Source organism: Cohnella sp. (genome assembly GCF_041640265.1).
Lineage (GTDB): Bacteria > Bacillota > Bacilli > Paenibacillales > Paenibacillaceae > Cohnella.
The window spans coordinates 1-42,621 of the sequence record NZ_JBEQAP010000048.1 but is presented as its reverse complement, the minus strand read 5'-3'; the positions used below and the strand labels follow the sequence as shown (position 1 = coordinate 42,621).

37 protein-coding genes are annotated in these 42,621 nt (G+C 46.2%); 7 read left to right on the top strand and 30 right to left on the bottom strand.

Going from position 1 to position 42,621, the window contains the following annotated elements; translation table 11 throughout:
- Nucleotides 1-309: 309 nt before the first annotated feature.
- Both ACESLK_RS24295 and lacZ read right to left on the bottom strand, forming a co-directional pair.
- Complete coding sequence (locus ACESLK_RS24295; RefSeq protein WP_373232308.1) at nt 310-2,505, bottom strand: alpha-galactosidase; 2,196 nt, start codon at nt 2,503-2,505, stop codon at nt 310-312.
- A gap of 50 nt (nt 2,506-2,555) precedes the next feature.
- The gene (gene lacZ, locus ACESLK_RS24290; RefSeq protein WP_373232307.1) at nt 2,556-5,672 is read right to left on the bottom strand and encodes a beta-galactosidase, LacZ type; all 3,117 of its coding nucleotides are present in this window, start codon (nt 5,670-5,672) and stop codon (nt 2,556-2,558) included.
- A 104-nt stretch (nt 5,673-5,776) separates the two neighbouring features.
- On the opposite strand from lacZ, the gene ACESLK_RS24285 reads away from it, so the two are divergent.
- Both ACESLK_RS24285 and ACESLK_RS24280 read left to right on the top strand, forming a co-directional pair.
- A complete protein-coding gene (locus tag ACESLK_RS24285) occupies nt 5,777-6,616 on the top strand; it encodes an AraC family transcriptional regulator (protein ID WP_373232306.1) in 840 nt (279 codons plus the stop codon).
- 104 nt (nt 6,617-6,720) lie between these two features.
- Entirely contained in the window at nt 6,721-7,731 is a 1,011-nt protein-coding gene (locus ACESLK_RS24280; protein ID WP_373232305.1) for an LLM class flavin-dependent oxidoreductase, read from the top strand.
- On the opposite strand, the gene ACESLK_RS24275 is transcribed toward ACESLK_RS24280, so the two are convergent.
- The 5 genes from ACESLK_RS24275 to ACESLK_RS24255 form a co-directional block, all read right to left on the bottom strand.
- A complete protein-coding gene (locus ACESLK_RS24275; RefSeq protein WP_373232304.1) occupies nt 7,652-8,089 on the bottom strand; it encodes a DUF6232 family protein in 438 nt (145 codons plus the stop codon). The two genes, ACESLK_RS24280 and ACESLK_RS24275, sit on opposite strands and share 80 nt — an antisense overlap.
- A gap of 500 nt (nt 8,090-8,589) precedes the next feature.
- On the bottom strand, nt 8,590-9,021 hold the full coding sequence (locus ACESLK_RS24270) for an RbsD/FucU family protein (RefSeq protein ID WP_373232303.1): 432 nt from the start codon (nt 9,019-9,021) through the stop codon (nt 8,590-8,592).
- A 17-nt stretch (nt 9,022-9,038) separates the two neighbouring features.
- On the bottom strand, nt 9,039-10,535 hold the full coding sequence (locus ACESLK_RS24265) for a rhamnulokinase (protein WP_373232302.1): 1,497 nt from the start codon (nt 10,533-10,535) through the stop codon (nt 9,039-9,041).
- 23 nt (nt 10,536-10,558) lie between these two features.
- Complete coding sequence (locus tag ACESLK_RS24260) at nt 10,559-11,215, bottom strand: class II aldolase/adducin family protein (RefSeq protein ID WP_373232301.1); 657 nt, start codon at nt 11,213-11,215, stop codon at nt 10,559-10,561.
- A 77-nt stretch (nt 11,216-11,292) separates the two neighbouring features.
- The gene (locus tag ACESLK_RS24255; RefSeq protein ID WP_373232300.1) at nt 11,293-13,083 is read right to left on the bottom strand and encodes an L-fucose isomerase; all 1,791 of its coding nucleotides are present in this window, start codon (nt 13,081-13,083) and stop codon (nt 11,293-11,295) included.
- Between the two features lie 124 nt (nt 13,084-13,207).
- On the opposite strand from ACESLK_RS24255, the gene ACESLK_RS24250 reads away from it, so the two are divergent.
- Nucleotides 13,208-14,257 carry a LacI family DNA-binding transcriptional regulator gene (locus ACESLK_RS24250; protein ID WP_373232299.1) on the top strand — a complete coding sequence of 350 codons (1,050 nt, stop codon included), beginning with the start codon at nt 13,208-13,210 and terminating at the stop codon, nt 14,255-14,257.
- Here ACESLK_RS24250 and ACESLK_RS24245 read toward each other — a convergent pair.
- The 6 genes from ACESLK_RS24245 to ACESLK_RS24220 all read right to left on the bottom strand — a co-directional run bounded on the left by ACESLK_RS24245 (nt 14,208) and on the right by ACESLK_RS24220 (nt 19,806).
- Nucleotides 14,208-14,783: a nitroreductase family protein gene (locus ACESLK_RS24245; protein ID WP_373232298.1), complete on the bottom strand. Its 576-nt coding sequence runs from the start codon at nt 14,781-14,783 to the stop codon at nt 14,208-14,210. The two genes, ACESLK_RS24250 and ACESLK_RS24245, sit on opposite strands and share 50 nt — an antisense overlap.
- A 55-nt stretch (nt 14,784-14,838) precedes the next feature.
- Nucleotides 14,839-15,681 (bottom strand): adenosylmethionine decarboxylase, encoded by an 843-nt coding sequence (speD, locus tag ACESLK_RS24240; protein ID WP_373232297.1) that lies wholly within the window; start codon nt 15,679-15,681, stop codon nt 14,839-14,841.
- A gap of 172 nt (nt 15,682-15,853) precedes the next feature.
- Complete coding sequence (locus tag ACESLK_RS24235; RefSeq protein WP_373232296.1) at nt 15,854-17,197, bottom strand: S-layer homology domain-containing protein; 1,344 nt, start codon at nt 17,195-17,197, stop codon at nt 15,854-15,856.
- A 91-nt stretch (nt 17,198-17,288) separates the two neighbouring features.
- Nucleotides 17,289-17,891: a class I SAM-dependent methyltransferase gene (locus ACESLK_RS24230; RefSeq protein WP_373232295.1), complete on the bottom strand. Its 603-nt coding sequence runs from the start codon at nt 17,889-17,891 to the stop codon at nt 17,289-17,291.
- Nucleotides 17,892-17,927: 36 nt separating this feature from the next.
- Nucleotides 17,928-18,884 carry an RluA family pseudouridine synthase gene (locus tag ACESLK_RS24225; protein ID WP_373232294.1) on the bottom strand — a complete coding sequence of 319 codons (957 nt, stop codon included), beginning with the start codon at nt 18,882-18,884 and terminating at the stop codon, nt 17,928-17,930.
- A gap of 4 nt (nt 18,885-18,888) precedes the next feature.
- Nucleotides 18,889-19,806, bottom strand: coding sequence for an ArsR/SmtB family transcription factor (locus ACESLK_RS24220; RefSeq protein WP_373232292.1), 918 nt, complete (start codon nt 19,804-19,806; stop codon nt 18,889-18,891).
- 176 nt (nt 19,807-19,982) lie between these two features.
- Between ACESLK_RS24220 and arfA the strand changes: the two genes are divergently transcribed.
- Complete coding sequence (gene arfA, locus ACESLK_RS24215; RefSeq protein WP_373232291.1) at nt 19,983-21,491, top strand: arabinosylfuranosidase ArfA; 1,509 nt, start codon at nt 19,983-19,985, stop codon at nt 21,489-21,491.
- An 88-nt stretch (nt 21,492-21,579) separates the two neighbouring features.
- Here arfA and ACESLK_RS24210 read toward each other — a convergent pair whose 3' ends face one another.
- From ACESLK_RS24210 to ACESLK_RS24190, 5 genes are all read right to left on the bottom strand, one after another.
- Entirely contained in the window at nt 21,580-23,235 is a 1,656-nt protein-coding gene (locus ACESLK_RS24210; protein ID WP_373232290.1) for a glycoside hydrolase family 13 protein, read from the bottom strand.
- Between the two features lie 41 nt (nt 23,236-23,276).
- Nucleotides 23,277-24,113, bottom strand: a complete 837-nt coding sequence (locus ACESLK_RS24205) for a carbohydrate ABC transporter permease (RefSeq protein WP_373232289.1) — start codon at nt 24,111-24,113, stop codon at nt 23,277-23,279.
- Nucleotides 24,113-24,988, bottom strand: coding sequence for a carbohydrate ABC transporter permease (locus tag ACESLK_RS24200; protein WP_373232288.1), 876 nt, complete (start codon nt 24,986-24,988; stop codon nt 24,113-24,115). The genes ACESLK_RS24205 and ACESLK_RS24200 overlap by 1 nt, the downstream gene beginning before the upstream one ends.
- A gap of 110 nt (nt 24,989-25,098) precedes the next feature.
- Nucleotides 25,099-26,382, bottom strand: coding sequence for a sugar ABC transporter substrate-binding protein (locus ACESLK_RS24195; RefSeq protein WP_373232287.1), 1,284 nt, complete (start codon nt 26,380-26,382; stop codon nt 25,099-25,101).
- Nucleotides 26,383-26,543: 161 nt separating this feature from the next.
- Nucleotides 26,544-27,515, bottom strand: coding sequence for a LacI family DNA-binding transcriptional regulator (locus ACESLK_RS24190; protein WP_373232286.1), 972 nt, complete (start codon nt 27,513-27,515; stop codon nt 26,544-26,546).
- Nucleotides 27,516-27,736: 221 nt separating this feature from the next.
- Between ACESLK_RS24190 and ACESLK_RS24185 the strand changes: the two genes are divergently transcribed.
- Complete coding sequence (locus tag ACESLK_RS24185) at nt 27,737-28,057, top strand: hypothetical protein (RefSeq protein ID WP_373232285.1); 321 nt, start codon at nt 27,737-27,739, stop codon at nt 28,055-28,057.
- A gap of 80 nt (nt 28,058-28,137) precedes the next feature.
- Here the strand turns inward: ACESLK_RS24185 and ACESLK_RS24180 are convergent, their stop codons facing one another.
- The 5 genes from ACESLK_RS24180 to ACESLK_RS24160 form a co-directional block, all read right to left on the bottom strand.
- Nucleotides 28,138-28,956, bottom strand: a complete 819-nt coding sequence (locus ACESLK_RS24180; protein ID WP_373232284.1) for a pyruvate, water dikinase regulatory protein — start codon at nt 28,954-28,956, stop codon at nt 28,138-28,140.
- 11 nt (nt 28,957-28,967) lie between these two features.
- Nucleotides 28,968-29,588: a helix-turn-helix transcriptional regulator gene (locus tag ACESLK_RS24175; protein WP_373232283.1), complete on the bottom strand. Its 621-nt coding sequence runs from the start codon at nt 29,586-29,588 to the stop codon at nt 28,968-28,970.
- A 91-nt stretch (nt 29,589-29,679) separates the two neighbouring features.
- A complete protein-coding gene (gene fsa, locus ACESLK_RS24170; RefSeq protein WP_373232282.1) occupies nt 29,680-30,327 on the bottom strand; it encodes a fructose-6-phosphate aldolase in 648 nt (215 codons plus the stop codon).
- 481 nt (nt 30,328-30,808) lie between these two features.
- Nucleotides 30,809-32,317, bottom strand: a complete 1,509-nt coding sequence (gene melA, locus ACESLK_RS24165; RefSeq protein ID WP_373232281.1) for an alpha-glucosidase/alpha-galactosidase — start codon at nt 32,315-32,317, stop codon at nt 30,809-30,811.
- 117 nt (nt 32,318-32,434) lie between these two features.
- The gene (locus tag ACESLK_RS24160; RefSeq protein WP_373232280.1) at nt 32,435-33,340 is read right to left on the bottom strand and encodes an AraC family transcriptional regulator; all 906 of its coding nucleotides are present in this window, start codon (nt 33,338-33,340) and stop codon (nt 32,435-32,437) included.
- 190 nt (nt 33,341-33,530) lie between these two features.
- On the opposite strand from ACESLK_RS24160, the gene add reads away from it, so the two are divergent.
- The gene (gene add, locus ACESLK_RS24155; RefSeq protein WP_373232279.1) at nt 33,531-34,580 is read left to right on the top strand and encodes an adenosine deaminase; all 1,050 of its coding nucleotides are present in this window, start codon (nt 33,531-33,533) and stop codon (nt 34,578-34,580) included.
- 51 nt (nt 34,581-34,631) lie between these two features.
- Here add and ACESLK_RS24150 read toward each other — a convergent pair whose 3' ends face one another.
- The 7 genes from ACESLK_RS24150 to ACESLK_RS24120 all read right to left on the bottom strand — a co-directional run bounded on the left by ACESLK_RS24150 (nt 34,632) and on the right by ACESLK_RS24120 (nt 42,017).
- Nucleotides 34,632-35,615: a sugar kinase gene (locus ACESLK_RS24150; RefSeq protein WP_373232278.1), complete on the bottom strand. Its 984-nt coding sequence runs from the start codon at nt 35,613-35,615 to the stop codon at nt 34,632-34,634.
- Nucleotides 35,612-36,256 carry a bifunctional 4-hydroxy-2-oxoglutarate aldolase/2-dehydro-3-deoxy-phosphogluconate aldolase gene (locus ACESLK_RS24145; RefSeq protein ID WP_373232277.1) on the bottom strand — a complete coding sequence of 215 codons (645 nt, stop codon included), beginning with the start codon at nt 36,254-36,256 and terminating at the stop codon, nt 35,612-35,614. The genes ACESLK_RS24150 and ACESLK_RS24145 overlap by 4 nt, the downstream gene beginning before the upstream one ends.
- Before the next feature lie 120 nt (nt 36,257-36,376).
- A complete protein-coding gene (locus tag ACESLK_RS24140; RefSeq protein WP_373232276.1) occupies nt 36,377-37,240 on the bottom strand; it encodes a helix-turn-helix transcriptional regulator in 864 nt (287 codons plus the stop codon).
- Nucleotides 37,233-38,105 (bottom strand): sugar phosphate isomerase/epimerase family protein, encoded by an 873-nt coding sequence (locus tag ACESLK_RS24135; RefSeq protein WP_373232309.1) that lies wholly within the window; start codon nt 38,103-38,105, stop codon nt 37,233-37,235. The genes ACESLK_RS24140 and ACESLK_RS24135 overlap by 8 nt, the downstream gene beginning before the upstream one ends.
- Nucleotides 38,106-38,136: 31 nt before the next feature.
- The gene (locus ACESLK_RS24130; protein WP_373232275.1) at nt 38,137-39,210 is read right to left on the bottom strand and encodes a Gfo/Idh/MocA family protein; all 1,074 of its coding nucleotides are present in this window, start codon (nt 39,208-39,210) and stop codon (nt 38,137-38,139) included.
- Between the two features lie 16 nt (nt 39,211-39,226).
- A complete protein-coding gene (locus ACESLK_RS24125; protein ID WP_373232274.1) occupies nt 39,227-40,348 on the bottom strand; it encodes a Gfo/Idh/MocA family protein in 1,122 nt (373 codons plus the stop codon).
- Nucleotides 40,349-41,084: 736 nt separating this feature from the next.
- The gene (locus ACESLK_RS24120) at nt 41,085-42,017 is read right to left on the bottom strand and encodes an AEC family transporter (protein WP_373232273.1); all 933 of its coding nucleotides are present in this window, start codon (nt 42,015-42,017) and stop codon (nt 41,085-41,087) included.
- A gap of 137 nt (nt 42,018-42,154) precedes the next feature.
- Between ACESLK_RS24120 and ACESLK_RS24115 the strand changes: the two genes are divergently transcribed.
- Nucleotides 42,155-42,460, top strand: coding sequence for a hypothetical protein (locus ACESLK_RS24115; protein WP_373232272.1), 306 nt, complete (start codon nt 42,155-42,157; stop codon nt 42,458-42,460).
- Nucleotides 42,461-42,621: the final 161 nt, after the last annotated feature.

Here is a 42,621-nt window from a genome sequence, read left to right as displayed (position 1 = left end):
GAATACAATCGAATCCGCATTCATTCTTCCATTGGTTACTTAACCCCGCATTTATGCGAAAAGAGGTACTACGAGCAGCAGCAGGCCGCATAAGTTTGTGTCTACTTTCTTGACAGAACTCCATTTCGGTTACTTGGGTGCGATGCAGTTTGACTTTTGCTAACTGCACGGCGATTTCGGTTACTTGGGTGCGATGCAGTTTGACTTTTGCTAACTGCACGCAAAAAAACCCGATCGCGATGCGGATCGGGGTTGGTTAAGCTTACATAAGTATATCTTTACATCGCCTTTTCAATTCGGCGTTACACCTTATCCTATCATTCGGGTAAATCGCCAAACACAGCTCTGGTAATCACCATTTAGACGTGGAATCGGCAATCCCGCATACATCAATTGGTCTCCGCCATAAATCGATCCTGTTTCCGCTAAGCAGTACTTGGCAGTTGGATCAAGCCCTTTAAATCTGAGCCAATCTAAGGGTGCGTTAGGCTCAGCAAGTACTCGGAAGTAAGCCGCGAAAGCCTCGGAACGATCCTCAGCAATCATCATCCAAGCTGTATCATTGCCTTCGAACGGACTCCTCAGGCGATAGAAATCGCCGAATTGCACCAGATGGCGAATATCCTTATACTGCTGCACCTGACGTTTGACTTCCGTCTTCTCCTCGTCCGTCATTTGGGTCAAATCCAGCTCGTAGCCGAAATTACCTGACATGGCTACATCACCGCGCGTTTGGAGGGAGGTCATCCGGTGCACCTGATGATTCGGTATGGCAGACACATGGGCACCCATTGTACTTACAGGATAGACCATGCTAGTACCGTATTGAATTCGCAAGCGACTGACAGCATCCGTGTTATCGCTCGTCCAGGTTTGCGGCATGTAATGCAGCATACCCGGATCGAAGCGACCTCCGCCGCCGGAGCAGCTTTCGAATAAAATGTGCGGGAATGCCGAAGTAATTTCCTCCAGCACTCGATACAAGCCAAGGATATAACGATGCGCGGTTTCACGCTGACGTTCCGGAGGCAGCAATGCCGAGCCGATCTCCGTCATGTTGCGATTCATATCCCATTTCACATAGGTGATGGGTGCAGTACGCAGCACCGCGCTAACCGATTCAATTAAATAATCACAAACATCTTCCCGTGACAAATCGAGAATGAGCTGTTGACGAGCTTCGGTGCGCCGTTGACCCGGAACATGCAAACACCAGTCCGGATGTGCGCGATATAGATCACTGTCTGGTGAAACCATCTCAGGCTCAAACCACAGCCCGAACTCCATGTTAAGGGAATTCACTCGCATGGCCAAATCTGCTAATCCACCCGGCAGCTTGCGTTTATCAACCTTCCAGTCTCCAAGGGAGCTATTATCGCTATCCCGGTAACCAAACCAACCATCATCAAGCACGAATAGCTCAATACCTAATTCCTTCCCGACCTTCGCAATGCTTTCGATCTTTTCCGCATTGAAATCGAAATAGGTAGCTTCCCAATTGTTCACAAGTACAGGCCTTGTCTGATCCCGATGGACGCCCCGGCACAGCCTTGTCCGATACAAGCGATGATAAGTGCGGGACATCTCACCTAACCCAGCGCTTGAGAACACCATAACAAGCTCCGGAGTCTGGAAAGACTCACCTTCTTCAAGGTTCCATTGAAAGTCAAAGGGATTAATTCCGATAGACACCCGGGTCGTGCGGAATTGATCGACCTCCGCTTGGGCAATAAAGCTTCCGCTGTACACGAGACTGAAGCCATATACCTCGCCTTGATCCTCGTCTGCATTAGGAGCAGCTAACGCGATAAATGGATTTTGTTGATGACTGCTGGAGCCGCGACGGCTTTCGATGGACTGCATACCAGGTACAAGCGGTCTTCTTACGAGATCCCGTTCCCTAGCCCATGCGCCTGACAATTGAAGGAAGTGAAACCGGTCATGCTTGAAATCTACGCTAGCGCTTAAGGCTCTCAGCAGCTTTAACGTTGAACCTCCCGTATTCACTAGCTTAGCTGATCTAACAATCGCATCATGTTCTGAGAATACCGTGTAGGACAAGACGACGCGAAGACCGCTCTTCTCGTCCTTAAGCTCCAGCACAAGGGTATGGGCTTCTTTCACATTCTCAACATAAGTGGATGGCATTCCATCCAGCTTAGGTTTCCCTTGAACGATCTTATGATCGACGCAGACTAATTCTGTAATCGTGGACCCATCCTCTAATTGAACCTGATAAGCCGGATGGCGAAAATCACTTGTTCCGTAGGCCGGAAATTCTTGAGGGAGCGTATCGAAAGAAATCGAACGATCTTCCGGATAAGGGTTAGGTGAAAAAGAAGCTCGCTCCTGAAAATCCAGCAGCCCCTTCTGAGGTGCTTCCGCAATCTTACGTCCCCAAAAGGCGTGCACGGGAACACCGCTGGGGAGCAGTTGGATCATATAACTGGTATTCGGCGTTTGAAGATGAAACAATCCCTGTTCGGAATGATAAGTAATGCCCATTTGAATCCTCCTGCATGGTATTCGTAGTTTCATTTTCTACAAATATGAGTTTACTCGACAATACCCTTCATTACAAAGGACCATCCATAAGAGCGGTTAGCAAAAAGCAAATATTCCGGGTGGGTACGAGCACCCCAGCTGTCATCTCCTCCGACACCCATCTGCTTGTAGTTGACGCGAACTACCGTCTTATCGGATATCGGCAGCAAATGCTGATGATCATATTCCTCTAATTCAAACGGAGAAAAGGGAAGCGCATTGAGCTCGAATAACGGTGCACCTTCGACTAGGACTCCGACTCCCTCTGCGTTCTGAATTAACGCATAACGAACGTCTGTTTTATTGCCGCTTTCCTGCGGGCGTAAATACGGAGCGAGCTGATCCGCAACCTTACCAGTGAAAAGACCGATACGAGCTCCCGTGTTACGGTCCCAATAATTCTCGTGCGGGCCTCTGCCATACCAGGAAATTGTATCGAACTCTTTGTCCATTGCAAAAAGAATACCGATCTCCGGAATTTCCGGAAGATTAGGAGCTGGGTTAAGCTGCAGCTGCATAGCGATTTCGCCGTCTCCGTGAATCGTATATTCGATTGTACATGTAGATGCAGGCACCGTCGGTAAAATATAATCTACAGCAGCGCGCACTCCAGAAGATGACTGCTCCCATGTGAACTGTTGCAGTGTACGTCCCTGTCCGGCTTCCCGCCAAATAGCGCAGCGTTCATGATGCTTGTTGCCTCTGTCGTTATCCGTGTAAGCACGCCAGAAATTCGGCGTAATCGCTTGCTTTAGCAGCTCGGTCTCTTTCACCTGATAAGATTCCAAATCTCCCTTAAGGGTATCGAATCTCACAGAGAAATTGTCGCCTTTAACGATTAAATCTTTGCCGATAAGCTGAACCTCTAACTGTTGATCCTCGGTTTGCTGACCCACGGCAGCAATAACCGGTGCCGGAATGATGAATTGTTCATAGGCGATTTCGTGCCCTGATTGAGCCCATGCGGTCGCATCTCTCAGAAGGACGCTTAGCGTAAGCACATACTCATCTCCGAAATCAGCTTGATCTGGATAAATGGACGATAATTCGATCGTCTTTGATTCTCCAGGAGCAACTTGGATATCAAGCTTCCCTTCTTTGACAGGGGTTCCGTTATTCTCAAGCAACCATACAAGCTCAAAAGCGCTTAAGTCCGTAAACAAATGCCCATTTATCACGTTAAAACGGCCTTCGTCCAAATCCTCAGCCGTAAACTTAACGTTCTGGTAGCATTTTTTGACTTCATGGATTTTAGGTGAAATCTCGCGATCTGCGAAGATCAGTCCATTGCCGCAGAAGTTGCCGTCATGTGGAGACTCTCCAAAGTCGCCGCCATATGCCATATGGGAAGCGCCGTCCGCGGACTGGACGCGGATCGCCTGATCGACCCAATCCCAGATGAAGCCCCCTTGAAGGACTGGATACTTCTCGAATAACTCCCAATACTTCGACAGTCCCCCGCATGAATTACCCATCGCATGGCTATATTCACATAGGATAAAAGGTTTCTTTGGCTTATTAAGCGCATATTCCTCGACGCCGCGAGGTGAAGTATACATATGGCTTTCGATATCGGAAGCCGCTTCAGAAGCCCGCCAGTGAAATACGCCTTCATAATGCACCACGCGAGAAGGATCCTTCTCGCGGAGATAATCATGCATGTACAAGAAATTGTCTCCGCCGAAAGCTTCATTACCTAGCGACCAAATGATAATGGAAGGATGATTCTTATCGCGCTGCAGCATTGAATTACAACGATCGATTACGTTATCGCGCCATTCCGGTTTGCTGCCAGGAACCGTCTCTCCCTCTTCCGTCGCGCCGTAAGTCCAGCTTCCGTGTGTCTCTAGATTCGTCTCATCAATGACGTACAATCCGTATTCGTCGCACAAATCATACCACTTGGTGTTATTCGGGTAGTGCGATGTCCGAACCGCATTGATGTTATACGACTTCATTAATTGGATATCACGAATCATATCCTCTATTCCGAGCGCACGTCCGGTATCGCACGAAAATTCATGCCGGTTTACGCCCTTTAATAGGATACGCTGACCGTTGATTTTCATTAGACCGTCATGGATTTCGAACTTACGGAAGCCGACCTTGCAGCTAATAAACTGAACGGCTTGTCCTTGAGCGTCATTAAGCCTGAGCACAAGCGTGTATAGGTTCGGCTGCTCTGCGCTCCACTTGAGTGGATTTGATACCGCAACGGTTCCTTTAACCTCACATGATGCATTCGCTCCAAGCGAAGCCTTCATCTGCAGCGATTGCGCAAGTAATGGACTTCCTTTTCCATCATATAATTGGGCATCTACCGTCAAATCTCCGACATCTTCTCCAAAGTAATTTATAATTGCCGCATCCACTCTTAAGTCCGCATCCCGGAAATCCTCATCCAAATCCGTATTCACGAAAAAATCGTAGATATGCGCTTCTGGGGCTGTGAACAAATACACATCGCGGAATATTCCGCTCATCCGCCAGAAGTCCTGATCCTCCAACCAGCTTGCATCACACCAGCGGTATACTTCAACTGCCAGCTTGTTCTCCCCTTCGATCAAGTATGGGGTCAAATCAAATTCTGCCGGGGTAAAGGTATCCTCGCTATAACCGACTAATTCGCCATTCAACCAGATGTAGAAAGCCGATTCAACGCCTTGAAAGCTTATGAATACAGGCTTTCCTTGCCAGCCGTCCGGCACATGAAATGTTCGAATATAAGAGCCCACAGGATTGTATTTCGTAGGCGCGAATGGCGGCTTTAGTATTTCTGAATCGATCCACGGATAACGGACGTTCGAATATTGCGGATAATCATAGCCTTGCAGCTGCCAATGCGCAGGTACTTTAATTTCATTCCAGCTGCTGGAGTCGAAATCGGATTTATAGAAGTCCTTGATCCGCTTATCTGGATTTTCGGCGAAAGCAAACCTCCACTGCCCGTTAAGAAGGTGATAATGCGCAGACGATTGCCTATCGCCGATTAGTGCTTCCTCTAAAGAATCGTGGGTGATTAAGGTCGAATGTGCATCCATTCGATTCAGCTGAAAAATAGTCGGATTGTTGTTCCATTCGGGATAACCGTTACTTGGAGACGAGTACGTAAATTTTGTTTTGGACAAGAAGCACACTCCCAATCATAATATAACTATATTCATATTATAAAATTGATGGTAACCCTTTTCTATTCAAACATTTTCAGATGTCTATCAAAATATGAAAGTAGATGAATGCCTTGGATTTCCTTTCCATGCCGATACTGACTCAGACAGATTCACAGCTTCCCATTCATCTTACAACCGTAGGTCATTGGGATCATCAGGAACGAATGAGAAGGCCGGAGGGATTCCTCGACTATCAATGGCTTCAATGTGACGCGGGCACCGGCGAACTTATAATCGGAGACCAACGTCATCTCGTGAAGCCGGGACAAGGTTTCTTCTTATTTCCCCATGAACCTCATGCCTATCAACCCCTGACTGAACCTTGGGATGTTCACTGGATTTCTTTTAACGGTAGTATAACCTCTTCTCTTCTTCATCAAGCAGGCATTACCAAATCAAGAGTGTATACCGCGATTGATTCGAGCATTCTAATTGCACACATAAAAAATATATACGACATGGCTATCTCCGGACACCCATTCGTCGGTATGGAATGCTCGAAGCTGTTATATGCTTTTCTGCTTGATCTCATGAGAAGCGTTTGGACGAGCACACCCTCGACCACACAGAACTATGTAAAACTCAAACCCGTCTTTCAGTACACCGAGGCCAATTTCCACAGACCCCTAACGATTGCAGAGATGGCAAATTGTATTAGAGTGAGCTCTCAGCATCTCTGCCAATTGTTCCGAATCACGCTTAAGATGCGGCCTATGGAGTATGTAAATCGGGAGCGCATCAACAAAAGCAAGGAATGGATATTCCGCGAGCCAGACCTGAGAATCCAAGAAATCGCTGCTAGAGTCGGCTTCGATAATCCGAGCTATTTCAGTTCTGTCTTTAAGAAGATAGAAGGAATGACCCCTGAACAATTCAAGAAATTTCATGGAATGCGAGGTTAAGGCATAACTGTGCGGTTTTTTGCACACTTTGACTTTGAGAGCAATACGGGGTACGATATCTACACAATTACCGATAAATTTGTATGGCAGGAGGCTTTCCCGCAATGACTAAATCCATAGAAAATATATCCTTATCCGTTCTTGACCTCGCTCATATTGTTAAAGGAGGAGTTCCAGCGGATTCGTTCCGTAACACGCTTGACCTCGCACGCCATGCCGAGAAGTGGGGATACCACCGCTTCTGGCTTGCCGAGCATCATAATATGCCTGGAATCGCAAGCTCTGCTACTTCTGTTGTGATTGGATATGTCGCTGCAGGCACAGAGAAGATCCGGGTAGGCTCAGGGGGAATTATGCTGCCTAACCATGCCCCCCTAGTGATCGCCGAGCAGTTCGGAACGCTCGAAACGATGTACCCGAATCGGATTGACCTTGGAATTGGAAGAGCACCGGGCTCTGACCAGAATGCAGCGCGTGCGCTTCGGCGCACATTAGGAACGAACGGGGACGACTTTCCTGAGCTTTTAGGAGAGCTGCGCGCTTATTTGAATCCTTCTAACGAATCCGGCTCGCGAATGGTGCATGCCATTCCAGGCGAAGGCCTCAACATTCCGATTTGGCTGCTGGGCTCAAGCGGCTTCAGCGCTCAGCTGGCAGGTTTGCTTGGATTACCCTTCGCCTTTGCAAGCCATTTCGCGCCGGATTATTTACTTCCAGCCTTAGAGATCTACCGCAGCAATTTTCAGCCATCCGAGAATCTGAGCAAGCCTCACGTCATGGTAGGCGTTAACATAATTGCGGCTGACACGGATGAAGAAGCTCAGATGCTAGCCACCTCGCAGCAAATACAGTTTCTTAACCTCATTCGGGGTCGTTTCGTCCAGCTGGAGCCCCCAGTAGAAAACATGGACAGCTTGTGGGCTGAATCAGAAGCCGCTGCTGTTCGCAAGCAGCTAAGCTTTAGTATTATCGGACATCCGGATAAGGTTCGCGAGCAGTTACAGTCTGTTATTGATCAAACGCAAGCTGATGAACTTATTGTTTCATCGACAATTTACGATCATCAAGCACGCTTACATTCGTATGAGCTACTGGCCGGCTTATTGAACGGCTAAATGCATGGGCGAGCCCTTCAAGATAAACATAATCGGTATTTTCAATAACCTCCCTCTCTCCAGAGGAGAAAGCCAAGTAAAGCTTGTGGATCGGCTTACGGAAGATAACGAGAAGAATAGAGCTGATTACTAACAAGCTGCCAAGAGCGACCACAAGCGAATTGAATTTAAATTGAAAATACAATGCGACCCCCATCAAGATAATGCCAAGGATGCAAAGTGTATAGGGAAACTGCCTGAAAGCTCTCTCAAGCTTGATCGAGCATAGATGCCGTAAGGCAAATCGAGTGTTTCCGCTTATAAACATTTCTCTCGTAATGGTGAAATTCTGATCTTGGTATAGTTGTTGGTTATCCATATAATCCCTCCTCCCTGATGTTATTTCGACGTGCAATTGGAAATACCTACTTCATCCCTTGCCAGCTATACACTTTTCCTAAAAAACTACGAAGGCACAATCTGACGCAACTTCGAAGCGTAGCTCCATTGTCACAAAATGAGGCTGTCGATTAACAGTTCATAACTTCGGAAATCTGCGGGAGACCACAAAATGTATGCGAAAAATCGTACAAAATGAGCGTCACACACATCGAATCAGTCGATTCTATACGAAATTTCATACAAAAAAATTTAATTTGAGCCCGGATTCTGGAAATGTATGCGAAAAATCATATACATTCTCTGCATGTGTACGTTCATGTTAAAACTGTCCACAATTAATCGGCAGCCTCAAAATGCAGCAAAGAGAGCGTCTAAACCAGTAGCATGGCACCATTATCGCAAAAATGCAGCAATGTAGAAAAAAAAGCCCTGACTCCTATCGAAGGGAGTTCAGGGCTTTGTGCGATCCACAACCATCTATTCCTTAATAACACCTTTTTTCAATATCAGGTTCGCATAGAGTGCGCTTTCTCCAGTCGCGATCACGGCATAAGCCTTCTTCGCTCGCTCGTAGAAGGCGAAACGCTCCACTTCCTCGAATGGAGCCGAGAAATCGGTACGATCCTGGATGATTTGTCCATAAGTACCCCAAATCGGAGTTTCTACGGTATCTCCCGGCACGACCTGCATAAGTGCCGCCGGCTTATCTACATACGGGTCCAATGGAAACAATTGAAGAATGGCATCGAGCAGCTCAGGAATCCCATGGCCGTCTGCGCGTATTAGCCTCTGTGCATGGCTGGCCGCCGGGAAGTTGCCATCTGCTAATACGATTTCATCGCTATGTCCCATCTCCATTAATACCTTCATGAGTTCTGGAGAGATCTGTCTAGGAATTCCGATTAACATAATTATTCTCCTCTCTTCTACACCCTTCCGAACCCCATAAACGTTTCATAGGCAGCTGCCCAATTTTTGTCGCCTTCCGGCTCGTACGCATCAATTGGAAAAGATCTAGCCACGAGCTTCCGGGCCTCCTGTAAATTCGCACATTGTCCCAGCGCAACAAGCTGTAATAGCATATTGCCAATCGCACTCGCTTCAACCGGTCCTGCCCACACCGAGCGACCTAAAGCATTCGCCGTGAATTGACAGAGCAGCCGGTTTTGGGTGCCGCCCCCAACCATGTGCAACCCGCCATACCGCGTATCCGTCAACTTCTCCGCTTGCTCTAAAGCCTGTCGATAACGGAGTGCCAAGCTCTCTAGGATGCAGCGGATGACCTCACCTTCTGTTTGAGGAATGGGTTGACCGGTTTCACCGCAGAACTCCCGAATCTTATCCACCATACTTGCCGGGGCAAAAAACCTCGGATCATCCGGATGAATCAGACTGCGGAATGACGCTGCCTCTTCTGCCATGCGTACAAGCTCTGGGAAGCTTAACTCGTTTCCCCCTTCATCCCATTCTCGCTTACATTCCTGCAGCAGCCATAAGCCCATGATGTTCTTGAGCAATTGGTAGGTCCCGCCGACGCCGCCTTCGTTGGAAAATTCCAGCTCCATCGTATCTCGGCCAAGCTGCGGCTGCGCCATCTCTGTCCCAAGCAACGACCACGTCCCGCAGACGAGATAGGCGAAGGGCTCCTCCCCCGCAGGAACGGCAGCAATCGCGGATTCCGTATCGTGTGTTCCGACGGCAACCGCTTGAATAGCTGTCGGTATACCTAATTCTGCGGTAACGGCAGGTGTGAGCGGCCCGATTAAGGTGCCGGGATGAATCGGCTTCAGAAACAAACGGGAAGGTATTTCGAGCTGCGCCATAAGGGGTTCATTCCAAGCTTGCGTGCCCGGGTTGAAAAGCTGGGTTGTTGTGGCCATCGTAAATTCGCATATCTTGATACCCGTTAGCAAATAAGTAAGCAAATCCGGGGTTAATAGCAACGTCTGAGCAATGTCGAGCTTCGGAGAGGCAGCCTTCTTCATCGCATATAACTGATAGAGCGTATTAAAAGGCATAAATTGCAGCCCGCTCTGCCGGAACAAAGCTTCTTGGCCGATGATAGCGTTAACTTCTTCGATGAGCCCTTCCGTATGCGAATCTCGATAATGATAAGGGTTTCCCAGAAGCTCTCCATTGCCATCTATTAATCCGAAGTCTACTCCCCAAGTATCAATTCCAAATGTAAGAGGAGAGTACCCCTGCTGAAAGGCAAGACGAATTCCCTTCTTCAACTCATGCAGCAGCCGTAAAATATCCCAGTGCAAATGGTTGCCCACTTGAATGGCATGATTGGGAAACCGGTGGATTTCCGTCACCTGCAGCTTAGACTGACCATTTGAATCTTCAGTCAACTGCCCGACCAAAGCCCGACCGCTGCTCGCTCCCATATCGAAAGCCAATACCGACTTGCCCGTCGTCATCTGAATTCCTCCACCGATAGCCTTTATTTCATTTTCTGTAATAATTCGATCCGATAAGCTTCGCTCTCTAACGAAGCGATTTCCTCGAATTCTTCCTTGGTCAGCACCTTAGGTTGTTTGATAGCAGTTGCAATCAAGAAAATCTTTGCGCTTTCCTCTACGACCTCGGTACGATAATAAGCTTCGCGAAGATTACGACCGGTCGTAACAAGCCCATGGTTGCCGAGCAGAATCGAGGAATGCTCGATTTGGGCAACAACAGCGTCAGCCAGCTTATCTGTAGTCGGCAATACGTAATCGACATAAACAGTTTTGCCAACAAGCGCCGCTTGGTCCGGGAACATAATCGGCAGATCCTTCTCCACGAGGGTAAAAGCAATGCAATAAGGCGGGTGGGTATGCACCATCGCGCCGATTTTCGGATTCTGCCGATAAGCATACAGATGCATAAGCACTTCGGAAGAAGGACGCAGACCGATATCCGTAATATGTCCAGTCTCAATGTCCACTTCTACCCATTGCTCCGGTTTAATCTCGTCCAGAGCGAAGCCGCTCGGAGAAAGATACATCTTGCCCTCGTGACGAGCGCTGAGATTACCTCCGGGTCCGACAACAAGCTTGTTCGAGACGGTTTTTTGCGCATATTTGCATAATTCAAGGCGAATATCTTGGCTGCTCATTAGGTTTCTCCATTCTTCAGCAGAGACAACAGCCGTCTGCCCCTTATGGAAAACAGACGGTCGATGTCGTTTATGATTTATTTGTATAGCGGTCCGAAATTATTGCAAGCCCGGTAATCCGCGCTTTCCGGATCGTTCGTACCGAACAAGCCCCATGCGCGAGGACGGAAGACTTGGCTTTCAGGCACATTATGCATGCTGACCGGAATACGAAGCATCGAGGCAAGCGTAATCAGATCGCCGCCGATATGTCCGAAGCTAATTGATCCGTGGTTCGCACCCCAGTTATCCATTACATTATAAACGCTGCTGAAGGAGCCTTTGCCAGTCAAGACTGGCGCAAACCAAGTCGTCGGCCATGTAGGATCCGTCCGTTTGTCGAGCGTGTCGTGCACGTGCTCCGGCAATTCAACGGAATAGCCTTCTGCGATTTGCAGCACTGGACCAATTCCTTTTACCAAATTCAAACGGGACATCGTCATCGGCATGCCTCCGCGTGTCAAGAAATCTGAGGAAAAACCGCCTCCACGGAAATATTCAACTGAGGCTGGACGCCAAGATGTTGCATCTAAACACTTCTTAGCTTCTTCTGTGGAGATTTCCCAGAAAGGCTTCATTGCCGGTTTGCCGTCCTTCGTCTGCTCTCCGGATCCATCTAATGTTGCCGATCCCGAGTTAATCAAGTGAAGAATGCCGTTCTCTGCGGCTCCGGTTAATTTGTATCCTGTTACTCGTTTAACAGATTCCGGACTCCAATAAGTCCGCACGTCCGCGAAGATTTGTGCCGTATTCGTCAGCAAGCTGCCGAACAGCATAACAGCTCCGTTCAAGCTGTCATTCTCCGTTGCCACCATGTAAGGTGCGCGGATACCATTCCAATCGAAAGAGGAATTCAGGATCGATTCCATGAAATCTCCATTAGGGAAATGATCCGTCCATTGCCGTTGGCCTTGGAAACCGGACACGATCGCATTATGCCCTTGTGCTTCTTCTCCGAAGTCAAGCTCTGCGAGCCGCGGATTTCCGATCATAAGATCGCGAGCGATAATCGTCATTTTTACAACCGTTTCCCAATCCTTGTCCTTCTGCTCGCGAGACGATTGAATATCCGCAGCATTATTGTCAGGACCTTCGATACAGTTCTCCTTAACCCAAGATAGCGCTTTCTCGAACTCTATAGGATCGTAGATTTTCTCATCTATACGACGTACGAATTCAGACATATCAATATACTCCGTACGAAGACCCAAGTATTCTTGGAAGAAGCTATCGTTTACGATGGAGCCTGCAATTCCCATAGAGACAGAACCCATCGACAGGTACGATTTACCGCGCATGATCGTAACGGCTAGACCAGCTTTGGCGAATGCTAGCAGCTTCGCTTTAACATCCTCAGGTACATCCGTCGTTCCTGCATCCTGAACATCATTGCCATAAATTCCGAACGCGGGAAGCCCCTTTTGCGCATATGCAGATAACACCGCAGCCAAGTATACTGCTCCAGGACGTTCCGTACCGTTGAAGCCCCAAACCGCTTTCGGTATCGATGGATCCATATCCATCGTTTCTGTACCGTAACACCAACATGGCGTTACCGTTATCGATACCCCTACGCCTTCTTTGGCGAATTTACTCGCTGCAGCAGCAGATTCCGCAACGCCGCCTATCGTAGAATCCGCGATAACGCATTCAACAGGTGAACCGTCGGGATAACGTAAGTTTTCAGAGAAAAGCTTAGCCACACCAATGGCCATGTTCATGGTTTGTTCTTCAAGAGACTCGCGTACACCATTACGTCTGCCATCAATTGTCGGACGAATACCGATTTTCGGAAATCCGCCATTCCATCTGAAATGCTGCTCAGCCATGTATTTCCCTCCAATAGTCAAATTAAATGTTACCGATAACCTTAAATTATCAGTGTAAACGCTTGCTGTCAATCCTTTAATTTTGTAAGATAAAAGAACGTATTGACATGAAGGAGCTTCGACTATGGTTACAATTTACGACATTGCGGCCAAAGCCGGTGTCTCTGCGATGACCGTTTCTAGAGTTATCAATAACACAGGGAAAATAAGTGATAAGACAAAGGTGAAGGTCCGTCGCGTAATGGAAGAGCTAAACTATGTCCCCAATCACATGGCTCGCAGTCTTGTTCTTCAACAGAGTAATTTGTTGTTTCTGCTAATAACAGACATTACTAACCCATTCTATACAACACTAGCGCGCGGCGCAGAGGATGCCGCAAAGAAACACGGCTACCGCCTGCTGTTCGGCAACTCGGACGAGAGCGTGGAGAAAGAGAAGGATTACCTGGACACGATCCTTGCGACAAGAGCCGATGGCGTCTTAGTCGCACCTGCCGGTGATCCTTCGCTTCCGCATTTGGAGACATTGCGCAAGCATCGGGTACCTTTTGTGCTTCTCGATCGAGAAGTACCCGGAATGGAAAGCGATGTCGTGCTTGGGGATAGTAAAGAAGGAGCGCGCAAGCTTGTTGATCACTTGGTCTCTATGGGACATCGCCAGATTGCTCTAATTAATGGTTCTCCCTATGTTTCTAGCGCGAGGCTGCGGTTGGAAGGCTATCGAGAGGCTTTGAAGTTAAATGATCTGATTTATGACGAGGGATATGTTCTGGAGACGGCATTTGAGCTTCGTAACGACTTGTCGGATATCGAAGCATGGCTTGATCGTATGGATCCAATGCCAACTGCAATCGTCGCAGGAAATAACGTGCTCGCGGTAGAGGTCATACGGACGCTCCATAGCCGCGGCGTCAAGGTCCCGGAGCAGATTTCGCTTGTCTGCTTCGATGATCTCGGTCCCTATTCAGAGATTGATCCTTTCCTGACCGTCGTCGCGCAGCAAGCCTATCAATTCGGCTATCTAGGCATGCAATTGCTTATCGAACGAATTGGGCAACGCGGCGAGACGGGAATTCCATGGAAGAAAATCGTCCTCCCTGCAGACTTGATTATTCGCAGGTCTGTTACCCTTCCAGCCAGATTGTCTTCTCTTTACCCGCTGTACGGCGACTGACTGGAGGCAATAGATCCGGATAACCGACATAGATAAGTCCGACGACCTGTTCACGATCTTTCAGGTCCAAAGCTTTCTTCATCTTCAGGTGATAGGCAGGGTCTCCCGTGCGCCATACCGCTCCAAGTCCCTTTGCGTGTGCAGTAAGCAGCAGGTTCTGCACCGCTGCATGCGACGCGGCCAATTCTTCGGCGATGTTAACTCGCGGCATGTCCGAAGGCACACAAATCGCGGCGATAACAACCGGTGCGCGGAACGCTTTTGCCATCTCTTTATTTAAGCGTTGCTCACGTTCTGCGTCCGGCACATCCAGCAAACCTTCTGCTGCAATATCCTCATACGCTTGACCTAATGTTCGCCTGCCTTCTCCGGTCATGACGATAAATCTCCACGGCTCAGTCCCATGATGGTTCGGTGCCCAAACAGCCGATTCAATGAGTTCTTCCACAAGCTCTTTGGGCACCGGATCGTTTTTTACTTTTCCAATGCTTCGCCGTCCGCGAATAATATCGTCTAAGTTACCCATAAAATCAATTCCTCCAATTCCTCCCTAAACTTCTCTAACATTTATAATACTGCCCTTATTTGTAATTAGAATCAAGTCTGCCTAGTGTTATTCGAGGCGTATTTTTCCCATAAAAAATTTCATCCATTTCGACCTTCAAGCGGCTGGTGATCTGCTTTTCTTCTTCTGAAGTCAGCTTTTCCTTAGAGTAACCGAACAGATAATTGTCCAGATCAAATTGCTTTAGCTTGCATTTGGTATGAAATATATTTTCCTGATAAACGTTCACGTCAATCATGTCGTAATTGTCTATAACATCATCCGGGATATAATTCTGTATAGAGCTAATGTCGTGATCAATAAATAACTTATTCCCGTCAATATCGCGAGTAAAGCCGCGAACCCGGTAATCGATCGTCATAATATCCGTATCGAAAGAGTGGATCATATAATTAAGCGCCTTAAGAGGAGATATTTCACCGCAGGTCGATACGTCGATATCAGCCCTGAAGGTACTGATCCCTTCGTCTGGGTGGTATTCAGGATACGTATGTACCGTGATGTGACTTTTGTCTAATTGCGCCAGAACAGCTTTTGGCAATGGCCCAGGCGACTCATCGTACGACTCAGTCGGCACTTCAACAATAGGTCCCTCCGAGATAAGATAAGTGACACTCGCGCCCTGTGGAATATAATCCTGTTTAGCAATATTAAGAACATGTGCGCCTATTATTTCGGTCACATTCTGCAAAATATGCGTTAAACGGTCGGAGTTGTACTGTTCATCAATGTAAGCGAGGTAGGCCTCGCGTTCTTCTTTCGTTCGGGTAAAACAAATATCGTACATATTAAAGCTCAGGGATTTCGTCAAATTATTAAAGCCATGCAGAGTAATACGTTGCTCGTGGGTTAAACTCATACGCGACTCCCTCTTCTCTTATAGGAATTCATACGACGACTCTACTTATATTACCCATTTTATAAATGATGCCTCTCCTTTGGACAAAAAAAGACGACCCTTTTCGAAAAAGTCCGAAAAAGATCGCCCTTCTTGCATATTTGATTGCTCTCATCAGATTCAGAAATACACACTAATCGTGATCCTTGTCATCATCGTCATCGTTATGTTCAAACTCGATTTCCAGCTTTTTACCGTTGGAAAATTTGATTTCAATCTTCAGCTCTTTCAGCTCATCCTTTTCTATTTCCAAGAGTGATAATATATTTTCCATAATTTCTTGTCTCGTCATTTGTTCTGATAAATTAGCTTGCTGAAGGATATTTTCAATAAATTCAATTGCTTCTTTCCCTTTCAGCTCTTCTTTATCCTTTTCCGATTTTTGTTCCACCTCAGCTTCTACATTCCCATTTTTGTTTTTATATTTCAGTTTGTACTCTTGGTCGTTCCCCATTTCCATATCCACTTCAAACTTTAGAATGGCAGAAACCGTATCGCTGACATCCTTGTTATCCAATAGCGAAGCTTCAATGACAATTTGATCTTTCACGACAAGGCTTACCGGGTCACCCGCAGCTAATTGATCAGCACGGATGAATTTGGTGTGATACTGCACCAGCAACTCCGAAGAAATACCGTAGGATAATGATTCTCCGGTGAAACTATCAATTGTGATCTGACCGTTAACTGAATGATAGACGTTGCTTGTTACGCTTACGTCATCAAAATCAAGGTCATGGACTTTACCGCTTACATGAATGGCGCCGGAATTCTCAAGTAAACCATCGTTCGTTCTATCCAACAAAGAAGCCATTTCTGCCCTTGTCACATTTTTGTTCGGTTTAAAGCTTCCATCCGGATACCCGCTGACAATGCCATGCTCAACTGCCACATTAATATAGCCGACCGATCCTGCCGGAATATGATTTGCATCTTTAAAATCCGGTATGGTTGTCATTTCACGTAGTGCTTCTGCTTGCAATCCGAGCGACTTCACAAGTAATCTGGCTACCCAGACCCGGCTAGCGGGCTTGTCCGGTTGAAGTTGATCTTCACTCGTATCAAAAAGTCCGTTTTCCAATGCAACAATAACATGTCCTTTTGCCGATTTGAATCGCTTGTCTATCTGTGCTGCATCCTTAAAATGAAGTTTGGCATCGGGGGACTTCGCTTTCGCTTCTTCTTCCAATCCCATTAATCGCACAGCGGTTACGATAGCCTGTACGCGGGTTACCGGCTGATTCGGACGAAAAGTGCCGTCCTCATAACCCTGGAACACACTTTTCGACTGCATTTTCCCTATGTAACCGGCAGCCCATGCGGCTTCCTCAATATCGTCAAATTCCAAAACGACTTGAACCCGGCCATCCTCCGCAATGGTTGTCTTCACTTCTTGCGCTGCAAAAACGTTCCCTGCCAACCCGAACAGCACACATACGGCAAGCAATAAACTGAAAACACTTTTCATCCTAGTCATAATATTCTTCCTCCCCATTGAAATCTCTCAGCTATTTATTATTACGTCGAGAGCTGTCGTTTTATGGGGGTGCATCTAAGTTCTCGGCAGTTTATTTTTGAGAATCTATTATGAATAAAGATGCATCATGGCCCATGAATATTTTACTTCCAGTATAAATAGTTTTAGATTGAATTTCTCTGTACCCTATATTAGTCATCAGGTCAATAAGCTTTTCTTGATCAAATCCGTTATGAACCATATCTGAGACTATTTCTTCATTTTTATTATAATCTACGATTATTAAATGCCCTCCTAGATTTAGAACATCATATAATCTCGATAAAACTAACTCAACATCATTAATATGGAGTAAAACCTGAGCCATAAAAATATAGTCTGCATGTATATCCGATCGATCTTCCTTTTCGAAATCAAAACATAATGTATCAATATTCTGAATATTAAAGTCAGCAATTTTCTGTTTTATTTGATTAATCATATTTTGTGATGTATCCAGAAAAAGCATAGTATTGAAATCATTTAACAAGTTCATTCCAACAAGACCAGTTCCACACCCAAAATCAATAGCGTTCTTATTATTAGCATCAACTAAATATTCACGAATGGCATCTGATGATACCTTTGCAATTTGAACTCTTTCAGAAGTATCATAACTACTAGCTATCATTTCAAACTTATCAGTATTTCCCATTATTATCTCTCCAATCTGCGTTAATATAATGCACCGCTATGATTTCCAACTCAACCCTACCCTGTCTGCCGTAATTCTCATTTCATTTGGCAGCTCCGCCTTGAACTCTCGACCGTCCGGGAGAATAATACGCCAAGCATGCAGCAGCTGGTAGTTGATGTCGCCGTATTTCTTCCCGCCGTATTTAATATCACCGATCAGCGGATGACCGATGTCCTGGAAGTGGGAGCGGATCTGGTGCGTGCGTCCACTAATTAATTCAACTTCAACTAACGAGTAAGAAGTCCCTGTTTGCAGCACACTGTATTTCGTGACGGCCGTCTTTGTGAGCTCAGCCCCTCCGTGACGCTCGGCTTCAGCAGGACTGTTAACGACATACGTGCGGTTCTTCTTCTCATCGCGAATGAGATCCCCCGATAACGTCCCTTCACCTGTGAGATTTCCTTCAACTATCGTCACATAATATTTCTCCAACTGATGCTTCTGGATCCATTGATTCAGCTGATGCAGCATTCCGGCTGTCTTACCAACAAGAATAAGTCCGCTGGTATTCCGATCAAGGCGGTTAGCCGTCGCAGGCATGAACAAAGGACTGTCCAGCTCCCCTTTGCGATATAAGTAGGCATGAACGCGATTCACCAGCGTATCCTTCTGATCCGCTTGGTCGGGGTGTGTGAGCATACCCACGGGCTTATTGACTACGAGCAGTTCCGCATCCTCGAACACGACGTCGATGTTGGCATTAACACCTACATACTTCGCCTTCTTCTGACCTATGCTGGCTTCCTGATACGCAGCATCCTCTACGTACAGCATTAACTCGTCGCCTGCTACTAGCTCGTAGTTCTGGTTCTTCCGTTTGCCGTTTACTCTTACTTTCCCTTGATCGATCATTTTATAAATTTGTCCCAGCGGAATGTTAGGCATTAAGTTTCTTAGAAATCGGTGCAGCTTCTTGCCCCCCTCCGAAGGGGTGACCTTGCGGTTGATCATATCGTTATCTCCTCTGGCTGTAATACACGCGAAATTGTATATCTTGATTATAGTTTCCGAAGCCCGCTCCATACAAAGTCAGCCCGCCCACATGGTCTGCATCTTCCTCAACGGCGAACCGCAATGTCCAGAAATTGTTCTCTAACTGCAAGTCACTAATCTTCACGTTCGAAATCTGCTGTCCATCCATGTAGGTACCCGTCCGATTCACTCTGAGCACCTTCCACAGCCCATACTGGTTAAGCGGCATTGCCCACCAATCCGGAGTGAACCTGCCGCGCGAAGTTTCTCCGTAATCACCCGGACTTGTCCACTCCCCAAGCTGAATATCATTTACATAGAACCGGATGTCCGAAGGCCATTGATCATTCGAGCCTGGGGCTTCCGAAGCGATCTCCATCGAGATTTCCAATTCTTCAGGTACTTGGCTAGGATGCAAATAATTCGGCGTCTTATACTCTACGTATCCTTTGCCAAACCAGAGAATAGCCGCACTCATACGTTCGGGTTCAAGAAAATAACGCGGGTCGTCAAACTGTCCGATCATCTTGTCACGAGTAGCTAGACCGCAAGTAGGCTGCACCTCGAAGGAAGTGTAGTGCCCGATAGGAATATTCTGCTCGTAAAACAATCTTTCTTCCGCTCCTGCCTGAGGAAGCGTAATTTCTACGCTCGTCTCGGCAAGAGAACAAATCTTATGAGTGCCTCCCTCTTTGCGAACCATCTTTGTCTCTATTAATCCGGCAACCTCGAGCTTTCGGATATGCATGGTCAGGATTGCACTGCTAAGCTCAAGCCTGCCGGCGATTTCTTTCAAATTCATCGTTTTTTCAGCAAGCAGCTCCAATATCCGAAGTCGCACCTCGCTGGCTAACGCCTCATAAAGAGGAAGCCACTTCCTCTGCGTATTCGCTTTAATCATGGGGGGACCTCCCAAAAATATCTATTCAATTAATATAAATATAAATTCTTGAAAAATCAAATACAAAAACAGAAATTCAGTCTTGCAAAAAGATCTCTTATCGCGTTTAATAGTTATTGAGCAGTCATATTTGTTTCTTAGTTAATAATTATATTAATTAAAGGGGAGAAAGTAATATGTCAATTCAGGCTAAAATGATTGTCGACAAGGATTTTGTTATCGGGAATATCGACGAGCGTATCTATGGCTCTTTCATTGAACATCTCGGGCGCGCTGTATATGGAGGCATCTATGAGCCGGGTCATCCCGAAGCCGATGAGCAAGGGTTCCGAAAGGACGTATTGTCTTTAATTCAGGCGCTTCGCGTGCCTATTATTCGTTATCCGGGCGGCAACTTCGTTTCCGGTTATGATTGGAAGGACGGAATCGGACCGAAGGATCAGCGTCCGAGCCGCTTGGAGCTTGCCTGGAGAACCGTAGAGCCTAACCAATTCGGCTTAAACGAATTCGTCGATTGGTCTCGCATAGCAGGAACCGACGTTATGTGGGCCATTAATTTGGGTACGCAAGGAATTGATGAAGCTCGGAATATCGTCGAGTATGCCAATCACTCCTCTGGCTCTTACTGGAGTGATCTGCGTATTAAACACGGTTACGAGAAGCCTCATGCTATAAAAACCTGGTGCCTTGGCAACGAAATGGACGGACCTTGGCAGATCGGCCATAAGACCGCTGAAGAATACGGAAGATTAGCAGTCGAATCCGCCAAAGTCATGAAGTGGGTCGACCCTACGATTGAGCTGGTAGCCTGCGGCAGTTCAGGCAAAGGCATGGCTACCTACCCCGAGTGGGAAGCTACCGTTATGGATCATACCTATGATCATGTCGAATATCTTTCCTTGCACACGTATTATGGAAATCATGAAAATGACACGCCTACCTTCCTTGCACGCTCCATAGAAATGGAGGATTTCATTCGAAGCGTAACGGCAACCTGCGATTATATTAAGGCTAAAAAGAGAAGCAAGAAAACAATGATGCTTTCCTTCGATGAATGGAACGTATGGTTTCACTCCAACGAGGCTGACAGGAAAATGGACCCTTGGCAGATCGCTCCTCCGCAGCTCGAGGATATTTACACAATGGAGGATGCCCTTGTCGTAGGCTGTATGCTAATCGCCCTGCTTAAAAACGCGGATCGCGTGAAAATGGCTTGTCTAGCCCAGCTCGTAAATGTCATCGCTCCGATCATGACCGAGAACGGTGGCCCAGCTTGGGCACAGACGATCTATTATCCTTACATGCATACTTCCATCTACGGACGCGGCAAAGCCCTTGTACCCCTTGTTCAGTCTCCTAAATACGATACAAAGGTCATTACTGACATTCCTTACCTGGAGTCGATCGCTGTATACAACGAAGAACAGAATGAAGTAACGATATTCGCCGTAAATCGCGATTTAGAGAACTCGCTGCCTTTAGAGGTAGATTTGCGCAGCTTCGGTGAATGCAAGGTTATAGAGCACCTGGTTCTGGAAAATAACGATCTCAAAGCCGTTAACTCCTTGGCGCAGCCTAATCGCATTACGCCTCATACCAATGGTAACGCCAAAGCGGACGGCTCTAAAGTCAACGCCAGCCTGAGCAAAGCTTCCTGGAACGTAATTCGGCTTAGCCTGCAATAGGTTATTAGAAAAAAAAGCTTGAACAGACATTAATCTGTTCAAGCTTTTTTATCCTATTGCTGATTCACTGGGTTTTGAATCTGGCTTATTACTCTGTTTGTATGGCATAAATTCGAGCTTCATGGGGAAGAAGCTCTATATTGTCAGTAGGTTCAATTTCGTTCACCGAATAGTTGGATAGCAATAATTTCAGGATTGTCCCCTTAAAGGTGGATGGCAATCGTAAAGACGATTCTTCATCCGAATGGTTAAGTACGATTAACCATCGTTCTTCACCTAAAGTTCGAGTATAGACATAAAGATGCTTGTCCTCCAACCACTCCGGCAACTCTTCGAATAATCCATATATCATGACTTCATGATTTTTGCGCAGCCTGATCAACTGCTGATAGTACCGATAAACCGAGTCCCGGACTGACATATCTCTTTCTACATTGATCTCATTATAATTCGGATTAATGTTGATCCATGGGGTGCCGGACGTAAATCCTGCGGAATTCGAATCATTCCATTGCATGGGCGTGCGGGAATTATCCCTGCTTAAGGCTTGCAGGCTTTGAAGAACCTCCTGCGGGTGTCTACTCTTCCCAACCTCTTCAATGTAACGATTCTTCATCGCGATGTCATTGTAATGCTCAATAGAATCGAACCGTACGCCGGTCATTCCGATTTCTTCACCTTGATAAATATAAGGAATACCTGGAAGGGTATGAAGCATAGTTGCGAGCAGCTTAGCCGATTCCACCCTGTATGCGCCGTCGTTTCCATATCGGGTAACTTGTCTGGTATGATCATGGTTATTCAAGAACTGGGAATTCGATCCTTTGCCCCAAAGTCCCTTATACCAACGCCTCTGGATATCCTTGAATCGAAGCATGTCCCACGTCGGCATTTGATCGCACACTTCAAAATGGAACAGCATGTTTAACTCCCTGCGGTCTTCCCCAACATACTTTAAACCTTCCTCGGGAGTTACGAATGCCGCCTCCCCAACCGTTACAATATCATAATGACGGAATACCTGTTCGTTCATTTCCTTGATATAGGAATGTAAACCAGGGTTGTTTGTTAAATACTGAATATCTTCCGGATTGTCTGAAACGGGAAATCCTTCCGGCTTAGCCAATAAAGCAATCGCGTCTAAGCGGAAGCCATCTATGCCTTTATCCAGCCAGCACTTCATCATTCGATAGATTTCCCTGCGCAATTCCGGGTTCTCCCAATTCAAGTCCGGCTGCTCGATTGCAAAGGAATGAAAATAATACTGTTCCGTTTCTCCATCCCATTCCCATGTTGACGGAGAGAAATAAGAACGCCAATTGTTGGGAGCTACTCCGTTTTTCGCATCCTTCCATATATACCAGTCTCTTTTAGGATTTTCTTTGCATGACCTTGACTCCAAGAACCACGGATGCCGGTCCGATGTATGATTGACGACCAGATCCATGATCAGCTTCATCCCTCGGCCATGGACCCTAGAAATCAGTTTTTCTAAAATCTCCATCGTCCCTGCTTTTGGCATTATGGCTTCGTAGTCGGAGATATCGTATCCGTTGTCCATATCCGGAGACTCGAACACAGGGTTCAGCCAGATAATATCAACACCCAGCTCTTGAATGTAATCCAGCTTTTGAATCAAACCTTCCATATCACCATAGCCGTCTCCGTTCGAGTCATAAAAGCTTCTCCAGTAGACTTGGTAAACTACGGATTCTTTCCACCAATTTTTATTTCTATATGACAATGAAATACCCTCCGTTTATTCGTGAAGACTTATCAATGATTTTATTTTACCGCTCCTGCAGCAATTCCCTTAATAATATATTTTTGCGCAAAAAAGTAGAAAATAAGAACAGGTATAATCGTCAACGTCAAACCGGCCATCGCTAGGTTCCACACTATTGTAAACTCACCGAAGAAATAGAAGGTTGACAACGGAATCGTGCGCAGAGCTTTATCCGAAAGCGTCAAAGACGGCAGCAGGTAGTCATTCCACATCGCGATTACGTCCAATATCGCAACGGTGATCGTAATCGTCTTCAGCATCGGAAACACGATTCTCCAAAACACTCCGAATTTACTGCAGCCGTCTAGGGTCGCGGCTTCCTCCAACGCAATAGGAACAGACTTAATGAAGCCGTGATACAGGAATACCGCTATACTGGCATGGAAGCCTATGTTCATATAGATCAAGCCCCCATGCGTATTCAACATCGGGATATGAAGATTATCGCGAATCCAGTCCATGACCTGCATTAAAGGCATCATCAAGGTTTGAAACGGAATGAGTACCGTGGAGACGAAAATCATAAAGATGATTTTACTCAGCCTATTCTCTGTCCTTACCAGCATCCATGCCGTCATTGAAGCTAAAGTAACGAGGATGAGCACCGAAACAAGGGTCACATACAATGAGTTGCCAAAAGCAGTTAGAAAATTCATTTTTTCCATAGCTTTTGCGTAGTATTGAAAGCTAAAAGAAGAAGGCAAGGCCAATGCGTTCTCATATAACTCCGCACGGTCTTTAAAAGAGTTTACGACCATAATATAAACCGGAGATAAGAAGGCAAGTGCAATAACAACAAGCAATGCTTCAAGCATCAGTTTACTTGTTCTTTTCATTACATTTGCACCTCTCTTTTCTTCGTGATGACAACTTGGGTCATCGTAACGATCGCCACGATCAAGAAGAATACAATGGCTTTGGCTTGACCGAGTCCATAGCGGCCGTAGCCGAATATTTCATTAAAGATATTCATGGCGAGCAATTCCGTCGCGTTAATTGGTCCTCCGTTTGTTAAGGACAGATTTACATCGAATATTTTGAATGCACCGGAAAGCGTCAAGAACAAGCAGATCGTGAAGGAAGGCATTAGAAGCGGAAATATGATTTTGGTAAGTCTGTGCCACAGATTCGCGCCATCTACCCTGGCAGCCTCGAGCATTTCATCCGGAATTCCCTGAATGCCGGCAATATAAATAATCATCGTATAACCAGCCATTTGCCAGGCAAAAACAATCACTAGCGCATATAAAGCATATTCCGGGTTAAGAAGCCAATTAAAGAAAAAACCTTCGGAGCCTGTTTTCTGGCCAATGAATTTGAATGCATCCGTAAAAATAAATTTCCAAATGTACCCAAGTATCAAACCGCCAATCAGATTCGGCATAAAGAACATCGTTCTTGCCATATTACTTGCGCGAAGCCCCATCGTTACGAGCAACGAAAAAGCCAATCCCAATAAATTGACAAGGATAAGCGCCAGCACAGTAAATTTAACGGTGTGCCACCCCGAAGTAAGAAAACGCTCATCTTGGAACAACCTAACATAGTTATCAAAGCCGACAAAGACTTTAGGGTTTGCAGCAATACCATCCCAGCTTACGAAAGAATAGATAATACCTATAATGAACGGTATGATCACAACCGTAGTAAAAATAAAGAGTAATGGCACCGTAAATAAGGCAAACCAAATCTTATCCTTTTTTTTATGCACATCCATTCCCTCATTTCCGGAGAGGTTCAACTCAAAAGGAAAATATGAACGAAAGCCTAACACCAACATGCAGGTTAGGCTTTCGTTTTAATTAAATAATAAACAGCTTATTATTTGGCAGCTTTTGTCCACACAGCATCCAGCTTCTGCAAATATTGCTCGCCGGTCATGCCTTTAGTAAGGAAGAATTCTTGCGTGACCGGAGTTAAATCATTAACAATGATACCTTGCGGGAAAAAGTTATTTGCCCATGGAATCGTTAGTCCGCTTTTCGTTGCTTCTGACACAGCTTGGGACAGCGGATCCAAACTGGTTGTTTCGATATTCGTCATAGCTGGAATAAATTTGAATTCGTTTACAATCGTATTTTTACCTGTTTCGCTATTGAAGAGCCATTCGATAAAGACATTCGCTGCCTTAACCTCAGCGGCATCTTTCTTTGCATTAATAACCCAACTTCCCGGAATGTCTACAGCGAGCTTGTTATTGCCGGCCAACGGGAGCGGCATCATGCTCACTTCTAAATCCGGGAAATCTGTTAACATGCCGTAGCTCCAGTTACCTTGATGAACAATAGCCGTTTTGCCGGTTGCCAAGTCGCCCATCTGGGAATCGTATGTTACTTCCATCGGATTAACTGAATTTTCTTTGATCGCTTCCATGAATTTCGCGAACTCTTGAAACTCTTTAGTCTCCGCCATCTTGACTTCGCCTTTGTTCAACTTATCTACAAAGGCTTGCGGATCAGGTTGCAATGCGAAAGGAGTATTAATGATGTGCCCGATCAGAAAGTAAGCTTCTGAAGAAAGACTGAACCCGTTCTTCCCATCTGCCTTTAAATTCTTCAGCATAGTAACGAAGGAATCGAGATCCGTTACGTCCTTAGGATCAACCAAGCTCTTGTTGTAGACCAGACCGAAGCCCTCTACGCCAATCGGAACGCCGACGTTTTTGCCGTCTATTTTCACTTCCATGTTAGGAGCAATATTCTTTACATAAGACTCGTTGCTCATGTCGTAGTAATAAGATTTAAACTTTTCCGTTTCCGAACCGGAAGCGACACTGAAGATCGTTGGACCTTCATTAGCTGTAAGCTTAGCCTGCAGTTGCGTCATGTAAGCATCGCCGGCAGAACCCCATACTTCAATCTCATTGCCGGTCTCTTCTGTGTATTTTTTTGCTAACGCTTCCAAAGATTCCGCAATTTCAACCTTCGATTGGAAAATCGAGATTTTTGCCTGCTTTTCAGGTGCTGCTGCCGGCGACGACCCTGAAGCGGCCGGTGAACTTGGACTTGGACTTGAATTGTTATCTGTGGAGTTGCCACAGGCTGCTACTGCCGCTATCAAAACCATTAGCATGACTAAACTGAACATTTTTTTTACTCTTTTCAAACTGAACTCCCCCTGTAAAAACAATTTTGGTTACAGCTTCAATTTGAATTATATTAAAAACGCTTACAATAGTCAATAAAATTTACTTAGTTAATAAGTAAATTTTACTACAATTCTAGCTATTATATAATATATTTTACTATTTTATTATTACAGGTTTATTATTTTACTGTGTTTCTCCATTTTATTGTTGCGCTTAGCTTAAACGGTTCCTTGCTTGTCGTTCCTTCTATTAGACCCAGCAGTTCCTTGGCTGTTAAATAACCACTTTCATAACGAGGGATGGAAATGGTCGTCAACCCTGCCATAGCCGCCATATCGGCATCATCGAACCCTGTAACAGAAATATTATCGGGCACTTTGATATTGTTTTCTTCGAATGCTTTTATAGCTCCAATGGCCATATTATCATTCGCACAAACCAAGATCTCAGGTAAATCATTGCTCAAAATCATGATATTCGCCGCTTGATAACCACTTTTCTCACGATAATTACCATGAAAATAATATTTGCGATCAAACGTGATATTATTTTTTGCCAGCGTATCCGTGAACCCAGCAAATCGTTCTATATTATCTAACGTAAATTCAAGTCCGCCGATAAATCCAAACCGCTTAAAACCCTTGTCAACCAACACCTGCACCATTTCACACATCACAGGATAGTTATCGACAACCACACTTTTGATATTCGCATTTTCATGCTTAATGATTCTATCCATCAGAACGATGGGAAAATCCGGCTTTGCAATAGAGATTAAAAAATCATCTGTTACGCTTCCATCCAGACTTATGGCACCGCTCACAAAGTTGCTTCGCATAAAATTTTCACTGGACTTATTAGTGCATATAATTAAATCATACCCATTTTCTGTGAGATAATCACTGAGTCCATTAATTATCTTTAAGTAAAAACCACGATCAAAGTCACTGAAAATAAATACAATCGTTTTGCTTTTATCTGACTTTTCCTTATTACGCATTTTATTCGGAAAATATCCGTGTTCTGAGCAGATTTGCAGCACTCGCTCCCTAGTCTCTTGTCCTACATTTATACGTCCGTTCAGCACATTGGACACAGTAGAAACCGAAACGCCTGCAATCTTCGCAATCTCCTTCAATCCTGCCGCCATAATAACCGATCTCCTTCGATAGCTTTGTACCCTTAATATAACATATAAAAATTTTATGTAAAATTTACTCGGAAAATTTACTACTTTAAAGCGCATATGATACCAGTATTCTAGCCCTTGTGATATATCATCATTTTTTTAGGAGACTTGCCCAAATCGGTTTTTTTATGTTATAATGAAAGCGCTACCAAAGCAACATCATTCTAAGGGGGATTGGAACGATGAATGCAGCGCTGCAAGAGAAAAATGTGTACGAGGATTTCGAGCCTCGTCAAGACACATTGTTCTTCAAAGTCGGGGCTCATGGATTAATCAGCTTTCACGGGCGGAATTACAACATCAAAAAAAGAATGTCTGCCGAAGAAAGAAACCGTCTCATAACCGATACTTCAACCTTCTGCCGAGTATCCTCGGACTGTTATGTAAACGTACTTAAAATTTCAGTCATGAGTGATGATTTTCTCTTCTTCGGAGACAGCTCTAAACAGATTTCATGCTCCAAACGGAAGCAGCAAATGATTCGTCAGTTGATGCCTGATTAATCCGTTAGATTTACGGTAAAAAAAAGGCAAAGCCTGGGACCATCAAGGGAATGATACTCCCCTTGATGGTCCCAGGCTTTTTATTGTTTGGGAACAAGAAGCTCCATGATAAGTCCAGCCGTTTCTTCGATTGCTTTCTCCGTCACGTCAATAATCGGACAGTTCAAGCGTTCCATAATTTCTGAAGCAAATCGGATCTCCTTCTCAATCCGCTCTAAAGATGCGTAATGAGCTTGACTTGGCAGCCCCAATGTTTTCAGCCGTTCTGCGCGGATCTTGAGCAGACGTTCGGGCTGCATGGTCAATCCGATTAGAAGCCGATTCTGCGATGCTATGAATAACTCCTGCGGCGGCTTTACCTCGATCGTTAGCGGATAGTTCGCAGTCTTTATTCCCTTATGGGCTAGATAAATGCTAAGCGGTGTTTTGGACGTACGAGAAACGCCGACAAGCACGACTTGTGCTTGCAAAAGTCCCCGAGCGTCTTTGCCGTCGTCATACTTGACCGCAAACTCGATCGCTTCGATTTTACGATAATAATTCTCGTCCATCTCATGCAGCAAGCCAGGCTTATATTTAGGAGAATCATTGAAGGTATCGATGAAGGCTTGCATCATGGGACCCATTACATCAACAGCACGAACGCCAAGCCTTATCGTCTCTTCGCGCATCGTCTCGCGCAATTCGGGCTGAACGAGCGTATAAGCGATGAATCCTCCAACCGCTAAAGCTTCGTTGATAATCGATTTGATCTCTTCCTCGAGCTTAATATTACCGAATCTTTTTATTTTTACCTGCTCGGTCGCGAATTGGCGGGTTGTCGCTCTCGCTACGGCCTCCGCTGTTTCTCCTACAGCGTCCGAACATACGAATATAAACTTCTGTTGTTCCGCAGGCATTCTTTCCCCCCCTACTCAGCGATAAAGCCCCTGGTCAAGCTTACCAAGACTTGCGTCATGTTGGTTTTTGTAATTCGTCCGACAACTTCCAATCGGTTCCGATCTCCGGATGGACTGACGACTGGCATGCCGCCGACTTGATGATCCAGCATCTTCTTGGCTGCTTCCAGCACCGTATCCTCGGGAGAAATCAACACGATGCGCGGCAGCCTTGTCATAACCATGCTGATCGGAATGGATGCAGCGTTGGGATTTCCCAGCGTCACCTTAAGCAGATCCTTCAGGGAAACCATTCCCGTTATCGCACCCTGCTCATCCGTTACCGTTAAGAATCCCGTGTTCTCTACGAACAGAGAAATAACGGCATCGTTAACGGTAGAGCTCTCTTCAATAACAACAGGTCGGTTCATAACATCTTTGACCTTCATATTCATAAATTTTTCGTTAAGCTGTCCTTCTGAGGTCATTACTTTTCCAAGAAAATAGCCCACCTTGGGCTTAGCATCAATATAGCCAAGCATGACCAATACTGATAAGTCCGACCGGATTGTCGGACGGCTGATTCCTAGGCATTCAGCAATTTGTTCACCGGTGATGGGGGCGTGTTTCTTAACTAATTCGATAATAGTCATTTGCCTTACCGTGAGTTCGATGCAAAGCCCCCTCCTCTCGGATCCTAATAAAACGGTTGGCTTCATTTATCGGTATCGTTACAGTATATTACTATAGCTTAGGAACTTTCTCCCAATCCTTGAGGAAGCGATCGATACCATTATCCGTAAGCGGATGTTTCCACAAAGCAGGCAGCAGCGTCCCTGGAATTGTAGCAATATGAGCACCTGCAAGGGCAGCTTGCTCGAAGTGTCCGATATGGCGAATACTTGCAGCAATAATCTCGGAAGCTAGTCCATATTGATCCAGCACCTGACGCAAGCTTCTTACCAATAACATTCCATCTACACCGATATCGTCTAGACGACCAACGAATGGGCTTATGTAGGTTGCTCCTGCTTTAGCAGCCATCAAGCCTTGGGCAACGCTGAAAATAAGGGTAACGTTCGTTTTGATGCCTTCTTTATATAGTTGATGGGTTGCTTCCAAACCCGCTTCAGTCATCGGTAATTTAATGACAACATTCGGTGCCCACTCTGCGATTTCATGAGCTTCTTTCAGCATACCTTCTACTTCAAGGCTAATAACTTCTGCACTGACAGGACCTGATACTATGCTGGTAATCTCTTTGATAACGTCTTTGAAAATGCGGCCTTCTTTGGCAATCAGGCTCGGGTTCGTAGTGACTCCGTCAACCAGACCAAGCTTAACGATTCTTTTAATTTCTTCAACGTTACCCGTATCCAAATAAAATTTCATCTTCTGATTATCCTCCTTAAATTGAAAGCATTTGTCGCTATATATGGTATAACACAAATCGATTTATGACACAATATATACAATGGTCATTTTATATGTTGTCATAATGGTAGTTTACCGTTGATTAGTATCTCCTTCTCGGGATGCAGCGATGCCCAGATAGTAATGAAAGGGCTGCCCTATAGTAAAAAGTGAGCACGGAGTTATTTACAACGGTATGACCGTGCTAGAGGCGGGGAATTAGCCCGTCGGGATGAATTAAGACACTGCCAACGTGTTAGAGCTTCGAAAGCGGCCCGTTGGGATGAATTAAGACGCTGCCTGCGTGTTAGAGCTTCGAAAGCGGCCCGTTGGATGGAGTGGAGACATTAAAAAAGTGGCGGACACAGTTCAAAAAACCTCTGCCCCGCCACTTTCTCTTCAGTTCACACTAGCTCGTAAGTCAGCTTTCCTATTCTGGGGACAGCTCTCGATTAATCGCTTAGTGAGCAGCCTTAGCTCGTTCCTTGCCTTTGTCCGATTCACCCGCGTTTTTGTTGGCGGCATCGCGATCTAATTGCATCTCTTCGACGGACTTCACCTTAAGACGCGCTGCACCTTGATAGCCTTCATTCGTAGGAATCAGATTGCCAGACGCAAGACGTGCCTTCGCTGCAGCTATGGAATCCTTGTATTGCGGAAGCCACTTCTCCCCGGCTACCAGCATTTCATCAACCATCTGCCAAATCTCGTTCGGGTTGCAAACCGCTCCCACGAGCGGATCCATCATGAACGCTTGACGAAGCAATTTATCGTCGCCATGCACGGCTGCCTCGACCGCTAACCGTTGCACCGATATACTCACGTTACAGACGGCTGCAGGACCAAGAGGAAGATCACCGACGAGCGGCATGGAGACCCCATTACGATCCGCGTAACCCGGCGCTTCAATAATAGCATCCTTTGGCAGGTTGGAGATGACATTCTCGTTCACAACGTTAAAGTGTCCGCGGTAAACCCGTCCCGTTTCCAAGCCCTCAATGATGTAAGATCCATGCTCTTCTCCGCGTTCTTCGGCTGCGTACTTAAAGGCAGGCTCTTTCATCCAGTTCGGAAAGTCCGTCTCGAACCAATTGCGTCCTTCGGTACAAACTCTAAGATATCCCCCGGTCTCCCCGTTTATCCAATATCCCAGATCGATCCACTGCTCGATTTCGTCCGGACGCTTGCGGTACCAAGGAACATATTCACTAAGATGACCGTTCGATTCCGTGCTGTAGTACCCGAACCGTTTCAGCATGTCAATTCGAACTTTCTCCGTGCGACTGAAATCCTCATGTTTCTCGAATGCTTCGAGCAGCTTCCCTGTCAAATCCTCACCATTGTGGCGAATTTGAATATACCAGGTTTGATGGTTGATTCCTGCACAAATAATGTCGACTTCCTTCTTGTTCAAGCCGAATGCTTCAGCAATTTGTCTGTGTCCGCCTTGAACGCCATGGCAAAGTCCGATCGTATTAACTCCGCCGTATTTGTTGCAAGCCCATGTGAGCATAGCCATCGGATTTGCATAATTCAGCAGCGTTACGTCTTTGGCCGCAACCTCGCGAATATCTTTGCAGATGTTAAGCATCTCCATGATTCCGCGCTGACCGTACATAATCCCTCCAGCCGACAAAGTATCTCCAACGCATTGATCGACGCCATATTTAAGCGGTATATCCACATCGGCAGCGAAGGCTTCAAGACCTCCGACACGAATGGTGCAGAATACGTATTTGGCGTTCTCCAACGCTTTGCGGCGATCAGTCGTGGATTGAATCTTGATGGATAATCCATTTTCCGTAATATCCCGCTGACAGAGCTTAGTAACCATCTCTAAGTTATGGGGGTTAATGTCAGTAAAAGCCACTTCAATGTTATTGAATTCAGGCACACTCAGCATGTCGCGAAGTAATCCCCGTGTAAATCCAATGCTTCCTGCTCCCACAAAAGTAATTTTAAAAGCCATTTCACATGCCCTCCAATTGGTTTCTATCGGATAACTCCTTAGCTCAAATTGTACCAAGCTTAGGCAGAAAGCGTTATCAAAATAATGACCTTCTCTCAGGCATACTGTCAGAAATCCTCACTTCTTTACAATGTCTAGCAATTGGGAATGGGAATCCATTGAATTCCGATACTCGATCGGGGTTTGATTCGTATGCTTTTTAAATAAGGCATGGAAATATTGCCGACTTCCCGTTCCTACGTAGTCAGATATATCCGCTATCGCAATATCCGTATGGAGAAGCAACATTTTAGCCTTTTCCATTCTGAGCGCCGTCAAATATTCCATTAGCGATTGCCCGGAATGTGCCTTGAATATTCGCTGAAGGTAGCCCGGGTGCAGATTAACATAGGCAGCGATTTCCTTCACTTGAATATTGCGATCGTAGTTCTGATGCAGGAATTCAATGCTTTGCTTCACATATTGTTCGACTAACTGCTGTCCCGTACTGTGTGCCTCTCGCCTCAAGCGGCTTATACGGATTAGCAATTGGTACAACAGCATGCGGTCCAGCGCTCCGCCGTCACTGCCCCGACGATCAAGCTCCAGAACCAAGCTTTTCAGAATATGGTAAACCTCATCAGGATCCTGCAGCATCAAGTAAGAAGCGGGAGTTCCCACCATCGTGCCGAGCGTTTGCTCATTTGCGGCTAATTGCTTTATAGACGGAAATTCACCCGAATGTGCAACAAATCCGAATTCAACATTAAGCATTCGACAAAGCTTCTCGACGACAAGCCGATGGGAGATATTCGCATCCAGCAAAATAAACTCACCTTTTTTGAGCTTAACCGTCTCTTTTTTCCCCGTCCCCTCATCCCACTCCACTGAGCAATCCCCTTGGATGACGTACATGATTTCCGTAGAATTATGTTTGTGGAACCCCATGTGGAATTCCTTCCATTGTTTATAGTAATAAGCGTATATGCGCGGAGAATAATGGCCGATCAATAGATTTCTGTCAAAAATACTTCCGTGTCCCATCTCTGGCTCCCACCTCTAAGAAAGGTTGATCTTACCTCTTCACTATGGACAATTCTGATTTTAGAGTCAAATTCCCTAATTATTTGTCAGTTAATCTAACACAAATGAATTCCCGCGAATATTATGATTCAAATTATCAGAAAATTATGTTATATTTATTCACATTAACTCTGAGAGGAGTGACTATTCCATGGATATGTTACACTTGTTGTCGGAATTGCCTAAAGTTGATCTACACGTACATCTAGACGGATGCATTAAACCCGCAACCTTAATGAGACTCGCAGAGCAGCAAGGCTTAAGCTTACCCTCCACGAATACCATTGACCTTATTCCCTACGTACAAGTAAGCGAGGAGTGCACCAATCTCTCTGAATATTTGACAAAATTTGATTTTGTCCTCCCCTTCTTGCAAACAAAGGAAGCACTGGAGCAAGTCGCTTATGAAGTTGTAGAGCAAGCAGCCGACCATCATATTAAATATATCGAGGTGCGATTCGCCCCGCAATTGCATCGCAATTCTGACATGAATGCAGAAGAAACCATTTCCTATGTCATTCAAGGCTTGCGAAGAGGAGAACAGGACTTCGGAATTAAAGCGCGCGTAATTGCCATTTGTATGAGAAATCATTCTCTTAAGGCGAACCTGGAGGTCATTGAAGCCGCCTCTCGTTATATCGGCCGGGGACTTGTTGCCGTTGATTTGGCCGGAGATGAATTCTCCTTTCCAGCCTTCCTATTCCGTGAAGTGTTCGCGCTGGCAAGCACGTACGGAATACCCATAACCATTCATGCAGGGGAGGCTGCAGGACCTGACAACATCGAGGAAGCCGTGTTAAACCTTGGAGCTGCACGAATTGGACATGGAGTTAGATTAAAAGAAAACTCACGCGTGATGCAAATGATTCGCGACCAGCGGATACCTTTGGAGCTATGTCCAACGAGCAACATTCAGACCAAGGCTGTGAGCGGCTGGGACGCTTATCCCATTCGGGAATATTTCGATCAAGGCATACTTTTTACTGTCAATACGGATAACCCCGGCGTTTCCGGGACAAATATCACGAAGGAATATCAAGTGATTACGGAGAAGTTCGGCTTCACCATACGTGAAATAACAACACTTATTCTGAATGGGGTAGAAGCTTCCTTCTTGGGGGCTGAGGAGAAAGCCTCCCTGAAGAGGGATTTTGAGGAAATACTCATTCGTTTGGGCGTGTATGACAAAGTGGAGAATTAAAAAACCAAAAAAATCGAGCAAAGGAGTTACCCCTGCTCGGTTTTTTTCTGGTTATCGGGTAACTTCCTTGCCGCCTGATAATAAGCGAAGAAGCTCATCGCGCTTCGGAAGTCCCTCCCAATCCCCTTTATATTGCGTTGCAAGAGATCCCATAAAGTTAGCTCTCGTCAGTGCGCGCAGGAGATTATCCCCCTGCTCCAAATCTCCATTTTCCAAGAAACCCGAGAGGAAGCCCGCAGCGAAAGCGTCACCCGCTCCTACAGTATCTATAATTCTCGTAACCGGATATGGCCTAGCCTTCACGGCTCGATTACCCGCGTAGCCGATTGAGCCATGCTCGCCTAGCTTTAAGATAACAGCCTTAGCGCCGAGCTCAAGAAAGTGCGCACCGTACTGATCTTCCGTCCGTTCGCCTACAAGAAATTCCGCTTCCTCTATTCCGGGAAGGAATATATCGCAGAGGGGGATCAGAGAAAGCAACGTCTCTCTGGCCTCCTCCTCGCTCCATAACTTCCGGCGCAAGTTCGGATCGAATGAGATGGTCATCCCATTTTTACGCGCCTGCACCATTAACTCGCGGATCGTATCCGCGGTTTCGGGACCCAATGCAGGAGTTATACCCGTTACATGCAGATGTTTGGCTCCTTGCAGCCAAGATGATTCCACATGCGCCGGCGTTAATTGGCTAACCGCAGAGCCCTTGCGATAATAATAAACGTTCGGATCTCCGTAGCCCTTAAACTCTTTGAAGTATACCGCTGTCGGGTATTGGGTATCTCTAACCGCTTGCGATACGTCAATACCTTCTCCCGCTAACGTGGACAAGATCACATCGCCGAAAGGATCCGCACCCAATCGGCTAATCCACCGTACCTTGAAACCTAAACGGGATAAGCCGATGGAAACATTGGACTCTGCTCCCGCAATCGAACGCGTGAACATAGGAGCATAGGCTAGCGGGCCTTCATTCATCGGCTGCAGAAGCACCATGCTCTCCCCTATTGTTACAACATCCGTTTCCCGCAGCGAACTCATACGGTCTTCGCCCCTTGAACTTCTGCTACGAACGATTTAGCAAGCTTAGTCAGCTCTTCGAATTTCCCGTCTTTCACCAGCTGCTTGTCTACCAGATTACCGCCCAGCCCGACTGCAATTGCACCTGCATCCAAGACGGAATTGATATTTTGAAGGTTTACGCCTCCCGTTGCAACCATTGGGATATGGTTTAGCGGAGCGCGGATTTCCTTGAGGTAATTAATTCCTAGCGTGCCCATCGGGAACACCTTGACCGCTGAAGCACCTGCTTTGTATGCACGCACGATTTCAGTAGGTGTCATCGTACCCGGCCATACCTGAACACCTTGCTCTACACCGTAATAAATCACTTCTTCATCCAAGTTGGGAGAAATAATATATTCCGCACCCGCCGCTACCGCTTCTTTGGCTTGTCCCAGATCAAGTACCGTCCCGGCACCTATGCACAGGCGACCTTCGTAGTTTTCACGAAACCTCGAGATCATGTTCAATGCGCCGTCCGTATTCAAGGTCACCTCTAGAAAAACGATACCGCCATCAGCCAACGCCTTTGCGGTTGCGTCTCCGGATTCCGCGGATATTCCCCGGATAATCGCTACAATTTTCTCGCGTGCCAATGCTTGCATTAATTCAGAAGACATAACATACTCCCCCCAGTTGCATTTAATAACCCAATTTCACAATCAACGTATACAAGTTTACCATCATCGACAACTTATTGGAAAGGATTCATTCCTGCAAAAATATACTTTTTTTTGATACTAACGTTCACTATGGACTGTCCCTTCATCGTGCGCATCCATACGCTCGTCCTTCAATTGTTTCTTGTAACGGTCAGGCGAGACTCCGATATGCTGCTTGAATAATCTGCTGAAATGCGCAAGATGCTTGAAGCCAAGCCGGAAGCATACCTCCGTAACATTCAGTTCAGGATGGAGCAAGAACAAGATCTTCGCCTCATTGATGCGTTTGCGGTACACATATTCGAATATCGTAACTCCCGTCACTTCCTTGAAAATTTTGGTCAGGTACGATTTGCTCAAATGCAGTTGATTTTGCAGCTGCTCCATATGAAGTTCATCTTCTGTGTAGCTGCCCTCGAGCAAGGCAATAACATTCTGAACGGTCTTCTCTTTATCAGAAGGAAAATCACGCTGCTCCCGAAGCGGCTGCAAGCATTGGTCATAAATAAAATGCAACAGGTCTAGGAACCCGAGCAATTGCCTGCTTTCACCTACCTTATCGCCGCGCAGCTTATGCTCTTGTATGACACTCAGAATACGTTCCGCTTCAGCCTTCTCCGCTCCGCGCAAGCAGAGCCGGTAGTTCTTAAATTGCTCGAAAGGCTCAATGACGGGTAACGCTTGCGGAAACGCCAAAAAAGGACGAAGGATCGCCGGATCGAAATGGATTATGGATCGAATATAGGGGACGGAAGGATCGATCTTCGCGCAGTGCAGTGTCATCCCGTACATAAGAATTAAATCGCCGGGAACCAGATTATAAATCTGATCCCCGATTAAATAGTTGCATTTGCCTTCATGAAAGTAATAAACTTCGTAATACACGTGGGAGTGAAAGATCGGCTCAATAGATCCTGCGGAGCGGTAGATGTATTCAAACATCACGTTGAAGCTCTGAGAGCAACGAGCCTATATATTCGGCAAAATACTTCATCATGTCCGAGGAATTCGAGAATTGCTTGCTGAAATCCTCAATTCCTAGATAACCGTCATATCCGACAGCTGCCAAGTCCTCGATTACCTGTCTCCAAGGGACCATACCATTCTTAAGCCCTTCCCAATTACACTGCCAGCTCGCACTCCCGTCTTCGAGGATACCCTTCTTGCTCCAGGCGGCATTCTTCACATGCACGTGAGCCAAATAAGGCCCTAATATTTCAAGTGCCATCCTGTAATTCTCGAAGCCCTCATGTACGGAATTACCGGGATCCAGCAGTACGCCGACGAAATCCGGATTTAGCCCCTCGCACAACCTGCGCGCTCCGGATGCGGAAGCGGCAATCGTGCCGTGATGAATTTCGATCAAGCCTTTAACGCCATATTGCTTGCAGAGCGCTTCGCAAGCTTTAAGGTAAGTTCGCGCCAGCTCGAATAACTCGGTAAAGGTTTTGGTTCGGTCATACCCGGGAACTCCCAGACGGATATAGGCAGCGCCCATATGGCGTGCAGCCCGCAGCACCTGCTCCGTACCTTCGAGGTCACCCGCTTGCAAGTATGGCGTGACGCTTAACGTCTTAAGGCCTTGCTGCTCCGTTGCAAGCTTGAAGCGGTCTAACTCCGCCTCGCCTCCGGAAGGTGATATCGTACAGCGATTGTTTCCCCAGAAGGATGGTGTTTGTGTCGCAACATCTGCAGAAGTTTCCTTATAGCGCCATTCGATCCCTTGTATTCCCGCTTCGCGCGCGCTTGCAGCAAGCTCTGCGGGACTGAGCTCCGGTGTCGATACTGTAAATACGGAAAGCTTCATCATAATGTATTCCTCCTTGTATGGTCACGAACTATTCGATGTGAATGGCTTTGGATTGTGCTTCCAAGCAAAGCTCAGCAGCTTTGAAGGCATGCGCCTGATTCATGGCATTCTCGGTCCGATTGATACAATCTAGAATCAACTCGCCGAAGAATGGAAATCCGACCTTTCCACCGAGATCCATGTGGAACTCTCCGTCTCCGTTAACCAGATAAAGCTGATCTCCGCGAGAATCACGAGCGATGTCCACGTATTTACGCAATTCGATGTAACCGTTCGTTCCAAGAATGACCGTCCGTCCATCCCCCCAAGTTGATAACCCGTCAGGCGTCAGCCAGTCCACTCGGAAATAGTTGGTTGCGCCGTTATTGCCGCTGAGAGTTGCATCGCCATAATCTTCAAGCTCCGGATATGATTTATTGTTATAGTTCGCCACCTTGCTATGGAGCACCTCAGCATCCGTACAGCCTGCATAATAGAGAAATTGCTCGATTTGATGACTTCCGATATCACACAGAATACCGCCATATTGTTCTTTATTGAAAAACCAATTGGGTCTTGACGCCGCGTTAAGTCGGTGCGGCCCTAGGCCTAGCACTTGCACGACTCTGCCAATGGCTCCGTCTTTGACAAGCTGACCCGCGAAAACTGCACTTTCGACATGAAGCCTTTCACTGTAATAAACCGAATACTTACGACCGGTTTTGTTCACCGCAAGCTTCGCTTGCTCTAGTTGAGATAATGCCGTGAAAGGTGTTTTGTCTGTAAAATAGTCTTTTCCGTGCTCCATAATCTTTACGCCAAGCGGCCCGCGCTCGTTAGGGATTGCAGCAGCCGCAACCAATTGAATTTCAGCATCCTGCAGGATTTGCTGCTCAGACTCAGCAATACGAACTTGAGGATACGCTTCGATAAATTTGCGTACCTTCTCCGGATCGGGATCATACACCCATTCCAACGAAGCCCCTGCTTCCTGTAAGCCGTTGCACATGCCATAAATATGACCGTGATCTAACGACATGGCCGCGAATTTGAAGTCTCCCTTGCCGATAACGGGCTTTGGTTTTCCTTGCGGAGCGTAATTCATTCCGTTTGCTTTGGACATCTTTATTCTCCTCCTTCTATTTGCGTCTAGTCGATTTCTCGATTTGCTCTTGCAGCTTATCGTAAAATAAATCCTCATCGATCGGCAGGTTAACCCAATTATCTGTCCAAGTGGATAGCAGCATCGCATTAGACAGCATTAAGCCCTTAATTCCGTCTTCGCCTGGTGCAAGTAAAGGAGTCCCGTGCAGAATGGAATCCGTCCAGTTCTGAGTAATTCCCACATGCTGAGGTCCGCCCGCGTTAATCGGAATATCGCATTTCCAGCATTCCGGTTGGCCGAAAGGACTCGTATTGCTCTCGTTAAATTCCGATTCCAGCTGCCTTAAGCGCCAGAATGTGATTTGATCATCCTCGATTACAATTTTGCCGCGGTCGCCCGTAATTTCAAAACGGTTCGTGCCTGGTGTTTCGTATGTGGAGGTCACGAATACGCCTGATGCGCCGTTCTCATATTCAGCATAGGCGGTCACGTCGTTCTCCACCTCGATGTCGCGATGTTTCCCGAAGGAGCAAAATGCCCGAATGCGGGTCGGCATAAGCCCCGTCGTCCACTGCCACAAATCCAACTGATGCGGATCCTGATTAATAAGCACGCCGCCGCCTTCTCCCGCCCAGGTTGCTCTCCAGCCACCCGAGTTGTAATAGCTTTGGGAACGGTACCAATCCGTAATAATCCAATTCGTACGTCTGATCTCTCCAAGCTCCCCCGATGAGATTAGTTCTCTTAGCTTGATGTACAGCGGGTTGGTACGTTGGTTATACATGATTCCGTACACTTTACCGCTTACCGCCGCAGCATTGTTCATCTCGCGCACCTGCCGGGTGTATACGCCTGCGGGCTTCTCCACCAGCACGTGAAGATCGCAGGCAAATGCATCGATCGCCTGCTTCGGATGATCAAAGTGGGGCGTGCATAGAATAACGCCGTCTACCGTACCCGAACGAAACAATTGTTCCGGAGTACTAAAGGTTTGTACGCTCTCTCCCCATTGCTCCCTTGCTTGCTTTAGCCGTTCCTGACTTATATCGCTTACCGCCGTCAAAACAGCGCCCTTCACTTGACCTTCAATCAAATAACGCGCATGACCGCTGCCCATATTCCCAAGCCCAACTATTCCAATTCTTACTTGATTCATCTGGATTCACCCTTCAAGAAGAAATTTATTTTGCCAATGAATTCATTGTATCACTTTTAACTGTGAGTAAACTTTACTCCTAGGCATGAATAAATTCTTTTATTTAACTGTGAGTCTACTTTCAAAAGGGAAATAACAAAAAGAAACCGCCTTCAGTTTAATGGAAGCACTACCCACCACCAACCAAGGAACGATTTCTTTAATTTTCAATATAAGACGGATCAACTCAGCCCCCTGCTAATGGACTAAGAAGAGAAAACATCCCTCCAAAATTACCTCGTTCGAGTCATCAATGCTGCTGTGAATCGGCGGCACGCCAAAACCTAACTAGCACTGTAGTTAGCATAACGCGAACTACAGTGGGCCCAGTCTTCCCAACCAGCCCGGCAGTTTGCATCATGCAAACTACAGCACGTCTAACCTTCCCAACCAGCCCTGCAGTTTACATCATGCAAACTACAGCACGTCTAACCTTCCCAACCAGCCATACAGTTTACATCATGCAAACTACAGCACGTCTAACCTTCCCAACCAGCCATACAGTTTACATCATGCAAACTACAGCACGTCTAACCTTCCCAACCAGCCCGGCAGTTTGCATAATGCAAACTACAGCACGTCTAACCTTCCCAACCAGCCATACAGTTTACATCATGCAAACTACAACACCCCAAGCCTTCGCGATCAGCCTTACAGTTTGCATAATGCGAACTACAGCATGGCCATTGTCATTTAGTTAAGAGCCTACCCTCAGCAGAAATATAACCGCTGTTACAGTTACAATACTCGCCGCTGTCGTAACCAGAACGGTTTGCGAGGCGAAGTCCTGCTCGTTATCAAACTCAACTGCGAGCAACACACTGGACAAGGATGTCGGCACCGCCGAGGAAACAATTAGAGCCGCTGCCATCATTCCTTCTAAACCCAGGAGCAGCACGATACCCCACGCAAGCAATGGTCCAAACAATAGCCGCAGAGCAGAAGCGATACTGACATCCAACGCCAGCGCCCTGCTAATCGAGCCTTTAATGCTTCCTAATTGTACCCCAAGGGTGAAAAGTGCCGTACCGATAAATGCATTCGACATATATCCGATGGAAATATCCAAGAAGCCCGGTATGGGAATATCAAACCCTCGCAGCAGGAAAGCAATGGGAATCACATAAATAACCGGCATCGATAAGATGACCTTTTGTATTTCGCGCCAATTCGCTTTATGAGCGTTTACGTTATATATGCCATATGTATTAGGGATCAGCGATTGCATCATCATGATAATGATCTGGATCGACAACGTGAAGGTATTGCCGGCGAATGCCAACTGATTGATCGGTATCCCATAATTGGCGCTATTATAGAATAATACGCTATTCCTCATCGCGCCTCTCTTGCCTCCGTCATACTTCCGCAGACGAATGACGGCTTCTAGCACGGCATACTGGGCGAGCATAAACAGGATGAAAAATAACATCACCTGGCCAAACAATTGCATGGATATCGCTGTGTCGTATAATAAATCAAACATAATGGCAGGCGATAACAAATAGAAATTCATCTTGGAGAGGGTCTTTATATCCAAGGTGAAAATACGGTGCATTACAATTCCAATTGTGATGATTAGGGATAAAGGAAGTATGTTGTTCCAGAGAATGTGCAGAAAAATGTCCATATCGTCTATTATCCACACCTGCTCTCAAATCGTCAAACCACGCTTCTGATGGACATGAGCTGAACTCAGTCATGCTATACTATCTTTAATTAAGCTTACACGACAAAACCAATTCATACTGCAGAGGATGATGCAAATTGGCCTTTGGTATTACGAGAGTAGAGTTGAATGCTTGGAAAACATCCGTCACTCACGGAGAAACTGCCTTCTTGACCCATTATTGGTTCGATCCTCGCTTCCCCAACTTTAACACTGTAACCAAAGTGGGGAATGCCAACCTAGGACGGTTAACGCAATGGTGTATCGAGAATGGGCTGAATCCCAAATATATTCATAATCGTTCGCCTTTTCCCCATTTCGATTTGATCGGTCCCAAGCAATTGGAAATTCTAAGAAAAGAGAATTTAATCCATCATTTAGCTAAGTTCAAGCTAGTAGAGTAGAGAACTGAAATTTCATTGGAGGGCGCAAGCCCTTTTTTTACTTTTTCAGCTCCCCCTGCATCAAACCGGACGTGAGGTTTTCCCTCATCCGGCTTTCCGATGTTCTTCTTTCTTCCGCGTTACGGTACTCTCCTAGCCGACGAGTTTCTTTAATCCAGAGC

What these genes read in the sequence shown, in the direction of transcription:
- ACESLK_RS24295 (WP_373232308.1), bottom strand. Translation starts at nt 2,505, where the DNA reads ATGGGCATTACTTATCATTCCGAACAGGGATTGTTTCATCTTCAAACG.
- ACESLK_RS24285 (WP_373232306.1), top strand. Translation starts at nt 5,777, where the DNA reads ATGAATGCCTTGGATTTCCTTTCCATGCCGATACTGACTCAGACAGAT.
- ACESLK_RS24280 (WP_373232305.1), top strand. Translation starts at nt 6,721, where the DNA reads ATGACTAAATCCATAGAAAATATATCCTTATCCGTTCTTGACCTCGCT.
- ACESLK_RS24275 (WP_373232304.1), bottom strand. Translation starts at nt 8,089, where the DNA reads ATGGATAACCAACAACTATACCAAGATCAGAATTTCACCATTACGAGA.
- ACESLK_RS24270 (WP_373232303.1), bottom strand. Translation starts at nt 9,021, where the DNA reads ATGTTAATCGGAATTCCTAGACAGATCTCTCCAGAACTCATGAAGGTA.
- ACESLK_RS24265 (WP_373232302.1), bottom strand. Translation starts at nt 10,535, where the DNA reads ATGACGACGGGCAAGTCGGTATTGGCTTTCGATATGGGAGCGAGCAGC.
- ACESLK_RS24260 (WP_373232301.1), bottom strand. Translation starts at nt 11,215, where the DNA reads ATGAGCAGCCAAGATATTCGCCTTGAATTATGCAAATATGCGCAAAAA.
- ACESLK_RS24255 (WP_373232300.1), bottom strand. Translation starts at nt 13,083, where the DNA reads ATGGCTGAGCAGCATTTCAGATGGAATGGCGGATTTCCGAAAATCGGT.
- ACESLK_RS24250 (WP_373232299.1), top strand. Translation starts at nt 13,208, where the DNA reads ATGGTTACAATTTACGACATTGCGGCCAAAGCCGGTGTCTCTGCGATG.
- ACESLK_RS24245 (WP_373232298.1), bottom strand. Translation starts at nt 14,783, where the DNA reads ATGGGTAACTTAGACGATATTATTCGCGGACGGCGAAGCATTGGAAAA.
- speD (WP_373232297.1), bottom strand. Translation starts at nt 15,681, where the DNA reads ATGAGTTTAACCCACGAGCAACGTATTACTCTGCATGGCTTTAATAAT.
- ACESLK_RS24235 (WP_373232296.1), bottom strand. Translation starts at nt 17,197, where the DNA reads ATGACTAGGATGAAAAGTGTTTTCAGTTTATTGCTTGCCGTATGTGTG.
- ACESLK_RS24230 (WP_373232295.1), bottom strand. Translation starts at nt 17,891, where the DNA reads ATGGGAAATACTGATAAGTTTGAAATGATAGCTAGTAGTTATGATACT.
- ACESLK_RS24225 (WP_373232294.1), bottom strand. Translation starts at nt 18,884, where the DNA reads ATGATCAACCGCAAGGTCACCCCTTCGGAGGGGGGCAAGAAGCTGCAC.
- ACESLK_RS24220 (WP_373232292.1), bottom strand. Translation starts at nt 19,806, where the DNA reads ATGATTAAAGCGAATACGCAGAGGAAGTGGCTTCCTCTTTATGAGGCG.
- arfA (WP_373232291.1), top strand. Translation starts at nt 19,983, where the DNA reads ATGTCAATTCAGGCTAAAATGATTGTCGACAAGGATTTTGTTATCGGG.
- ACESLK_RS24205 (WP_373232289.1), bottom strand. Translation starts at nt 24,113, where the DNA reads ATGAAAAGAACAAGTAAACTGATGCTTGAAGCATTGCTTGTTGTTATT.
- ACESLK_RS24190 (WP_373232286.1), bottom strand. Translation starts at nt 27,515, where the DNA reads ATGGCGGCAGGATTGAAGGAGATTGCGAAGATTGCAGGCGTTTCGGTT.
- ACESLK_RS24185 (WP_373232285.1), top strand. Translation starts at nt 27,737, where the DNA reads ATGAATGCAGCGCTGCAAGAGAAAAATGTGTACGAGGATTTCGAGCCT.
- ACESLK_RS24180 (WP_373232284.1), bottom strand. Translation starts at nt 28,956, where the DNA reads ATGCCTGCGGAACAACAGAAGTTTATATTCGTATGTTCGGACGCTGTA.
- ACESLK_RS24175 (WP_373232283.1), bottom strand. Translation starts at nt 29,588, where the DNA reads ATGACTATTATCGAATTAGTTAAGAAACACGCCCCCATCACCGGTGAA.
- fsa (WP_373232282.1), bottom strand. Translation starts at nt 30,327, where the DNA reads ATGAAATTTTATTTGGATACGGGTAACGTTGAAGAAATTAAAAGAATC.
- melA (WP_373232281.1), bottom strand. Translation starts at nt 32,317, where the DNA reads ATGGCTTTTAAAATTACTTTTGTGGGAGCAGGAAGCATTGGATTTACA.
- ACESLK_RS24160 (WP_373232280.1), bottom strand. Translation starts at nt 33,340, where the DNA reads ATGGGACACGGAAGTATTTTTGACAGAAATCTATTGATCGGCCATTAT.
- add (WP_373232279.1), top strand. Translation starts at nt 33,531, where the DNA reads ATGGATATGTTACACTTGTTGTCGGAATTGCCTAAAGTTGATCTACAC.
- ACESLK_RS24150 (WP_373232278.1), bottom strand. Translation starts at nt 35,615, where the DNA reads ATGAGTTCGCTGCGGGAAACGGATGTTGTAACAATAGGGGAGAGCATG.
- ACESLK_RS24145 (WP_373232277.1), bottom strand. Translation starts at nt 36,256, where the DNA reads ATGTCTTCTGAATTAATGCAAGCATTGGCACGCGAGAAAATTGTAGCG.
- ACESLK_RS24140 (WP_373232276.1), bottom strand. Translation starts at nt 37,240, where the DNA reads ATGTTTGAATACATCTACCGCTCCGCAGGATCTATTGAGCCGATCTTT.
- ACESLK_RS24135 (WP_373232309.1), bottom strand. Translation starts at nt 38,105, where the DNA reads ATGAAGCTTTCCGTATTTACAGTATCGACACCGGAGCTCAGTCCCGCA.
- ACESLK_RS24130 (WP_373232275.1), bottom strand. Translation starts at nt 39,210, where the DNA reads ATGTCCAAAGCAAACGGAATGAATTACGCTCCGCAAGGAAAACCAAAG.
- ACESLK_RS24125 (WP_373232274.1), bottom strand. Translation starts at nt 40,348, where the DNA reads ATGAATCAAGTAAGAATTGGAATAGTTGGGCTTGGGAATATGGGCAGC.
- ACESLK_RS24120 (WP_373232273.1), bottom strand. Translation starts at nt 42,017, where the DNA reads ATGGACATTTTTCTGCACATTCTCTGGAACAACATACTTCCTTTATCC.